Below are 55,635 nucleotides of genomic sequence, written 5' to 3' on the forward strand. Positions count from 1 at the left end.
CCCTTGGCGACCATCTGGTAAAGCGCCGGAAATATCTTCTTGTGGGCGAGGTCGCCGGTCGCCCCGAAGAGCACCAGCGTATCGGACCGTTCCTGGCTCATGCGTGCGTCTCCCGCTGTGGCGTCACTTGCCGGCCTTCGGCTTTTCGAGATGGCCGCCGAAGGCATAGCGCATGGCGGACAACAGCTTGTCGGCGAATTCGGATTCGCCTTGCGAGGAGAAGCGGTCGAACAGCGCCGAGGACAGCACCGGCGCCGGTACGCCGGTGTCGATCGCCGCCTTCAGCGTCCAGCGTCCTTCGCCGGAATCCGAAACCCGGCCGCCAAACTGTGCCAGGCCCGGATCGCTCTTCAGCGCGCCGGCGGTGAGATCGAGCAGCCAGGAGCCGATGACGCTGCCATGGCGCCAGACCTCGGCCACTTGGGGAAGGTCGATGTCGAATTGGTAGTATTGTGGGTTTTCCAGCGGGCTGGTCTCGGCGTCGGCCGTGCGTTGCCGCTTGCCGGCATTGGCCGATTTCAGGATGTTCATGCCTTCGGCGTAGGCGGCCATGACGCCATATTCGATGCCGTTGTGCACCATCTTGACGAAATGGCCGGCGCCGCTCGGACCGCAATGCAGGTAGCCGAACGGTGCAGTGCCGGCGGTAGCCTTGTCCGGAGCAGGCGCGCCTGCATCGGCGCCCGGTGCGAGCGTGGCAAAGACCGAGTCGAGGTGCTGCACCGCCACGTCGGGACCGCCGATCATCAGGCAGTAGCCCCGCTCCAGGCCCCAGACACCGCCGCTGGTGCCGACATCGACGAGGTGGATGCCCTTGGTGGCCAGTTTCGCGGCCTGGTCGACAGCGTCGTGATAGTAGGAATTGCCGCCGTCGATGACGATGTCGCCGGGCTCCATCAGGGCCGCGACCTGGTCGATGATCTTGCCGGTGATCGCTGCCGGCAGCATCAGCCAGACACAGCGCGGCTTGGCGAGCTTGCCGACGAATTCCGTCAGGGATGCCGCTCCGAGCGCACCGTCGCTCACCAGAGCCGCGACGCTTGCCGCGTTGATGTCGTAGACGACGCATTCGTGGCCGTCGCGCATCAGGCGCCGCACCATGTTGGCGCCCATCCGGCCCAGTCCCATCATTCCGATCTGCATGGTTTCGTCCCGATTGCTTGAGGAAAGAAAAAATCTATCGGCCCGGCTGCTTTCATCATGATGCGTCAATGCCGACGCTGAAGTCGACATTCTCCCAACGCATCGCATCGGGCCAGAAAAAAGTGAAGACGAGGGTGCTCCCCTGCTTCAGTTCGGCGACCGGCAGGTCGACCAGATGAACGCCGAAAGCGTTTTCCCTGGTCTTGTGGTCCTCGATCGTCAGCCATTTGTCGCTGCTCCAATGGACAACGCCCGGCGCCGCAAGCTCGACGCGCAAAACCTTGCCTGCGGGGATGGAGCGGATCTTGTTGTTGAAGCGCCATATCCTGAGCGGCGAGCCTGTCTTGCCCTGGATGTAGCGCTCGACGCCTTGCGGCGGCATGTCGAAAACCGCGCCGTCGCGCAGCGATCGCAACAGCTTGATGTGCTCGGCATGCGCCCAGACCAGCGGCATGGCGCTGCCGGACGGTTTGCCCAGCCACAGCTCGCGGTCCGGCACATCCGGGCTGTCCCAGACCTGTTCCGGCAGCAGCCCGCCGATGCCCGCCGAGCGCTCGAAGGTTTCGAGAAGCTCCGCGGCTTTCTCCTTGCGGCCAGCCGCCAGCTCGTAATGCGCCCGCTCGCCGGTGAGCAGGGGCCAGGCTCGTCCCCGGCCGGTGCCGTCAAAAGGCGTGCCATCCTCGTGCTCGCCATAGCCGTCACTGGTGTAGCGGTACCAGACCGGGCCTTGCGGCAGATCGCAACGCAAAAGGGCATCGACGGCCTTGACGGTATCGACGATGCGCGGATCGTCGGCTGCCCTGAGGCCAAAGCGAACCAGGGCCAGAGCGTCGGGGCTGATTATGGCTTCCGCCGGCTTGTCGGTGTCGCCTGGCGGCCGGTTCTTGATCGGCACGAAGCCGTCCTTCGGCGCAGCCGCGCCCGCATCGTCCGGCGGCGCGATGCGGACATAGTAGCCGCTGACGCCCGCCTCGATGCAGAGCTGAGTGCCGGTGACGTAGGTCCAGCGTTCGACCTGATCGTTCCAGCAATCAGCGGTTTCGCGCAGGTAGTTTGCCGGCTCACTCTTTCCGACGACATCCAGCATGTCGGCGGCGGCAAGCAGTGCGGCGATCTCGACGGCCAGCGTGAACGGGCTGTATCCGGCGTCTTCCTCCCAGCGATCCTCGCCAGTGACGGGGCCGTTGCGCACGACGTAGGAGGCGGCGCTTTCGATCATCGGCAGGAAATCGGCGAGCCTGGCGCGCGGCAGATGGCCTGCGCGGCGCAAGGCGTCGGCCAGAAGCAGCGGAAAGGCGCATTCATCCATCTGGATGCCGGGCCAATAGGCGGTGCCGTCGGACCAGACATTCTGCGGCCAGTGACCGTCCGGCTGCTGGATCGAGCGCAGATAGGTCAAGATCTGCAGCGCCTGCTTGCCGTCGCCGGCGGCAAGGAAACCGCCAGCGGTCTCGACCAGATCGCGCGGCCAGACCAGATGGTAGCCGCCGAGATCGTCGTCGCCCTTGTTGAAGCCCCATGGGATCGACAGGCTGGCAACGGCGGCACCCGGTCTCGCGACCGAGAGATGCGAGGCCAGAACCGCTGTGCTCACACGATAGGTGTTCAGCCCGGAGGCAGTGTGGCGGTCGAGCTTCTCGAGCCCGGCCTGAAATGTCCGCCAGTTCTCGACATAGGTTTGCGCGGCGGCGTCGAAACCCTGCTTGAGACTGGCCAGCGCCAGGTCGGCGGCTGCTTCCGGCGAGGCGCCGAAGCCGAGTGCCAGCAAGGCCGTGATGTTGCCAGCGGAAAAGCCGATCTCGCCGGTTAGGGCGACATTGCCGTCTTCCGCCCGTTGGCAGGAGGGATCGAGCGCACCGCCGTTCTGCAATTGCTGCCATCCGTCGGAGAAACCGACGTAGCCGGCCGAACAGCTATGCCAGGGCAGTGAGGAGACCAACGCCAGGGATACGCCGCGCCCGGTGGCGAAGAGCATCCGCTGGCCCTTGTGTTCACCGGCCCAGGCCGTGTTGCCCATGCCGGCGTTGACGAGGTGCGGCGCGAGCAGCGCGTAGACATGGTAGTCGGCCGCCGAGGCTTTCAGCGGCACGAAGGCAATCTCCTGCAACAGGACGGGCCGTTTCGGATCCGTAATGATGCGCTTTTCGATACGGTAGGCGCCGTCTGTCGCGGTGTTGGTCAGCCTGTAGCCCGGAACGCCATCCTCGAACGGCGCGATGCTGTGCGCGGCGTCGCGCTTCTCTTCCGAGAAATAGCCAGCGGGGCCGGTGACGATCAGCTCCATGTCGCGCGTGCAGGCGCTGTCGAGACGCGGATAGTAGATCTCGTTCAAGATGCCGTGGCTGATGGTGAACCAGAGTGGGCTCTTGGCTGAAAACGCGGTGCCGACGCCACTCTTGGCGCTTGATGTCCAGCGGGCGGGTATCCCGGGCGCGCCTTTGGCGACGGTCGGCGTTACTGCCATCAATTGGCCTCCTGTCGTGCTCCTAGACCATGTGCCGGCAGCTTTTTCAATCATCGCACCGCAAGTTGATCGAAGGCATGCCAAGCTTTGCAGTTGACAGCTTGCGGTTCGTCTGCATTTTGTCTGACAATAGATAAAAAACAGGGACTGCGCGTAACGACCATCAGGCAAAACTAGCAACTTTGGGAGGAAATCACATGAAGAAACTGCTCGTTCTGGGTGCGCTGACGGCTATGTTGGCCTCGGGCACAGCGCTTGCCGACACCAGCGGCAAGAAGATCGCATTCTCCAACAATTACGCCGGCAATTCGTGGCGGCAGGCGATGCTCGACAGCTATGGCATCGTCACCAAGAAGGCGGTCGACGACAAGATCGTCGGCGCAGCCGACATCTTCACCACCGCCGACAAGGAAGTACCGACACAGGCCGCGCAGGTGCAGAACCTGATCCTGCAGGGCTATGACGCCATCGTCATCAACGCTGCCTCGCCGGATGCGCTCAATGGCGCCATCAAGCAGGCCTGCGATGCCGGCATCGTCGTCGTCTCCTTCGACGGCACCGTCACCGAGCCCTGCGCCTACCGCGTCGTCGTCGACTTCAAGGACATGGGCAAGCAGGAAGTCGAGCAGATGGCCAAGTTCCAGCCCAAGGGCGGGAACCTTCTGGAAATCCGTGGCCTGGCCGGCACCTCGATCGACGATGCCATCCATGCCGGTATCCTCGAAGGCGTCGCCGCCCATCCCGAATTCAAGATCGTCGGCTCGGTGACCGGCGACTGGGACCAGACGACGGCGCAGAAGGCCGTCGCGACCATCCTGCCCTCGCTGCCCGATGTCGTCGGCATCGTCGACCAGGGCGGTGACGGCTATGGTGCCGCACAGGCCTTCGCCGCGGCCGGCAAGCCGCGCCCGACCATCATCATGGGCAACCGCCAGGACGAGCTGAAGTGGTGGAAGGAACAGAAGGACAAGGACGGCTACAAGACCTGGTCGGCTTCGATCGCGCCTGGCGTGTCGTCGCTCGCCTTCTGGGTGGCGCAGCAGGTGCTCGACGGCCGCAAGGACATCCCGCACGATCTGCTGGTGCCGTATCTCGCCTTCACCCAGGACGATTTCGAGGCAGCGCTGCCGAAGATCAAGGAAGGCGGCGTCGCCACCCACGAATACACGCAGGAAGACGCCCTCGCGGCGATCAAGGCCAACATCAAGTGAATGTCGCGCCAGCATTGCCCTTCGTACCATCGCGCGGATATCTCTAGGCATGCCTGAAGGGAATGCTGACATCATCAGACTGAACGGCGCCGAAAAACATTTCGGCGCCGTTCGCGCGCTGGGCGGGGTGGATTTCCATGTCGGGCCCGGCGAATGCGTCGGCCTGGTCGGCCACAATGGCGCCGGCAAATCGACGCTGATGCACATGGTGGCGGGCACGCTGACGCCCGACAGCGGCACGATCGGCGTGCATGGCGCCATTGTGGACAGCTACTCGGTGTCGCGGGCGCAAAAGCTCGGCATACGCTGCGTGTTCCAGGAACTGTCGCTGTGCCCCAATCTCAGCGTTGCCGAGAACACGCGCATCAATCACGCGTCGCTCTCAGGCTTCGGCTGGCGGCGCAAGGCGGCGGCACTGATCACCGCCAAGCTTGACGAAATCTTTCCGGATCATGGCATATCGGCTTGGGATATTGTCGGCGACCTGTCGATCGGCCGACGCCAGATGGTCGAGGTGGCGCGCGCCTTCACGGTTACCCAGGATCGGCTCGATCTCGTCATCCTCGACGAGCCGACCTCGTCGCTCGACGCGCATACGGCCGGGCAGTTGCTGGCCTTCGTCCGCCGCTTCGTCGCCGGCGGCAAAAGCTGCATCCTGATCTCGCATGTGCTGGGCGAGGTGCTGAAGAACGCCGACCGCATCGTGGTGATGCGCGACGGCAAGGTGGTCGTTGCCGACGCGGCAAATGCCTTCGACCGCGACCGGCTGGTGACGGCGATGGGCGGCGCGGAAGCACGCCAGAAGATCGCGGCGGCGATTGCCGCCGCCAAGCCGACGGCCAGCCCGTTGCGGGTTCGGGCGCGTCCTGCCGCGCAAAGGGATGGCACCGACCTCGTCGCCTGTGCCGGCGAGATCATTGGGCTTGCTGGTCTTGCAGGCCATGGCCAGACCGATCTGCTGCTGGCGATCTTCAGCGGGGCCTCGCGCGCCAAGGCAGGCATCGAGGTGACAGCACCTGTGGCGCTGGTCGCCGGTGACCGTCAGTCGGACGGCATCTTCCCGCAATGGTCGATCGCGCAAAATATCGGCATCCGCTCGCTGGCGAGGCTGCGCAACGGGCTGCTGATCTCGCCGCAACGAGAGGCCGAACTTGCCGAGGTCTGGCAGAAGAAGATCGGCATCCGCACGCCCGACATGAACAACAACATTTTTTCGCTGTCGGGCGGCAACCAGCAGAAGGCGCTGTTTGCCCGCGCGCTCGGCTCGGATGCGGAAATCGTGCTGATGGACGATCCGATGCGCGGCGTCGATATCGGCACCAAGCTCGAGGTCTATGACCTTGTTCGCGAAGAGGCGCGCAATGGCCGCACCTTCCTCTGGTATACGACGGAAACCGAAGAGCTCGACAATTGCGACCATGTCTATGTCTTCAAGAACGGCCGCATCGTCGCCAATCTGCGACGCGACGAATTGACCGAAGAGAAGATCATCCAGTCCTCCTTCGGCGACGCGGCCTGAGATGACGGCAGCCAGCCTCGAGACCGGCCGAAAGAACTCCGCCGAGCGTGGCGCACTGGCCCGCGCCCGCCTGCTGCGCGGGCTGCTGCCGGCGCTGTCGCTGGCGCTGGTGCTGCTCGCCATCGCCTGGCTCAATCCGCGTGCCATCAGTTATTTCGGCTTCAGCCTGATGCTGAACCTGGCGATCCCGATCGCGCTGGCGACGATCGCGCAGATGTTCGTCATTGCAGGCAATGAACTCGACCTGTCGATCGGCACCTTCGTCGGTTTCGTTGGCTGTGTCACCGCGACCTGGTTGAAGGACGCACCGCTGATCGGGGTCGTTATCTTGCTCGGGTCGATCGGCATCTATGCGCTGCTCGGCGCACTGATCCATTTGCGCAATCTGCCGTCGATCGTGGTGACGCTTGGCATGAGCTTCGTCTGGCAGGGGCTCGCCATCCTCGTCCTGCCCAAGCCCGGCGGCAAGGCACCGGACTGGCTGCTTGGGCTCATGTCCTTCAAGCCGCCTTTCGTGCCGTTCCCGATCATCGCGGCGCTGCTGATCGGCCTCGTCGTCCATTTCGGCCTGATGCGCACCTCCTATGGCGTGATCCTGCGCGGCTCCGGCGGCAATCCGGCGGCACTCAAGCGCGCCGGCTGGTCGCTGCTGAAGACGAAGATCGTGCTGTTTGCGCTGGCCGGCCTGTTCGGCGTGCTGTCGGGCATGGCGCTGATCGGTATCACCACCTCGGCCGACGCCAATATCGGCAATGGCTACACGCTGCTGGCGGTCGCCGGCGTCATCCTCGGCGGCGGTGAGTTCGTCGGCGGCCGAGTGTCGCCGATCGGCGCGGTGATCGGCGCGCTGACACTGGCGCTGGCGGCTTCGCCGCTACTCACCTTCATGCACATCCCGCCCGACTGGCAGGTGGCGGCCAATGGCGCCATCCTGATCATCGTGCTGGCGGCGCGGGTGCTGATCAGCCGCAGGGAGAGGTGAGCGATGGTTTTGGTGAAATCGCTGTCCGGCAAACCATGGATCTGGTCGTTCGTCGGCGCGCTGCTGGTGTGGCTGGCAACGATTGCCTTCACCGGCGGCTATGGCGCCGGCGGCATGGTGACGGCAGCACTTTCGCTGGCCGTGTTCACGGTCATCGTCGGCGTCGGGCAGATGTTCGTCATCACGCTCGGGCCGGGCAATGTCGATCTGTCGCTGCCGGCCAATATCGGCCTGGCCAGCGCCGTCGCCATGAAGGTGATGGCCGGCAGCGATTCCATGATCGTCGTCGGGCTGCTGGCCGCGCTCGCCTGCGGCGCGGTGATCGGTGCGGTCAACTATCTGCTGATCTGGGCACTGCGCATTCCGCCGATCATCGCCACCTTGTCGGCGAGCTTCATCATCCAGTCGATCGACATCAGCTATGGGCGCGGGCTGCAGATCAAGCCGCCGCCCGGCTTCGCCGATTTCGCCAATTGGCAGATCCTGGGCATTCCGGTGCTGGCAATCCTCACCGTGCTGTTCACCATCGGGGCGGCCATCGCCTTGCAACGCATGATCTATGGCCGCTCGGTGCTGGCGATCGGCCAGAACATCCGCGCCGCCTGGCTCGCCGGCGTCAATGTCGGCCGCATACGATTCCTCACCTACACGCTGTCGGGCGCGCTCGGCGGCATCGATGGCGCCCTGCTCGCCGGCTATTTCCGCGGCGCCAATGTCGATATCGGCAATGAGTATCTGCTGGCCTCGATCGCTGTCGTCGTCATCGGCGGCACATCGGTCGCCGGCGGCAAGGCCAATGTGCCGGGGGTTTGGGGCGCGGCGTTGTTTTTGGTGCTGCTTTTGACCATGCTCAACACGTTCGGCGTCAGCGCCGGGGTGCGGCTGCTGCTGACGGGGCTGATCATCGTTGGGGTCATTACGGCGGCGGGTGGCGAGAAGGCGGTGCGGTAGCTTTCGCGATGCAGAACGTTGGACGCCGGCGGGGGCGGTGAATGATCGCGATGCGTCGACGCTGAGGCCCTGGACAATCGTTGGGCCAGCCTAACATCGGGTTCCCATTCGCGGCGCGGCCTAGTAAACCCTTCCGCGATCGCAGTTGGCCTCGGGAGGGCTCCGCTTGTCCAGTTCTGTCAGCGTCGTGAACGAGAATGGCGTTGCCCTCGTCACCATCGACAATCCGCCGGTCAACGCGCTGAGTTTTCATGTTCGCGAGCCGCTGATGCAGGCGCTTGTCGCCTTGCGCGATGACGCGTCGGTGACAGCCATTGTTATCGCTTGCGCCGGGCGGACTTTTGTCGCCGGCGCCGACATCACCGAATTCGGCAAGCCGGTGCAGCAGCCCGATCTGCGCGCCATCGTGGCCATGCTGGAAACCATCGCCAAGCCGACGGTCGCCGCCATCCACGGTACCGCGCTCGGCGGCGGGCTGGAACTGGCGCTCGGCTGCCATTTCCGCGTTGCCGATGTCGGCGCCAAGCTCGGCTTACCGGAGGTGAAGCTCGGCATCCTTCCCGGCGGCGGCGGCACGGTGCGGCTGCCGCGCCTGGTCGGCGCGGTGAAGGCCCTGAAGATGATTGTCTCGGGCACGCCGATCGGCGCTGCCGAAGCGCATGGAGCGGGCCTCGTCGACGCTGTCTTCGAAGGCGATCTGACCACGCATGCCGTGAACTTTGTCCGAGAAATTGCCCGCAAGGGTGGTCCCTTCACATCGGTGCGTGATCGCGATGACTTGCTTGGGGAAACCGACCTGGCGGCCTTCGACGTCGAGGCGGCCGATCTTGCCAAGAAAGCGCGCGGGCTCGAAGCGCCGATCGCCTGCGCGCAAGCTGTGCGCAATGCCGTCACGCTGCCCTTCGACGAAGCACTGGCGGCGGAGCGTGCGCTGTTCGTGACGCTTGTCGCCAGCGACCAGTCGCGGGCGCAGCGTCATCTGTTCTTCGCCGAGCGTGAGGCGGCTAAGGCTCCCGGCAAGGATATCGTCAAGCGCCGGATCGCACGCGTTGGCGTCATCGGCGCCGGCACGATGGGGGGCGGCATCGCCATGGCTTTCGCCAATGGTGGCTATCCCGTCTCCTTGCTGGAAACCAGCGAGGCGGCGCTGCAGCGCGGGCTCGGCACGATCGAGAAGAACTATGCCGTTTCCGTCTCGCGCGGCTCCCTGACCGAAGACGCCAAGCATCAGCGGCTGGCCCAGTTCAAGGGCTCCACCGACTATGCCGACCTTGCCGACTGCGACCTGATCGTCGAGGCGGTGTTCGAGGACATGGCGGTCAAGAAGGAGGTGTTTGGTAAGCTCGAAGCGATAGCCAAGCCGGGCGCCATCCTTGCCACCAACACCTCCTATCTCGACATCAACGAGATCGCCGCCTCGATCTCGCGGCCGCAGGATGTGCTCGGCCTGCATTTCTTCTCACCGGCCAATGTCATGAAGCTGCTGGAGATCGTGCGCGCCGACAAGACCGCGCCGGATGCGTTGGCGACTGTGGTCGACATGGCGCGGCGGATCGGCAAGGTGGCTGTCGTTGTCGGCGTCTGCCACGGCTTCGTCGGCAACCGCATGCTGGCAGCGCGTGGTTCGGAATCGGAGGCGCTTCTGCTGGAGGGCGCGACTCCCAGCCAGATCGACAAGGCGTTCGCCGATTTCGGCTGGCCGATGGGACCGTTCCAGATGGGCGATCTCGCCGGCCTGGACATTGGCTGGCGCAATCGCAAGGCGCGCGGCCTGACGGCTGTCATCGCCGATACGCTGTGCGAACAGGGGCGTTTCGGCCAGAAGACTGGCCGGGGTTTCTACCTCTACGAGGCCGGCGCGCGGGCGGGCGTTGCCGATCCCGAGGTCGAGGCGCTGATCCGCGACAAGGCAGCCGAGAAGGGCATCGCGCCGCGCGCGATCGGTGCGGAAGAAATCATCGAGCGTACGCTCTACCCTCTGGTCAATGAGGGGGCGAAAATCCTCGAAGAAAAGATCGCGGCCCGCGCCTCCGATATCGATGTCGTCTGGGTCAATGGCTACGGTTTCCCGATCGGCAAGGGCGGGCCGATGTTCTGGGCTGGTCTCGAAGGCGTGGCCAAGATCATTGAGCGGCTCGATCACTGGCACCAACGGACCGGCAAGGATGTGTTCAAGCCGGCACCGCTGCTGAAGCGGATGGCCGAAACCGGCTCGTGGGAGACCGGCGCGGCCTGACCGCGATCCCAAAGGCCGAGGCCCGGCTAATTTTGTCCGGGAGTGCAGTCGGCGCAGCGGCCATTGACCTCTATGCTCGTCGCTTCGATGTGAAAGCGCTCGCGCGCTGCCCATTCGGCGAGCCGGCGATCGATGATGCCGTCGCTGAATTCGGTGACCTGGCCGCATTGTTCGCAGACCGCGAGGATCGTGGTTCTCAGGCCATGGGCATGCCGACCGGCGCAGGGCACGAAAGCATTGAGGCTTTCAACCTTGTGAACCGCGCCATTCTCGATGAGTTTCTTGACCGCCCGGTAAACCTGTACCGGCGATTTGATGCCATGCGGCCTGATGTCATCAAGGATGTCGTAGGCGCTGACCGGTCTGCCGGCGCGGGAAATGGCCGCCAGCACCAGCTTCTGGTTTCGGGTCAGGTCAGGGGGTGTCATTGGCGGCTGTACCTTGGGCGGCTGTACTTTGGATCGTCGAGCGCTGCACCACGCCGCTGAGCAGATAGGCTGATGTACCCAAGGCGGTGATCCAGAAACTCGTCGGCCAGTCCGTCAGGAAGGCGAGCGACAGGCTGATACAGGCAATTGCGACGGCCAGCGCCATCGAGACGACGATGCCGGCGAGCACGCCTTGTGTCAGCCGAAGCGCGGTCGCCGCTGGCGCCACCATCAGCGCGAAGACAAGCAGCACGCCGACGATCTGGATCGCCTCCGAGGTCGCGACGGCGACAAGCACCATGAACAGGGTCGAGACGAGGTTGAGCGGCACGCCCCGTGCCTCGGCGAGCTCCGGCTGCAGGCTGGCGAAGAGAAGCGGCCGGGCGATCAGCATCAGCGCGACCAGGATAACCACCGCCAGCACGGCAAGGACGATAACGGTGCGCAGGCTGATGCCGAGCACATTGCCGAACAGTACGGTTGTCGCCTGCGAAGCGAAGGCGGTGTAGAAATGCAGGAACAACAGGCCAAGGCCGAGAGACAGTGTCAGCACAATGCCGATGGCGACATCGCGATGCGCACGCTCGCCGAGCAGCCCGATGCAGATGCCGCCGAGAATGGTGAATACGGCCAGCCCCAAAAATGGCGGCAGGCCGATGAGACCGGCACCCGTGGCGCCGGGAAAACCGACATGGGCAAGCGCGTGGCCTGCGAAGGTCTGCCCCCTCAGCACGAGGAAATAGCCGACAGCGCCGGCGACGATGCCGACCACCGTGCAGGCATAGAAGGCGTTGCGCATGAATTCATAGTCAAACATCGTGGACATGCGCCCCAGCCTCCAGTTCGACGTCATCGGCCATGACGAAGATGCGGCCACCGACCCGCACCACATTGATAGATGTGCCGTAGAGTTTCGACAGAACCGGCCCGCTGATGACTTCGCCGACGCTGCCGATCGCAGCCTTGCCGTTGCCGAGATAGAGCACGCAATCGACGGCGCGCAGCAGCGGGTTGATCTCGTGCGAGCAGAACAGCACCGCGATGCCTAGCCGCTGCGCGACCTCGTGGACAAGATCGATGATGGCGCGCTGGTGCGCCGCGTCGAGGCTGATCAGCGGCTCGTCAAGCAGCAGGAGTTTGGGATCGCCGATCAGCGATTGCGCGATCAGGATGCGCTGGCGCTCGCCGCCGGAAAGCTCGGCCAGCGGGCGCCGGGCGAGGTCGGTTGCCCCGACTTCCTCGAGCGCCTTCCAGGCGGCCTCCTTCTCGGCGGCGGACGCAACCGGCCAGCCCCAGCGATGGCCGCCGGCCGCTGTCAGCACGAAGTCCAGGCCGCTGATCCCCATATGAGGCAAAGTGCGCCGCGCTTGCGGCATATAGCCGATATCAGCATTGCCGCGCGTCGGCGCTTTGCCGAGCACCGAGATGGTCCCGCCCGACGGCTTTATGAGACCGAGGATGGCGCGCAGCATTGTCGTCTTGCCGGCGCCGTTGGCACCGAGAAGACCGACAAAGGCGCCTTGCGGAACGGAAAAGGAGACGTCGGAAAGGACCCGGCGTCCCCCATAGGTCAGGGTGACCCGTTCGAAGGCGACTGCGCTCATTGCGTGCGGTCTGCAAGCGCCTTTTGGACCGCCTCAAGCTGTCCGCCGAACCAGGTCTGGATCGTCTGACCGGCTGGCTCCGTCTCGGTGACGCCGATGACGGTGACCTTGTTCTGTTTGGCGAGGTCGAGCAGCCGCGTCGTCGCCTCGTCGGTCACCTGCGAATTGTAGAACAGGATCTTGGCCGAACCGTCCTTCAGGCTGTTTTCGAACGCGGCAACCTGCGTCGGGCTCGGCTCGGCGTCGTTCATCACCGTCACCTGAAAATCATAGTTCAGCATCTTGAGGCCGAGCGCCTCGGCCATGTAGCCGAACACCGGCTCGGTGGCGGTCACCTCGGTGCCGGCATAGGTTCTCTTGACCTCGGCGATTTCCTTGTCGATGCCGTCGAGCGAGGCCTGGAATTGCTTAAGATTGGCCTCGTAGTGCACCGCGTTGGCGGGATCGCGCTTTGACAGGTCGGCGGCAAGCGCCTTGGCGACCGCCGGCAGTGTCGCCGGATTGTACCAGAGATGCGGGTTGTCGCCCGACTTCTTGCCGATCAGGTCGGCGGCGACGATGGTCGTACGGTCCGGCTTGGTCGATGCGGCAAGCAGCTTGTCCATCCACGGATCGTAGTCGGCGCCGTTGTAGATAATGACCTTGGCATCGGCGATGGTGCGCGCCGTCGACGGGCTGGTCTCGAAGAGATGCGGGTCGTCGTCGGGATTGGACAGGATGCTGGTGACCTCGACATGGCTGCCGCCGATCTGGCGGGCGAGATCGCCATAGAAATTCTCGGCCGCCACAACGTTCAATTTGTCTGCGGCCCGGGCGATGGTGCTGGTCAGCAGCGGCGCTGCGACCAGCAGCGCGGCCAGCAATGGAAGGGAACGCATCCTTGATCTCCTTTGGGATTTGGGCGGAACGGCCCGCCGCCAGGGTTTGACGTCATGTTATAGTGTAACCGTAACAGTATAACATTTATGTCGAAAATGCGGCACGATCGATGACCCGCGCCAACGCGGCGGTTCCTGGCGAACACAAGACCGTGACAAGGCTTGCCGACGCCTAGCGCCGAGGCGATCCTGTTTCTCGTCTCCGACCGCTCATCCCTGATGACCGGCCAGGCTGGTGATCGACGGCGGCGAAGGCATCGGCTGAAATTCCGGATGGGAAACCGCTACACACTTTTGCTGGAATTGTTCTCGGCCGCCTCGGCCCTCAGCCAATCCGCGAAGGTGGCCATCGCCTGCGAGTTCTGCCGCCGGCGCCGCGCCGACAGCCAGTAACGGCCGACATCGACCGTGCTGCCAAAGGGCTGCACCAGTTGGCCGGAGCCAAGCTCGCGGCTGAACATCGAGACCGGCAGCAGCGCCACACCGGCACCCTGGACGGCGGCGTTGGCCATGGTGACGGAGGAATCGAAAACGATGCCCTTGATCGACGGGCAATGGCGGCCGGCCGCCTCGAACCAGCGCAGCCATTCGTCTTCCCGATACGAGCACAGCAGCGTTTCGCGAGCGAGATCGGAGGGATCGCTCAGACGCACGGCAATGTCAGGCGTACAAGCGGGCGAGAACGAGCCCGGCAGCAACGGCGTGTTGTCCGTCCCTTGCCAGGACCCGTCGCCGAAGCGGATGGCGAAGTCGAGACCGTCGGCGGCGAGATTGACCCGGTTGTTGTTGGTCGAGATGCGCAGTTCGATGTCCGGATTGGCCTGGTGGAACAGCGGCAACCGGGGAATCAGCCAGCCCGAAGCGAAGGTGCCGACAACGCCAACGGTGACGATGTCGTGGAAGCGGCCACCCTCGAAGCGATCGAGCGTGACGCCGATCCTGTTGAAGGCATCGCTCAGCACCGGCAGCAAGGCCTCGCCTTCCTCGCTCAGGGCAAGCCCGTGCGGCAACCGGCGGAAAAGCCTGACGCCAAGCACCTCTTCAAGGCCCTTGACCTGATGGCTGACGGCGGCCTGGGTGACGCGCAGTTCGAGGCCGGCGCCGGTGAAGCTGAGATGCCGTGCGGCGGCCTCGAAGGCGCGCAAGCCGTTCAGCGGGAGGTGCGATCGCTTCATCGGTCCCAGCCCTAGTTTTTCTTATGACGCAGGGGACGTTTACTCGTTTGCGGATGCGCTGGATCGGGTCCAGTCCTGCGGCGCGGGGCAACAGAGAGTGTGGACATGACAAGCAGACGCAGTTTCATCAGTGGCCTCGCAATGGTCTTGACGGCGCCGGTCACGCTTGGCGCGATGGCGAAGGCGGCGACGAGCCCGACAAAATTTGATGGCCTGACGCCGAAAATAAGGCGGATCGAAGCAGAAAGCGGTGGTCGGCTGGGCGTAGCCTGTCGGATCTCCGGAACGACGATGCAATTCGGCTATCGCGAGAACGAACTGTTTCCGATGTGCAGCACGTTCAAATTGTTGGCGGCCGCGCTGGTCCTGCACCGTGTCGATGGCGGCATTGAGCAGCTGGATCGGCGCATCAAGGTTCCGGACAATGCCGTGGTCGCGAACTCACCGGTCACGAAGAAGCATATCGGCACCGAGATGACGATGGCCGACATCTGCGAGGCAGCGGTGACGGTCAGCGACAACGGTGCCGGCAATCTCATGCTGGAGTCCTTTGGCGGACCGGCGCAGCTGACTGCCTACCTGCGGTCTCTGGGCGACGATGTGGGCAGGCTGGACCGAACCGAACCGGATCTGAACGAGTCACTGCCCGATGACAAGCGCGACACGATTTCTCCGCTTGCGATGGTCAACGATCTCGAGCGTCTGACGATCGGCAACAGCCTCTCGGACAAAGGTCGGGCGCAGCTTGTGGAATGGCTGGTGGCCAACAAGACCGGCGACGAGCGCATCAGGGCCGGACTGCCGAAAGGCTGGAAATGCGGCGACAAGACCGGCACCGGAGATCGCGGCAGCACCAACGACGCGGCTGTCATCTGGCCGACATCTGGCAATCCGATCCTGATGTCGGTTTACCTGACCGGCACGAAGCAGAACCTGGCCAAGCGCAATGCGGTCATTGCTTCCGTCTCGCGGGCACTCGTCGAGGCGATCGAGGCGTAAATGATGGGTCGCGTGGAGCAGCGCGGCTGTGCCGCGCTGCTCCTCATACGTGCTTGCGGCCGCCGGTCTCGCGGAACCAGCTGTCGGGATAGGGATACCACCAGTCCTGGATTGCCGGCTTGTGGTCGATGATGACCATCTTCGAGCGGCGGAAAGCGTCGAGCCCCTGCCGTCCGAGCTCGCGGCCGAGGCCGGATGCCTTCCAGCCGCCGAAGGGCAGAGCGTCATTGTCGATGAGGGGATTGTTGACCCAGACCATGCCGGCCTCGAGCCGTTCGGCCGCTTCATGTGCTTCGGCGAGATCCGTGGTGAACACCGAAGCGCCGAGGCCGAACGGGCTGTCATTGGCAAGGCGGATCGCCTCGTCGAAATCCTTGACGCGGCAGATCGCGGCGACCGGGCCGAAGCACTCTTCGCGCACGATCGCCATGTCAGGCGTGACACCGGTGAGGATGGTCGGTTCGTAAAACCAGCCGACATTGTGCGCGGGCGGGATGCGCCCGCCGGTGACCGCCCTGGCGCCATTGGCAATCGCATCGTCGACCAGCCGCATCACTTTCGCCCGAGCCGCCTCGCTGACCAGCGGTCCGATCTCGGTCTTGTCCATGCCGTTGCCAATGCGCAGCGCGCGTGTCCTTTCGGCAAACAGTTCCACAAAGCGGTCATGCACGGAATCGACGACAAAGAAGCGCTCGGCCGAGGTGCAGACCTGGCCGGTGAGATGGAAGGCGGCAGTGACGCTGCCGGCTGCGGCGACTTCAAGCGGCGCGTGCTCGCTGATAATCAGCGGATCGCTGCCGCCGGCCTCGATGACGCATGGCTTCATGCGTTCGGCGCAAGCCACCGCCACCGCCTTGCCGGCGGCGACCGAGCCGGTGAAGGCGACGGCGTGCGTGCGATCGGAGGTGATCAGCGCCTGCGCCGTGGCCGCGCCGCCCGGCAGGCAGGAAACCAGCCCTTCCGGCAGGGAGCGGAATACGGTCATGTAGTCCAACGTCGACAACGTCGTCGCTTCGGCCGGCTTGATGATGCAGGCATTGCCGGCGGCGAGCGAGGCCGCGACGGTCCAGCACATGAGCAGGATCGGGAAGTTGTAGGGCATGATGTGAACGGAGACGCCGTAGGGCTCGTAGCGCGCGTACTGGAACGAGCCGGCCTGCGTCGTGCCGGCGATCTTGCCAGCATCGTCGCGCGCCATCTCGGCATAGTAGCGGAAGATCGGCGCGCAATTGGCGATCTCGCCGATGGCTTCCGGATAGGGCTTGCCCATCTCGCGCACCATCAGCTCGGCACAGCGGGTGAAGTCGGCCGCCTCGATGGCGTTGGCGACGGCATGCAGATGCTTGGCCCGGCTCTTGGCGTCGAGTTTTTTCCACGCGGCTTGCGCTATGGTCGCGGCGGTGAGCACGGCGTCGATCTCGCCGTCGCTGGCCGCAGCGATGGCGCCGACGGTTTCCAGCGTCGCCGGATCGATCACTGGCTTGGTCGTGCCAGCCATCGGCCGGTAGTCCGGGTTGATGAAGAAGGTCGGCCGGTCAGGGGCGAAATGCATGGTCGTCCTTTCAGGTCCGCTCAGCGGATCATGTAGACCTTCTTGATCGTCTCATGGACGGTGCAGACGCCCTTCCAGTCCTGTGGAAAGAAGGCTGCCGTGTCGGGCTCGATCTCGATCACCTCGCCGGATTCATGGACATAGGTGCAGCGGCCTTCGAGGAAGTGGCAGAACTCGTCGCGGGTGACGTGGCAGTGCCATTTGCCTGGGGTGCAAACCCACAGGCCGCATTCGGAACGGCCTTCCGGTCCCTTGTACAGCAGCTTGCCCGAGGTGTGGGACTGGCCCTCGATCATGGTCGGGATGACGCCCCAGTCGACGAGGTCGGTGACAGCGAGCGGCGATTGCATGATTGGCGTGGTCATATCGATTTCCTTGAAATGAGGCTCACCGGCACATGAAGGCCTTGGTCAGCGTTTGCGTGATGATGGAGATGCCGGTCCAGCCGGCGGGGAAGAACACCAGCGTGCCGGCCTCGACCGGGATCTGTTCGCCATTGTCATGGACATAGCTGCCTTGCCCCGACACGAAATGGCAGAACTCGTCAGCGGCAAAGGCAACCTTGCGCGTGCCCGGTGTGCACGACCACAGGCCGCATTCGCTCGATCCGTCCGGGTTCTGCGACAGGATCCGGCCCGAAGCACGCGGCGCGCCGGCAAGTGTGTTGCTGCCCGCGCCCCAATCCTCCAGTTCTACGCTCGCGGCCTGCGGCCAATGCGGTGTCGACATGTGGTTAGCTCCGTTGTTCAGGCCAGCATGTAGACGTTGCGCATGGTCTCATGCACCGTGCATTCGCCCGTCCAGCCCGCGGGGAACATGACCACGGTCCCGGCCGACACTTCTATCACCTCGCCGACATCCGACCGGTAGGTCGCGCGCCCGGCGACGAAATGGCACAATTCATCGCGCGGGATCGAGAGCCGCCAGCGGCCTGATGTGCACACCCAGATGCCGGATTCCGGCTGGTTGTTCGGACCCTTGTGCACGAGTTTGCCGGTGGAATGCGAGGCGCCGCCCAGTGCGTCAGGCTGGGCGCCCCAGTCGACGAGATCGGTGCGGGTTGAGGCCTGGTGGAGATGGGGTGCGGAGGAGGTCACAGCAGCGCCTCCAACAAACCCGCCGCCTTCTCAGGCCCGTTCTGCGCGTGCATCTGTGCCGAGGTCTTCGCCAGCTTGGCCTTCATCTTCGGGTCGGTCAGGCAGGTTTCGATTTTCGCGACCAGCTCGGCATCGTTCCAGTCGTAGCGCGGCATGCCGAAACCGTGGCCGGTTTCCTCGACGCGGGTGGCATTGTCATGGCCGTCCCAGACATAGGGCATGATGATCGCCGGCTTGCCGAAATAGAGGCACTCGGTGAACGAGTTGTTGCCGCCATGGTGGATGACGGCGTCGACCTGCGGGATCACCGAAGGCTGCGGGAACCAGCTCTCGACGATTACGTTGCCGGGCACGTCGGTGTACTGGTCCTTGTAGCCGCCGACATTGACCAGCGCGCGGTAGCGGGTCTTGCCCAGCGTGGCGATGATGCGCTTCAACAAGTCGACATCGCCGGCACCGAGGCTGCCGAAGGAGACATAGAGCAGCGGGCCGTCATTGTTCTCAGCGAAGGTCGGCACCGTGTACGGCTTCTCCTGCCGCACGCAGCCTTCGAGATACTGGAATTGTGCCGGATCGAGCGGATGGCGACGCTTGAACTTTGCTGCCTCGGGATAAAGTAGCAGGTTCAGGTAAGGCGAGGCCTCGAAGAACTGGCCGATCGGATAGGGCGCCTCGTTGTTGGCGGTGAGGAACGCGTTGAAATCGTCATGGATCGGCTTGATCACCGCGTTGAAGTGATCGCGGTAGCGCTGATGCCCGGCATGGTCGTTCTCGCCGCAGCCGGACAGATGCGGCGGGATGTCCTCGTCCTCGATCTCGTTTTCCGAGCAGGAGATGACGCGCACCCACGGCTTGCCGTACTGCTTGATCGCCGGGAACAGGATGACGTTGTCGACGCAGATCACGTCGGGCTTGATGGCAGCCAGAACACGCGGCAGGTCCTTCTGCGCCCATTTGGCGCTGTCGACGATCGCCGTCCAGCAATCCTTCACATAGTTGTCGACCTGGTCGTAGGGCGATTTGCGGAAGTTCGGGATGTGGCCGTTGATGAAGTCTTCCCAGAACTTGGCCATCTGCTCGGGCGGCATCGGCTCCGACAGGTTTACCGGATGCGCCTCGAAGCCGTAGCCCCTGTAGACTTCGACGAAGCCGGGGTCCGACAGGAACACAGCCTTGTGGCCGCGCGCCTCGACGGCTTGCGCGATGCCGACGGAATTGAGCGCCGGGCCATAGGCCGCTTCGGGAAAAAACGCGATCGTCTTCTGCGCCATCAAGCTTCTCCTCTATTCCTCAAAAATTCTGACATCGGCGGCATCCCAGCCGAGTTCGACCTGGTCGCCCGATGACACCGGCCGGCGGTCGGCGGCATCAGCCGTGACGCGCACCAGGAACGGTTTTGGCGACAGCGGCGTGCGGACATGCAGCTGCAGGTCTAGCCCGTGGTACGCCAGTGCCTCGACCGTGCCGGTGGTGCGGTTGGCGGTGTCGGCTGAAGGGAACAGCCGGATGCGTTCGGGCCGCACCGACGCGACAGCGGAAGCACCGGGCGAAAGCACTACGGGAACCTTGCCGGCAATGCGCGCACCATTCGCGGCCATCACGCCATCCGCGACGGCCTTGCCCGGGATAAAATTCATCACGCCGATGAAGTCGGCGACGAAGCGGTCGGCGGGATGTTCATAGATTGCATGCGGCGTGTCGCACTGCAGCAGCTTGCCGTCCTTCAGCACCGCCATCCGGTCGGCCATCACAAGCGATTCTTCCTGGTCGTGGGTGACGATGACGAAGGTGATGCCGACCTCGTGCTGCAGGCGCTTCAATTCGAGCTGCATGGCGCCACGCAATTTCTTGTCGAGGGCGCCGAGCGGCTCGTCGAGCAGTAGCAGGCGCGGGCGCTTGACCAGGGCGCGGGCGAGCGCAACGCGCTGCTTCTGGCCACCCGACAATTGCTCCGGCTTGCGGTCGGCGAAGGGGACAAGTTCGGTGGTCGCCAGGATGGCGTCGACGCGGGAGCGGATTTCTTTGGCCGGCAGACGCTCCATCTCCAAGCCGTAGGAGACGTTGGCGCGCACGCTCATATGCGGGAAAAGCGCATAGGACTGGAACATCAGATTGACCGGCCGCTTGTTGGGTGGGGTCCTGGCGATGTCCTTGCCATCAAGCAGGATGCGCCCGTCGTTCGGCGTCTCGAAGCCGGCCAGCATCCGCAACAGCGTGGTCTTGCCGCAGCCGGACGGGCCGAGCAGCGCAAAGAATTCATTTTCGCGAATATCGAGCGAGATGCCGTCGACGGCGGTGACCCGGCCGAAAGTCTTCGACACATGATCGATGGCCAGCAGCGTGCGTGGTTCGCTCATTGGCCGATGATCCCACGGTTAAGCCGCTGCGACAGGGTCAGCGCGGTGATCGAGACGGCCATGACGATGGTCGCCAGCGCGTTGATCTCCGGTGTGATGCCAAAGCGGATCATTGCGTAGATCTGCATCGGCAGCGTGGTCGAGGCGCGCCCGGCTCCAGCGGTGAAGAAGGCGATGATGAACTCGTCGACCGAGAGCGTGAAGGCAAGCAGCGCGCCGGCGATCACCGCCGGCAGGATCACCGGCAAGGTCACCCGCCGGAAAGTGGTCAGCGCGGAGGCGCCGAGATCGGCCGAGGCCTCGACGATCGACCAGTCGAAGCTCTTCAGTCTTGCGCGCACCACCGAGCAGACGAAGGCCAGGTTGAAGACGACATGGGCGAGGATGATGGTGTGCAGGCCCATGGTCAGGTTGAGCATGGAGAAGAACGACAGCAGGGCGATCGCCAGCACGATGTCGGGAATGATCATCGGCGCGAAGATCAGGGCTTCGAGCCCCTTGCCATACTGCCGGCGCATCTCCACGCCGATTGCCAGCAAAGTGCCAAGCAATGTGGCGATCGCGGTCGAGACCAGCGCCACGATCAGCGTGTTGAGCGCGGCGGAGAGGATCGCGGAATTGTGGGCCAGCGAGACATACCATTTCAGCGAAAAGCCCGACCATGCCGTGGGTAGTCCGCCTTCGTTGAAGGACAGTGCGACCAGAACTGCGATCGGGATGTAGAGGAAGGCAAAGACGAGACCGAGCACGAGCCAGAGCGTGCGCCGCGTGGCAGGGGAGCGCTCAGCCATCGGCGTTGCCTTTGGCCTCAGCCGCACGCCCAGCGGCCCGGTCAGCGGCAAGCGCCTGCGCCATAAGCACCAGAAGCATGATGGCGATCAGCGCCATCGCCAGGGCCGCGCCGAAGGGCCAGTCATTGGCGGTCAGGAACTGGTCGTAGACGAGATTGCCGATCATCTGGAAGCGGCCGCCGCCGAGCAGCGCTGGCGTGACGAAATTGCCGATCGACAGCACGAAGACGAACACCGCGCCGGCGGCGATGCCGGGCACGGTCAGCGGCAGGATGACACGGCGGAATGTGGTGGCGGCGGAAGCGCCGAGGTCGCGCGAGGCTTCGGCGAGTTCGGGGTTGAGGCGCGACAGCGGCGCGTAGCAGGCGAGGATGACGAAGGGCAGATAGTTGTAGACGAGGCCGGCGATGACCGCGCCCTCGGTGTAGAGCATCGACGGCGGCTCGCCGGTATAGCCGAACCAGCGTAGCAGCTGCGTGATCAGGCCCTCGCGGTTGAGCAGCACAATCCAGGCATAGGTGCGGATCAGATAGTTCGACCAGAACGGCAGCACGGCAAAAAACAGGAACACCGGCTGCCACCGGCGCGGTGCCGCCGCGATGGCATAGGCGGCGGCATAGCCGATCACCACCGCGATCAGCGTGGCGGTGCCGGCGATGCGCGCGGACTTCAGGAAAATGCCGGCGTAGAGCGGGTCGAAGACCAGCCCGAAATTCTCCAGCGTGAAGGTGTAGTCGATGCCGCCATAGATACCGCGCCGGAAGAAGGCGAGCGCCAGCACCAGCGCACACGGCACCACCATGAGCGCGGTCAGCCAGACCAGCGCCGGGGCCATTAAGAGGGAGGAGCGGGAGGTTCGCGTCACGCCGCTCGCCTCTCCGACCGACCGGTCATCTCATGGGCATCGAAATGGTGTCTCGGCAGATGCCCCCTCACCCGGATTGCCAACCGAATTGCGAAGGGCAATTCGGGGCAATCCGACCTCTCCCCTAGGGGAGAGGAGGTCGCCAGCGTTGATGCCAGTCTCTTCTCCCCCACGGGGAGAAGGTGGCCGCGAAGCGGCCGGATGAGGGGGCGCTGCGCCGACGATTGGCGAAAAGCCGCAAGCCGGCGAATCTCCCCCGCTAAAGGGGAGATGGCCGGCAGGCCAGAGAGGGGCACGAAGGAATGCAAGCTTGCTTCCAGTAATCGAAGTGGCAGGCCGCTTACTGCGCGGCCTTGATCTCGCTGACGATCTTCGAATAGTCGCGCTGGGCTTCGCCGACGTCGCGCAGCTGCTCGAACTTGACGAGGTCGGCCACCGGCATCGCCATGTTGGGGAATTTGGCCAGGAAGTCGGCCGGCAGGCTTTCCATCGCCGGCTTGTTCGGCACCTTGTAGTCGATGTTCTGTGCTGCCCAGGCGTGGTTCTTGGCGTCGAGCATGAAGTTGATGAACTTGAAGGCGTCGTCCTTGTGTTCGGATACCTTCATCACCACCATCGTGTCGACCCACAAATCCGAGCCTTCTTTCGGGATGACGTATTTGATCTCGGGTTTTTCGGCGATGCCGTAATTGCACCAGCCGTCCCAGGCCTGCACCATCAGCGCCTCGCCGGACACCAGCTTCGAATAGAAGGTGGTGTCGTCATAGGCGAGCAAGGTCTTCTTGGCTGAGATCAGCAGATCCTTGACCTCGGCCATCTTGGCCGGATCGGTCTCGTTGACGGAAAAACCCTTGTCGAGCTGGCCGGCGGCGAGCAGCCAGCGATCGGTCGCCAGCATGGTGGTCTTGCCCTTCAGCTCGTCGGAAGGCGCAAGCAGGTCGCTCCAGCTCGTCGGCGCTACTTTCACCAGATCCGAGCGATAGCAGAGGCCGGTCGTGCCCCAGGTGTAGGGCACGGAGAAGGCGTTGCCGACATCGTGCGGCAGCTTGGTCGCTTCGGGGTAGAGGTTGGCGAGGTTGGGGATCTTGGCGTGATCCACCGGCTCGGTCAGGCCGAGCTTGTTCAGCACCTCGGCGAAGGGCGAGGAGACGAAGACCACGTCATAGCCCTTGCCGCCGGCGGCAATCAGCTTGCCCATGATCTCCTCATTGGTGGCGTGCACCACCACTTCGCCGGAGACGCCGGTCGCGGTCTTGAACGCGGCCATGGCATCGGGCGCCATGTAGCCGTCCCAGTTGGAGATGACGAGGTCGGCAGCGGTTGCGGGCGCCGATAGCGCCAGGGCAAGGCCGAGAGCGATTGAAGATACCTTGAGCGCACGGCGCCGCGGGCTGGTAGCGGTCATGGCAGACTCCCATTCCGGTTGATCGTCGAATTCTGTCTTTGGACCCGGCGCGACCCATGCCGCTGCTCTGATCCCGTTCCCTCGGTCTTTTTGTTGCCGATTGCAATGACAGTACTATTGCAGAAAAAAGTACGTCAATCCATAATTTGTCAACTGACCGAGGAATCTGGCCGATTGCGCTTGTGCCGGCGATCGGCCAAACCAATAAGGCTCCATCCATCCGCTGAGACCAGTCATGCAAGCCGCAGCCCGACGACCTCGCACCAACCATCTCGATCTGGCGCAGCGCATCCTGGATGTGGCGCGACAGCGCGGTTTCGAGCCCGGCACGCGTCTCCCGGAGCAGCAGATCGCCTCGCTGTGCAATGTCTCGCGCACGCCAGTGCGGGCCGCACTCAGCCTGCTGGCGGAACGGGGCGTCGTGCGCTGGGAGGCCGATACCGGCTATCATCTGGCGGTCGACCTTACCGCGCAGTCGGCCCTATCAGCCGAATTGCCCGCCAAGGAGGAAGACGAGCTCGCCGAAGCGATCCTGCGCGACCGGTCGGCACGGCGATTGGACCAGACGGTGACCGCCGCGGGATTGATGCGGCGGTACAGTGCCGAGAGAAAGACGGTACTAAAAGCGCTTAATAAACTGACGGAAGAGAATCTTCTGGACCGCGCGCCGGGCCAGTCCTGGCTTTTCCGCCGCACGCCGGACGATCCGGAAGCGCAAGGCGAAAGCTACGAGTTCCGTCTGCTCCTGGAACCCGCCGCGGTCCTGACGCCTGGCTTTCGGCTGGACGGCGCACGCGCGGCGGCGTTGCGGCAAGGCATGGACGCGCTGTCGGCGCTGCCGGATGCTGCGTTCGACACGCGCGAATTCCAGCGGCTGGACATGGATTTTCACGGCATGATCGCCGAGGGTTCCGCCAACCGTTTCGTCACTGACGCGCTGGCCGATCATCTCAGGCTGCGCCGGCTGCCCGGCATCTATGCCGGCGTCAACGTCTTCCGGCTGCGGCAATCGCTGCTGGAACACCTGAACATACTCGACCATCTCGAAAGCCGGCAGTATGAGGTGGCTGCCGATCTGCTTCGCATTCATCTGCGGCTCTCCCGCAACCAGCGACCGCAAGCGGCCAGCCGCGGCGCCCCCGCGCTGTTCGGCATGATCAGCCGGCCGGAATGACGAGGATTAATTGACGCGTAAAGCCAGCCCGACCATCGCGCTGTTTCCCGAAGCAAGCTTCGGCGCCGCTTTGAATTGCGTCGGTATCGCGCAGGCGTTGCGTGCGAAGGGGGCGCGGCCCGTCTTCATCTGCCATGCCGGCTTCTCCGGTGTCTTTGCCGACTATGGTTTCCAGGAATACCAGCTGCCGACCGACGAGCCGCTGAGCGACAGCGAGCGCCAGAGTTATTGGCAGGCCTTCGTGCGCCGGCATCTGCCGCATTTCCGGCTGAGCCCGATCGACCAGCTGGAGACCTATGTCGCGCCGACCTGGCAGGCGATCGTCGACACGGCGGTCAATGCCGAGGCGCCTTTGCGCCAATTGCTGGCGCGGCTGAAGCCCGACGCGGCGGTGCTCGACAACGTCATCATGTTCCCGGCGATCGCCGCCGCCGGCTGCCCGTGGGTGCGTGTCGTCTCCTGCGCCGAGACGGAATTGCCCGATGCTGAAGTGCCGCCCTATCTCTCAGGAATGGGTGCGGATGACCCGCGACGCGCGGCATTCGAGGCGCGTTATCTCTCGGCCTCGGCGCCGGCGCATGACCGTTTCAACCGTTTTCGCGTCGATGCCGGACTGGCGCCACTGCCCAAGGGCCTGTTCCTGGAAAGCTCGCCCGACCTCAATCTGCTGCTGACGCCGGCGATCGTGCGGCGCGAACGGGCCGAGCCGCTTGATCCGCAGCGCTTCGTCTATCTTGAAGGCTGCGTGCGCTCGGAAGGGCCGTTCGAGGTGCCGGTGTTTCCGCGCAATGGCGGACCGCTGGTCTATGTCGCCTTCGGCAGCCTTGGCGCCATGGATGTCGGGTTGATCGAGCGCATGCTTGCCGTTTTCGACAGGCTGCCGGCGCGCTTCATCGTCAATGTCGGCGGCCTGCGCGATGCCTATCGGGCGGTTCCGGACAATGTCTATCTCGACGCCTGGTTTCCACAGCCCTCGGTGGTGGCGAAGTCCGATCTGTTCATCCACCACGGCGGCAACAACAGTTTTTGCGAGGCGCTGCGTTTCGGCGTGCCGTCGCTGATCATGCCCTATTGCTGGGACGGACACGACAATGCGCGCCGCGCCGAAGAGACCGGCACCGGCGACCATATCGGCCGTGACGGCTGGACCGAAGGAGTATTGGAGAGAGCCATTCTCGGCCTGCTGGCCGATGACGCCATGCGCGCCCGCCTCAAGGACAATGCAGCCCATATGGCGCTGAAACCCGGAACGGAAATGGCCGCGCAAGCCATACTCTCTCTGATACGGATTTGAACGAAATGCCTGACAAAAACACGAATACCACTGCGATCTCCAACGACCCCAAGGCCTGGCTGGCACAGCACGGAATCAACGAGGTCGAATGCCTGGTGCCCGACATGAACGGCGTGCTGCGCGGCAAGGCGCTGCCGACGGCCAAATTTCTCAAGGCGCTGGAAGACCGCGCGCTCTATCTGCCGAGCAGCGCCTTCCTGGTCAGCATCGATGGCCGTTATTCCGGCTCGATCGACGAGGGTTTTGCCTATTCGGACCCGGATATGCGCATGGTGCCTGATGTCTCGACGCTGTGCCTGGCCCCTGGTGCGGGCGCTGGCAAGGCCTATGTTTTCGCCGACGCCTTCCACATGGACGGCAGGCCATGGATGGCCTCGCCGCGCCATGTGCTGCGCGCCGTGCTCGATCTCTACGGCAAACGCGGCTGGCGGGCGGTGGTGGCGCCGGAGCTCGAATTCTATCTCACCGCGCCAAACCCCGATCCGGACAGGCAGCTGACCGCGCCGGTCGGCGCCAACGGCCGTGCCGAGGGCGTGCAGCATCCCTATGACATGGCGGCGCTGGAAGAATTCGAGCCGGTCATCCGCCGCGTCTATGACTATGCCGCGGCCGCCGGGCTGCCGCTCGACACGCTGATCCATGAATCGGGCACGGGGCAGTTGGAGATCAATCTCCTGCATGGCGACGCGCTGCCGCTGGCCGACCAGGTGCTGCTGTTCAAGCGGCTGACGCGCCAAGCAGCGCAGCAATGCGGCATGCACGCCACCTTCATGGCCAAGCCGATCGCCGCCCAGGCAGGCAGCTCGATGCATCTGCACATGTCTGTCGTCGATGGGGCGGGCAATGCGCTGTTTGCCAGCAATGACGATGCCGACACCGAGATGTTCGGTCATTTCATCGGCGGCCTGCAGAAATATGTGCCCGAGATCATGCCGCTGTTTGCACCGAACGTGAATTCGTTCCGCCGCATAAGGCCGAACCACAGCGCGCCGGCCAACATCGAGTGGTCGCATGACAACCGCTCCTGCGGGCTGCGCGTGCCTGCCGGAGGCCGCGCCGCGCGGCGGGTGGAGAACCGCCTGCCGGGCGCCGATTCCAATCCCTATCTGGCGATCGCCGGTTCGCTGCTTGCCGGCTATCTCGGCGTCGAGCAGAAACTGGCGCGCTCGGCCGAGGCTTCGGGCAACGCCTACAAGATCAAGAGCACGCTGCCGAAAACCATGGAGGAGGCGCTCGATCGGTTCACGGCCTGCGACCCGGTGCGCAAACTGCTCGGCGAGGATTTCTTCCAGACCTATCTGCGCGTCAAGAGCGTCGAGCTCGACCTGTTCCAGAGCGTGGTGACGAGCTGGGAACGCGACCACCTGCTGTTGAAGGTGTGATCATGGCATCTTCAACGGGTTTCAATTCCGGTCTCGATATCGGCAAATCCTACTATGTCGCCACCGCCAATCCGGCGCCGGACCATCCGGCGCTTCTCGGCGATGTCGAGGCCGACCTGGTGGTCGTCGGCGGCGGCTGCACCGGCCTGTCCGCCGCCCTTCACGCCGCCGAGCGTGGCCTGACGGTGGTGCTGCTCGAAGGCGGCAAGATCGGCTGGGGCGCATCGGGCCGCAATGGCGGCCAGATGATCCCCGGCCTGCGCAAGGGCGCCAAGGGCCTGGTCAAGCTTTACGGGCCGGAGCGGGCGAAGGTGCTGTTCGACCTTGCCTTCGAAGCGCGCGGCCTGGTGCTCGACATCATCGAGCGTCACGCCATCGACTGCGATCTCAGGCAAACCGGCCATCTGGTCGGCGCTGTCAACGGCTCCGATCTCAGGGATTTGGAAGAAGAGGCCAAATGCCTCGAAAGCGTGATGAAGTTCCGCGATGTCGAGATCCTGTCGGCGGCGGACGCCCGCGCCAAGGTCGACACGCCCTATCATGGCGCGATGTATGAGCCGCTTGGCGGCCACATGCATCCGCTGAACTACACGCTCGGCCTTGCCCGCGCGGCAGTGGCCGCCGGCGTCGTCATCCACGAGAATTCCGTGGCGGTGAAGCTGGAGCGCGAGCCTTCGATCCGGGTCTCGACAGCAAAGGGTTCGGTCCGGGCCAAGCATGTCGTGCTGGCGGGTGATGCGTTGCTGCATGGGCTTGAGCCGCGCGTCAACAGCCGCATCATGCCGGTCGGCAACTACATCGTTGCCACCGAGCCGCTAGAGGGCAAGCGCAACGTCATCCCGGCCAATGTCGCGGTGTCGGACACACGCTTCGTCGTCAACTATTACCGCATGTCGGCGGATGGGCGGCTGCTGTTCGGCGGCGGCGAGCGCTACACGCCATCGCCGCCGGCCGACATTGCCGGCTTCGTGCGGCCGCACATGGAAGCGACGTTTCCGCAGCTTAAGGGCTGCCGCATCGATCACGCCTGGGGCGGGCTGGTGTCGGTGACGACCTCGCGGCTGCCGCATGTCGGGCACTATGGCGAGGTCTATTTCGCGCATGGCTATTCCGGCAAGGGCGTCATCCTGTCGACGCTGTCGGGTAAGCTGCTGGCGGAAGCGATCACCGGCGATGCTTCACGGTTAGACCTGTTCTCGACGCTGACGCCGATGCCGTTCCCCGGCGGCACGGCGCTGCGTGGGCCGCTCTATGTGCTGGGCATGCTTTGGTATGCGATGCGAGATCGGATCAAGCATTGACGATGGCCTAAACAACGAAGAAATCCTCGATGCGCTGCCTGGCCTCAAGCAGCGCGGGCAGGATCTCCCGCTCCATCTCCGCGACCGAAAATCGCGCCGACTGGGTCGAGACGTTGATGGCCGCGACCGTGCTTCCTGAGCGGTCGCGGATCGGCACGGCGATGGAGCGCAGGCCGAGTTCGAGCTCTTCGTCGACGATGGCAAAGCCATCGGCCTTCGCCTTACCGATGGCGCCGGCCAGCAGCTTGACGTCGGTGATCGTCTTCGGCGTCCGACTCTCGATGGCCGCATGGTGCAGAAATCTGTCGAGTTCCTCTGGCGTCAGGCCAGTGAGCAGCATGCGCCCCATCGAGGTGCAATAGGCGGGCAGCCTGGTGCCGACATCGAGCGACACGCTGAGGATGCGGCGGCCGGGAATGCGGGCGACATAGACGACATCCTGGCCCGACAGGATGGCCGCCGAACAGGCCTCGTTCAACTGCGTTGCCACAGCACGCATGATCGGCGCGGCGAAGCTCCACAGCGAACCGCCACCGAGCCAGGTGCGGGCAACGGTCAGCAGGCGCGGCGACAGCGAGAACACGCGGCCGTCCTGAGTGGCATAGCCGGTGGCGACAAGCGTCAGCAGGAAGCGACGGGCGCCGGCGCGGGTCAGGCCGGCCTCCTCGGCCATTTCGGTCAGAGTCATGCCGGTGGGATGCCGGGCCAGGATCTCCATCACGGCAAGGCCGCGCTCGAGCGAGCCGACGTGGTCACGGGAAGCGGCTTCTTCGTCCATCGAACCTCGCAGAAATGGCATCGTCGTCAGGATTGACTTCGCGACCTCTCTCAGCGTAGAAAGTTCGCATACAAAACATAAGTTCGCAATACGAACTTTTGGACTGGGAGCCGATACAATGGTCAAGTTCCTGCCGCTAAAACAGGCCGTGGCCGAGAATTTGAACAATGGCGATACCGTCGCCTTCGAGGGCTTCACCCATCTGATCCCGACGGCCGCCGCACACGAGGCGATCCGCCAGGGATTTCGCGACCTGACCCTGATCCGCATGACGCCGGACCTGATCTACGATCAGATGATCGGCATGGGCATGGCGAAGAAAATCGTCTTCTCCTATGTCGGCAATCCTGGCGTCGGCCTGCTGCGGCGCGCCCGCGACGCCATCGAAAACGGCTTTCCCCGGTCGATTGAGGTCGAGGAGCACAGCCACGCCGGCATGGCCAACGCCTATGAAGCGGGTGCGTCGGGCCTGCCTTTCGCGGTGTTTCGCGGCTATCGCGGTGCCGGCCTTGCGGCGGTCAATCCGAAGATCAAGTCGGTCACCTGTCCGTTCACTGGCGAGGTGCTGGCCGCCGTTCCCTCGATCCGGCCTGACGTCAGCTTCATCCATGCGCAGAAGGCCGATAAGAAAGGCAATGTGCTGGTCGAAGGCATCATCGGCATCCAGAAGGAAGCAGTGCTGGCGGCCAAACGTGCCGTGGTGACGGTCGAGGAAGTGGTCGACAATTTCGACGATCTGCATCCCAACCTGACCGTGCTGCCGCGCTGGACCATCGCGGCGATATCCGTCGTGCCCGGCGGCTCGCACCCGTCCTATGCTCACGGCTATTATGCGCGCGACAATGCCGCCTACCTTGAATGGGACGACATCGCCGCCGACCGCGAAAAATTCCAGGCCTGGATGCAGGCGAATGTCATAGAAAAGAGCGCCGACGATTTCGCTGGCCGGGTCGAGCATCTGAGGAAAGTGGCATGAGCGACAATCAGCTGGATTTTACCCCCAACGAGATGATGACCATCGCCGCCAGCCGGGCGCTCAGGAATGATGATGTCTGCTTCGTCGGCATCGGCGCGCCGTCTGCCGCCTGCAATGTGGCGCGGCTGACGCATGCGCCTGACATCACATTGATCTATGAAAGCGGCACGATCGGCACAGCACCTGACGTGCTGCCTTTGTCGATCGGCGATGGCGAATTGTGCGAGACCGCGGTCACCACCGTCGCGGTGCCGGAAATGTTCCGCTACTGGCTGCAGGGCGGCCGCATCTCGATCGGCTTCCTCGGTGCGGCCCAACTCGACAAGTTCGGCAACATCAACACCACCGTCATCGGCGACTATCTCCATCCGAAGACCAGGCTGCCCGGTGGCGGCGGCGCGCCGGAGATCGCGACCTCGTCGAGGGAGATCTACATCACCATGGCGCAGACCAAGCGCGGCATGGTCGAGAAGATCGACTTCTTCACCTCCTTCGGCCATGGCGAGGGCGGCGATCATCGAAGGCGCCTGGGCATCGACACCGCCGGCCCGACCTTGCTGATCACCGATCTTGCCATCTGGAAGCCTGATCCGGTGAGTAAGGAATTCACCGTCGTGTCGCTGCATCCTGGTGTTACCCGCCAGCAGGTGCAGGAAACTTGTGGCTGGGTGGTTAAGTTCGCTGAGGCGCTTGACGAAACACCGGCGCCAAGCGAACTCGAACTCAAGACATTGCGCGACCTGCAGGCCCGCACCAAGGCGGCGCATGAAGGAACGGGAAAAGCAAAGGCTGCATGACATGGCCGAGGCCTACATCTGCGACTACATCCGCACGCCGATCGGCCGCTTCGGCGGCTCGCTCTCCTCGGTACGTGCCGACGACCTCGGCGCCATCCCGCTGAAGGCGCTGGCCGAGCGCAATTCAGGCATCGACTGGCAGGCGGTGGATGACGTTGTCTATGGCTGTGCCAACCAGGCCGGCGAGGACAACCGCAACGTGGCGCGCATGGCGCTGCTGCTGGCCGGACTGCCGGAGGAAATCCCGGGCTCGACCGTCAATCGCCTGTGCGGCTCCGGCATGGACGCGCTGACCATCGCCGCCAGGGCCATCAAATCAGGTGAGGCGGAACTGATGATCGCCGGCGGCGTCGAGTCGATGAGCCGCGCGCCGTTCGTCATGCCCAAGGCCGACACGGCGTTTTCGCGCAATGCCGAGATTTACGACACCACCATCGGCTGGCGCTTCGTCAACCCGCTGATGAAGAAGCAGTATGGCGTCGATTCGATGCCCGAGACCGGCGAGAACGTCGCCGAGGATTTTGCCGTGTCGCGCGCCGATCAGGACGCCTTTGCCGTGCGCAGCCAGGACAAGGCGATCGCCGCACAAGCCAATGGCAGGCTGGCCAAGGAGATCACCCCGGTGACGATCCCGCAGCGCAAGGGCGATGCGGTTGTTGTCAGCAAAGATGAACATCCCCGCGCCGGCACCACGGTCGAGGCGTTGGCCAAATTGCCGACGCCGTTCCGGCAGGGCGGTACGGTGACCGCCGGCAATGCGTCCGGCGTCAATGACGGGGCGGCGGCGCTGATCGTTGCCTCTGAGGCAGCCGCGAAGAAATATGGCCTGACACCGATCGCCCGCATCCTTGGCGGTGCCGCCGCCGGCGTTGCGCCGCGCATCATGGGCATCGGCCCGGCGCCGGCGACCGAGAGGCTGTGCGCGCGGCTTGGCCTGACGCCACAACAGTTCGATGTCATCGAGCTCAACGAAGCCTTTGCCTCGCAAGGCATCGCAGTGCTGCGCCAGCTCGGCATTGCCGAGGACGCCGAGCACGTCAACCCCAACGGCGGCGCCATCGCGCTCGGCCATCCCCTGGGCATGTCGGGCGCCCGCATCTCCGGCACGGCGGCGCTGGAGCTGCGTGAACGCGGCGGCCGCTATGCGCTGGCCACCATGTGCATCGGCGTTGGCCAGGGCATCGCCATCGCGCTAGAACGGGTGTGACCATCGGCCTTTGCCAAATTTGACCACGTGGACAAAAGTCCGGCGTCGTTCCATAGTTCCCCGTCTGACATTTCTAGGAACAGCCGGCTCGACACGGCTGTCGAACAGAGGGGAATGCAATGGAAAACCGGAAGAACAAATTCCAGATAAAACGCGAAGGGATTTCGCGGCGCAACGTGCTGGAGCTCGGCGCGCTTGGCCTGGCCGCGGCGATGCTGCCGGGCGCGGCCTTTGGCAAGGACAAGAAGCTGAAGGTGGCGGCGATCTTCGCCACGCCGATCGAGGAGCCATGGGACAACCAGATCCATGTCGCCCTGCAGAAGGCGCAGAAGGAACTCGGCATCGACTACAAATGGTCTGAGAAGGTGCAGACCGCCGATTTCAGCCGCGTCATGCGCGAATATGCACAAGGCGGCTACCAGCTGGTGCTGGGCGACGCCTTTGCCGCCGAGCGTGAATCGCGCCGCACGGCCAAGCAGTTCCCGAAGACCGCCTGGCTGTTCGGCTCGGGTGCTGGTCCCGCAGAACCCAATTTCGGCGTCTTCGACAACTGGATCCACGAGCCCGCCTATCTCTCCGGCATGATCGCCGGCAAGATGTCGAAATCGGGCACGGTCGGCGCCGTGGCGGCGATGGGCATTCCGGAAGTGAACCGGCTGGTCAACGCTTTCTTCGCCGGCGCCAAGGAGGTCAATCCGAACATCAAGAAGAAGGTCGCCTTCATCGGTTCCTTCTTCGATCCGCCCAAGGCCAAGGAAGCGGCGGTGGCGCAGATCGATGCCGGTGTCGACGTCATCTATGCCGAGCGCTTCGGCGTCATCGAGGCGGCGGTCGAAAAGAAGATCTATGCCATCTCCAACATGTCCGACCAGTCGAGCCTCGGCCCCGACACGGTCATCACCGGCCCGGTCTGGGACATGTATCCGACGGTCGAGCAAGCGATCAAGCTGGTCAAGGCCGGCGTCTTCACCGCGCAGGACTACGGCGATTTCTCGCGCATGGCCAAGGGCGGTTCTTTCCTGGCGCCCTACCACAAGTTCGACAAGACGCTGCCGGCGGATGTCAAGGATCTGGTCGAGAAGAAGAAGGCCGAGATCCTGGAAGGCAATTTCCGCGTCGACGTTGATGAGAACACGCCGGTTTCGGATTGATGCTTGATTTGAGGGTTGGTGCGAGGCACCCCCCTCTGTCCTGCCGGACATCTCCCCCGCAAGGGGGGAGATTGGCAGCTTCGTCTATGGCACTTTTCTTCCGACGTTGGTGATTGGCGAAAGCAGGATAGACAGCCGATCTCTCCCCTTGCGGGGGAGATGCCCGGCAGGGCAGAGGGGGGTGCCTCGCGCGTTCCCATAAATCAAAGCCGAATCGTAAGCCATTCTCATCAGGAGTATCCTCGGCCTTGCCCGCCCCACTCATCGAAATGCGCGGCATCACCAAGAGCTTTGGCGCTGTCAAGGCGAACGAGGCTGTCGACCTCAGCGTGGCGCCGGGTGAAATCCTCGGTCTGCTGGGTGAGAACGGTGCCGGCAAGACGACGCTGATGAACGTGCTGTTCGGCGCCTATGCGCCGGATGCCGGGGAAATCCTGATCCAGGGCAGGCCGGTGCGGATCACCAGTTCGGCCGATGCGCTGGCCGCCGGCATCGGCATGGTGCACCAGCATTTTCACCTGGCGCCACGGCTGACGGTGCTGGAAAACCTGCTCATCGGCATCCCGGGCAAATCGGGGCGGCTCGACCGTGCCGGCGGGCTGGTGCGGCTCGCCGAAATCAGCCGCCAACATGGGCTGACGCTTAATCCCGACCAGCCGGTCTCGGCGCTGTCGGTCGGCGAACAGCAGCGGCTCGAAATCGTCAAGGCGCTGTTTCGTGGCGCCAAGCTCTTGATCCTCGACGAACCTACCGCCGTGCTGGCGCCGAGCGAGGTCGACGGGTTGTTTTCGGCGTTGCGCTCGATGGCGGCACAAGGCCTCGGCATTATCTTCATCTCGCACAAGCTCAACGAGGTGCGGGCGCTGACCCATCGCTGCACGGTGCTGCGGCTTGGCCGTGTCGCCGGCCGCGTCGATGACCCCGCCAACACGACATCGGCGGAAATGGCGCAACTGATGTGCGGCCATGAGATCGTACCACCGGCGAGGGGGCCATCGACGCCGGGTGAGGCGGTGCTGACGCTCGACGGCATTTCCACCTCAAAACATTCGGGCACGGTGCTGCGCGACGTATCGCTTGCCGTTCGTGCCGGCGAAATCCTCGGCATTGCCGGCGTGTCGGGCAATGGCCAGCGGGCGCTGGCGGAGGTGATCTCCGGCGTGCGTGCGCCCGATGCCGGTCGGATGACGATCGCAGGCCAGAAGGTCACCCGGTTTTCGCCGCGCGAGGTGCAAGCGCTCGGTCTTGGCCGCATCCCGGAAGACCGCATGACGACAGGGCTGGTCACCAATCTGCCGCTCGCCGATTCCATGGTGCTGCCGCGCATCGGCACCGCCGCGTTCAGCAGCAAGGGCCTGCTCAAGCCGGACGCGATCCGCGCCTTCGCCGAAGAACAAATCAAGGCCTATGATATCAGGTGTCCCGGGCCGATGACGCGCGCAGGCGCGCTGTCCGGCGGCAATCTGCAGAAGGCGCTTCTGGCACGCGAGCTCGCATTCGACCCGAAGGTTTTGATCGTCTCGCAGCCGACGCGCGGCCTCGACATTGGAGCAGCCCGCTTCATCCATGAAAAATTCCTCGACATGCGCACCAAGGGCTGCGGCATCATTGTCATCGGCGAGGATCTGGAAGAGCTGCTGGTGCTCTGCGACCGCATCGCGGTGATGTATGAGGGCCGCATCGTCGGCACGCTCGACAGCGCCGATGCAACGATCGCGCGGCTCGGCCTGCTGATGACCGGGGCGGAGGGGCACGGCTGATGTTTCGCCTGGAAGTCCGGACGTCAACGCCCGCCTGGTTCAATCTGGCTTTGCCGCTGCTGGCGATCGCGGCGACGCTTGTGCTGTGCAGCGGCCTGATCGCGCTGGCCGGCGCCGGTGTGCTCGAATCCTATGGCGTCATGTTCACGGCTTCCCTCGGTGACAGCTACGCGATCACCGAGACACTGGTGCGCGCCGCGCCGATGATCTTCACAGGGTTGGCGGTCGCTGTCGCCTTCCGGGCAAAGTTCTGGAACATCGGCGCCGAGGGGCAGTTGCTGGCCGGTGCGGTCGCCAGTTGCTTTGTCGGTGCCATCCCGATGCCGGGGCCGCTTGCCATGCTGTTGATGGGGCTGGCAGGTGCTGCGGCTGGCGCCGCGGTCGCGCTGGTACCGGCGACGCTCAGGGTCAAATTCAAGGTCGACGATGTCGTCAGTTCGCTGCTGCTCAATTCGGTCATCTACTACGCGCTGATGGCGATTATCGAAGGGCCGTGGAAGGACAGTTTCAGCGGCTATCCGATCTCGCCGCCAATCGAGGATTCGGCCAACTTCCCGGTGCTGATCGAAGGCACGCGGCTGCATCTTGGTGTCATCGTGGCGCTGATCGCCGCACCTTTGATCTGGTTCCTCATCGCGCGCACGACGCTCGGCTTCAAGATCAGGGTCACCGGCGAGAATCCGGAAGCGGCCAGATATGGCGGCATCAACGTTGAACGCGTGCTGCTCTCGACCGCTCTATTGTCCGGTGGGCTGGCGGGTCTCGCCGGCGTCGGCGAAGTCGGCGGCGTGCATTTCCAGGTGATGAGCGACATTTCGCCGGGCTACGGTTATTCCGGCATCGTCGTCGCCATGCTGGCGCGGCTCAACCCGCTCGGCGTCGTGCCGGCGGCCATCTTCCTTGCCGCCGTGATGACCGGCGCCGAGGCGATGTCGCGCGCCACCGGTGTGCCGGCCTTCCTCAGCGACGTCATCCAGGGCACCGCGCTGCTTGCCATGCTGGTGGCGCTGCTGTTCACCGCCTATCGCGTCCGCCGCGTCGGGGCTGCCAGATGAGCGCGGTGTTCGAACAGATTTTTCAGGTCGGCTTCTTGGCCGCCATCATCCGCATCGCCACGCCCTTGGCTTTCGCGACGCTCGGCGAGATGTTCTCCGAACGGGCCGGCGTGCTCAATCTCGGCATCGAAGGCATCATGCTGCTTTGCGCCATGACCGGCTTTACCGCCACCAGCCTCAGCGGCAGCCTGTGGCTCGGCGTGCTGGTGGCGGTGCTGACCGGCATGCTGATGGGCGCGCTGCACGCGCTGTTCACGGTGGCACTGGGGTTGAGCCAGCATGTCTGCGGCATCGGCGTGACTTTGTTCTCGTCGGGCCTTGCCTATTTCCTCTACCGGCTGATCTTCGGCCAGCAATCGGTGCCGCCAAGCATCAAGGGGTTTCAGACGCTGCCGATCCCGGTTCTGTCGGACATTCCGGTGCTGGGGCCGGCGATGTTCAACCAGTTTGCTCTGGTCTACATGGCAATAATCGCCATACCGCTCGCCGCCTTCGTGCTCTACCGCACGCCCTGGGGATTGTCGGTGCGCATGGTCGGCGAGAACCCGCGCGCGGCGGACTCGGCCGGCGTCAGTGTCATTGCCACCCGCTTCCAGGCCGTCATTCTCGGCGGTGCCTTGATGGGGCTGGCCGGCGCCTTCCTGTCGATGGCGCAGTTCAACGCCTTCACCTTCGGTGTCGTCTCGGGGCGCGGCTGGGTGGCGATCGCGCTGGTGGTGTTCGGCCGCTGGGATCCGTGGCGCTCTGCGGGTGCCGCGCTGCTGTTTGCCTTTGTCGATGCGCTGCAGTTGCGCATGCAGGCGAGCGGGCTCGGGCATATCCCCTACGAAGCGTTCCTGATGCTGCCGTTCATCTTCACCATCGTCGCCATGGCTGTGATGTCGCGCAACGCGGTGGCGCCATCGGCGCTGCTCAAGCCGTTTCGCAGGGAGGAGCGGTAGCAAGGCTTGGGTTCCTCGCCCCCGCAAAGCGGGGGGAGAGGTGGCCGCGAAGCGGTCGGAGAGGGGGCTGCGACGCTGGTGAGTTTTTCTCCGATACCTGTAGAGGTCGAGCCATTCCCCCTCTTGCGGCGATGCGAACGGCCCTGCCGATCTATCGCCTAGGCGAGCGTTCCCAGCAATCTGCTACCAATCTAGCGCCAAACAGAAGAAAATTTTTCTGCCTTTGGCCTAAAAATAGCAATCGACAAAGTCTACAAGTTTTATAGATTAACGGCCGAGACGGAGGTCGATATGTCCTATATCCAGAACGCTCAGACTGACAGCAGCGGCCAGAGGCTGGCCAATGCCCAGACCTTTCGCCCGGCCTATGCCGGAGCATTCGCCTATCTCGTCTTTGCCCTTGCGTTTGTGTTCACCGGGGCAGTTGTGCTGGGCCTCATTCCTTGAGGCTTAAGACTGGCCCTGAGGCTCAGGCTGACTGGGGATAGTTACCCCATACTTTCAGGTAATCGGAGTTGAATGAACCGGATCCCGGTGCGCTTGCGCGCGACCGTGGTTCGAATTTCACCGCATCCATGATTCCAGTGATGGAGGAGATGACAATGCCGATCGAATTCACGCATGTCCCCGGCAAGACCGCCGATGCCGCCATTCCGTTTTTCTACGACTTTGCCGAGACGGCGACCAAGCTCGGGCTGATCGAGGACGGCGGCTTCCAGAAGATCGTCGTCGACGATTCGGCCGGCCTGCTGACCAATATGGATCTTGCCACCCAGGTGCTGGATCGGACTGCCTCGCTGGAGGTCGTGCTGACCCACTGGGCGGGCGTCGTCGATCCGACCGTGGCGGCCCGCCAGCTGGCATCGATGGATCGAAAGAGCGGCGGACGGCTGGCGCTCAGGATGATCAGTGAGCCATTGAATGATGACGATGCCGAGTCACGGCCGGTCGGGCACACGGTCATCTGGCAGCGCATCGATGAATATCTGGTGCTTCTGAAGCGGCTGTGGTCGAACGACCGGCCCTTCGATCATGAAGGCGCGTTCTACAGCATCAAGGGCGGCTATGTGCCGCGCAAAGGTCCGCATGGCGCCGACCTGACCATCCGCATGGGTGGACAGTCCGGAACGGCGCTGAAAGTGGCTGGCCGGCATGCCGATGTCTTCGAACTGGCGCCGGGATCGATCGATGAGGTGCGGCAGTTGATGGAGCGGGCGCGCGGTGCCGCCGCCGAACATGGCCGGGCGGGCAAGCTGCGCTTCGCGCTGCCGGTGCGGATTCACCGGGGCGCTGCCGCCTCGGGCCAAAAGGCGGTCGACCTGTCCGGCCCGCCGGCTCAGGTCGCGCTGTCGCTGCTTGCCTATGCTGGGCTCGGAATCGACGAATTCATGATTGTCGGCGTCGACGCACCACGCGAGATCGCCACGGTCGGCCGGGAAACCATCGCCCTGCTGCGCAACTCGCTGGCGCGCCGCGAACATGATGCCTTCCAGCCGGGGGCCTATGCGCCTCACGCCGGGCTGGAGACGCGGGCGACGGGCTGAAGCCCGATCAATCGTCTGCGTGACGCCTGTCGCCAAGCCGCGACAGGCCGTCGATGACGGCGGCGGAATCGGTCAACGCGCCGAAGACGCCGTCCTCGACCGTCACCATGTGAAGCGCCGCCTCGTGGGCTTGTCTGTCGCCGCTGGCGCAGGCATCCGAGATCGTCAGGCACTGGAAATTGCGATCGCAGGCCTCGCGCAGCGTGGTGTGGACGCAGACGTCGGTGGTGCATCCGGAAAACATCAGATGCGTGATGCCTTGCGCGCGCAGCACAAGCTCGAAATCCGTATAGGTGAAGGCGCTGTTGCAGGTCTTGTCGACGATTATGTCATCAGCCGCGACGTCGATCTCTGGAACGATCTGGAATCCGGCGCCCGAGCGCAGCAGGATGTCGGTGCCGTCGAGACCGGAGCGCTTGCGGCGCCATTTTTCGTAGGGCGTCATGTCGGCCATGTCGGCGCGATAACCCTGCCTGGTGTGGATGACCCTCACGCCGGCTTTGCGCGCGGCTGATATCAGCCGGTTCACGGTGGGCAGGATCGCCCGCAGCGGCGAGGGGTCGTATCCCTGTTTGGCGAAATAGCCTGTCGTCGACAGGAAATCCTGCTGCAGGTCGATGACGACAAGTGCGGTGTTTTCAGCCACCAGCCTGCCGTCATAGGGGAAGTCGAAGGGTGTTGCCTTGATCATCGATGGCTCCCTGTTTCGACCAACCATAATCGTTCAATGCGCCGACACCAGATGCTGGGCGTCATGCAGCCGCCGATAGACGCCGTCGGCATGGATCAGCTCCTGGTGCGAGCCCTGCTCGACGATGCCCGATTCCGAGACGACGACGATGCGGTCAGCACCTCGGATCGTCGCCAGCCGGTGCGCGATGACCAGCGTGGTCCGGCCTTCGGCGAGCTCGGCCAGCGCCCTCTGGATCTCGCGCTCGGTCTGCGTGTCGAGCGCCGAAGTCGCCTCGTCGAGGATCAGGATCGGCGGGTTCTTCAGGAACATGCGGGCGATCGCCAGCCGCTGTTTCTGGCCGCCCGACAGCTTGACGCCGCGCTCGCCGATGATCGTGTCATAGCCGGCCGGCAGGCCCGCTATCATGCCGTCGAGCTGCGCCCGCCGCGCGGCATCGGCGATCGCCTCATCGGAGGCGCCGAGCCGGCCATAGGCGATGTTTTCGCGAACCGAACCGCCGAACAGGAACACGTCCTGCTGGACGATACCGATCTGGCCACGCAGCGAGGCGAGCGTCATGTCCCTGATGTCGATGCCATCGATGCTGATCTGGCCGGTGCTGACCTCGTAGAAACGCGGCAACAGCGAGCAGATGGTGGTCTTGCCGGCGCCGGATGGGCCGACGAAGGCGATGGTCTCGCCGGCCTGGATCGTCAGGTCGACTTGTCTCAACACCGGCTTGCCGTCGCCATAGCCGAAGCTGACATTGCGGTATTCGATGTCGCCCTTGAGGCCATTGACGGCGACGGCGTTGGGTCGGTCGGCGATGTCCGGTTCAGTGTCGAGCAGTTCGGTGTAGCGGCGGAAGCCGGCAATGCCCTTGGGATAGGTCTCGATCACCGAATTGATCTTCTCGATCGGCCGCACGAAGACACCGACCAGCAGCAGGAAGCCGACAAAGCCGCCATTGCTCAACCCTCCGGTGATAACGAGATAGCTGCCGGCGATCATCACCACGAGCTGGATCAGCCGGATTCCCATATAGTTCAGCGAGTTCGAGGCCGACATGATGCGGTAGGCGTCGAGCTTGGTCTGGCGGTAGCGCTGGTTGTCATGCGCGAACAAAGCGCGCTCATGCTCCTCATTGGCGAAGGCCTGGACGACGCGCATGCCGCCGACATTCTCCTCGATGCGGACGTTGAAATCGCCGACGCGCCCATAAAGCGCCTGCCAGTTGCGCTCCATGCGGTCGCCATAGCGCATGGTCACCCAGGCGATCACAGGCACGATCACCACCGTGATCAGCGCCAGATGCATGTTGACCGTGAACATCAGCACGAAAGCGCCGGCGAAGGTCATGATGGCGATGAACAGGTCTTCCGGGCCGTGATGGGCGATCTCGCCGATCTCCTCGAGGTCCTTGGTGACGCGGCCGACGAGATGGCCGGTCTTGTGGTTGTCGTAGAAGCGGAACGACAGTTTCTGCAGATGGTCGAAACTCTTGCGCCGCATCTCGGTCTCGATGTTGATGCCGAGCATGTGACCCCAATAGGTGACGACAGCCATCAGCGCGGTGTTGACCAGATAGATCAGCAGCAGGCCGACCGAGGCGATGACGATCAGCGTCCAGTCCTGCTGCGGCAGGAGCTGGTCGACGAAGGTGCGCACCGCCATCGGAAAGCCGAGTTCGAGCAGGCCGGCCAGCACGGCGCAGGAGAAGTCGAGCGCGAACAGGCCCTTCCAGGGCGCGTAATAGGACAGGAAACGTCTGATCATCGAGGGGAACCGCAGGCTGTCTTGAGGGCTGTACCAGCCGTCATCGCTGGGCGCTGCTTACAGGCGGGAGCGCGTGGGCGGCAATATGCCAGCACGAACTTCATTGCCTGCCTTTCCACATCAGCGCCATGAAATAGGGACCGCCGACAAAGGCGGCGATGAGGCCTGCCGGCACCTGCCAGGGGAAGATCAGCGTGCGGCCGGCCCAGTCGGCGGCGACCAGGATCAATCCGCCTGCTATTGCCGAGGCCAGCAACTGCGGTACGGCGCGGCGAAAGCCGATCATGCGGGCAAGATGCGGCGCCATCAGGCCAACGAAGCTCAGCGGCCCGATGACCAATGTCGCGGTCGCGGTGGCAAGCGCGGTGAGCGCGAGCAGAATGGCGCGAACCCGCCCGAGTTGCAGGCCAAGGCCCCGAGCGGTGGTCTCGCCTAGGGGCATGATGTCGAGCCAGCGCGCCGTCAGCGGCGCCAGCGCCAGGACGATGACCGTGACCGTCGCGGCGGTGATGGCATCGGCTGATGTCGCGCGATAGGTCGATCCCGACAACCAGGCGAGCAGGAAATCCATGCGCGGATCGCCGCTGGCCAGAAGCAGTGCGGCGAAGGCCGAGGCGATCGTCGCCACGGCGACGCCGGCCAGCAGCAGCCGCTGCGGCGACAAGGCATTGCGCTGCCCGACCAGCACGACGATCGCCAGCGCCAACAGGGCGCCGGCGAGTGCGGCGCCGAGCATCGCTTTGCGATCAAAGCTGTGGCTCAAGAACAGCAGCGCCAGCACACCAAACGAGGCGCCGCCGGATATGCCGAGCACTTCGGGGGCGGCCATCGGGTTGCCGGTCATGCGCTGCATCAGCGTGCCGGCGACGGCAAGCAGGACGCCCGCCGACAGGGCGACGGCGACGCGGGGCGCGCGCAAGGCAAGCAACTCCGTCGGATCCGCTGATGACACCCAGTGCCAGCCTCCGGCGCCGCGGCCGAAGCCGATGGCGACTACGATGGCGAGGACCAGCACCAGAAGACCTATGATCAACGGCAGTCCGTTTCTCGACAGGCGCGTCGACGACACGATATCCGCCTGCACCTCGGGCGCGCTTCGCATCCGTGGCAACAAGAACAAAAGCAGCGGCGCGCCGAGCAGGGCGGTTGCCGTGCCGGCCGGTATTTCGGCGGCGAGTGGCAGATGCTGCACCAGCCGGTCGGTGAGCCAGAGCAAGGCAACGCCAACAAGCGGCGACAAGAGCATGCGGCGGCCAAGCGTGCGGGCGCCGGCCAGCCGCGCCAGTGCCGGGGCGGCCAGCGCGACAAAACCGATGACGCCGGTCTCGGCGACGACGAGCGCGCTGAGCGCGACGGCGACCGCCATGCCGGCAAGGCGGATGATCGCCGGCCGGGCGCCAAGCGAGGCGGCGCTATCGTCACTGAGATCGAGGAGACGGAGCGGACGCCAGAGCAGAAACGCCGCGCAGATACCGGCGAGCAGCCATGGCGCCAGGCTGATGACGGCGGCATCACCATTCTGCACCAGTGAGCCGCTCTGCCAGATGAACAGCTCTTCGGTGTATTCGCGGTTGAGCGCCATCAGCAGCGCGCCGGCCGAACCGAAGGTGAGGCTGACGATGAGCCCGGCGATGATGATCGACACTGGCGAGAAGCTGCGCCCGCGTGCCAGCGCGAAAACAGCCAGCGTAGCAAGCGCACCGCCGGCCAGCGCCACGCCTTCACGACCTCCCTCCAACAGCCACGGAGCGTAAAGGGTGGCGGCCGCAAGAGCGAGGCTTGCCCCGGCATTGGTGCCGATCGTGGTCGGCTCGGCCAGCGGATTGCGCAGCACATGTTGCATGATGACGCCGGCAAGACCAAGTGCGGCGCCGGCCAGCACGCTGACGGCAAGGCGCGGCAGGAAGGCGTAGCGGTAGAGCAACTGTGCCGGATCGGATGTGTCGGGAGCATTGAGCGCGGTCCACCAGAGTTCGCGCGGCAGCAGATGCGCGAGGTCGAAACCGGTGAACAGCAGCGCCAGGGCCGCCGGTGCGATCACCAGCAGGACAAGCGCCCCGAGCCCATCCCTCGGCTGCGTCAGCGGCAAGGTGGAGGATGTCATGACGTTGCGGCCATGAAGCCGGCGAAGCGCCCGGCAGCAGTGAGGCCGCCAAACGGCCAGACCGGCGGAATGGTCCGCACCTGGCCATTCCTGACGCAAGGCAAATTGGCCCAGAGCGAGCTGCGGGCGATCCGGATTTTTATGTGCGGCGGGATCGGGTCGAGCGAGATCAGTTGTGCCTCGCCGACTGCGACGAGTTCCTCGATGCCGACCGTCGAAAACCCCCATTCATTGGTGGCGCCGGCCCAGGCATTGACGAGGCCGAGCCGGTCGAGAACGTCCTGCAGCAGGCTGCCGGCGCCATAGATGCGGACATGGCGGTCGTCGAACAGGCTGACGACGCAGAGCGGGTTTTGCGGCTTTTGTGCCAGGGAGGTGCGTGCCTCTGCGATCGAGGCGTCGATGCGCTCGACAAGGCCGTTGGCCTGCGCCCCGCGGCCGAGCAATTCGCCAAGCTGTAGCGTCACCTCTCGTGCCTGTGCGTAGGGCGCTGCCTTGCTGCTGTAGAAGGGCACGTTGAAGGTCGGCGCCAGCCTGGTGAAGCTGCTCTCGTCGAGGCCATAGCCATAGGCGCCGAGGATCAGGTCGGGGCGCAATTCCCGGAGCACTTCGAGATTGGGCTCGCTGCGCGATCCCAGGTCGATCGTGGCCTGCGGCAGCGCCGGGCCCTGTACCCAGTCGCCATAGCCGCTGATGTCGCCGACGGCGATTGGCGCCGCGCCGAGCGAGACCACCATTTCGGCTGACGTCCATTCCAGGCAGACGATGCGGGCTGGTGCAGCGGCACGCGCCATGCCGCCCTGCAGGACAAGACCGGTCGTGGCCAGTCCAGCCAGACATTGGCGCCGCGTCAGCGCCGCCATTTTGGCCCGGCCCGCCACATTGCTTCTACCATGTGTATTTCACCGAGCCGTTGATCCTGCGGCCCTCGCCGTAGAAGCAGCCGAAGCCCGAGGAGAAACAGGAGCCGACATAGCGCTTGTCGAACAGATTGCTGACGTTGAGGCTCAGCCTGGCGTTCTGCCAGCTATAATGCACCGCCGCGTCGGCAAGCACGACGGCCGGAACCTTGAAGGAATTGGCGTCGTCGCCATAGGTCGAGCCGACATAGCGGACGCCGGCACCCAGGCCAAGACCTTCGAGCTTGCCGCTGCCGACGGTGTAATTCGCCCACAGCGAGGCCGAATGCTTCGGCACGCCGAAAGGCGTGTTGCCCTGGTTGCTGGTGCCGTCGTCGTTGATGCTGGTCGGGCTGGTGATCTTGGTATCGAGAAAGGTGTAGGCCGCCCTGATATCGAAGCCGGAATCAAGGCTCGCCACAGCTTCCAGCTCAATGCCGCGCGAGCGGATCTCGCCGGTCTGGAAGATGTCGTCGGGGCGACCGGTGCCGCCATAGCGGACGACATTCTGCCGCGTCAGGTCGAAGGCGGAAGCGGTGATGAAGGAATTCCAGCCGACCGGCTGGTATTTCAGGCCAACCTCGTATTGCCGGCCGGTCTCGGGCACGAACAGCGTGCCGTTGCTGTCGGCGCCGGCCACCGGCTGGAACGATTCGGAATAGCTGACATAGGGCGCAAGGCCGTTGTCGGCGAGATAGACAAGGCCCGCCCGGCTGGTGAAGGCGTTGTCTTTCTGCTCGGGAATGTAGCCGCCGGCTAGATTGTCGTAGACTTTGGCGTCAGCCCAGTCCTTACGGCCGCCCAGAGTCAGCCGCCAGTTGCCCAGTTTGATCTGGTCCTGCGCATAGAGGCCGACCTGCTGCTGGGTGGTGTCGGTATCGGTGTAGGGCGTCAGATCACCGATCTTGTAGCCGTAGACCGGATCGAAGATGTTGAACCCATCCTCGACCGTCGCTTCCGATGCATAGTCACGGTAGGTGTAGCGCTTGTAGTCGAGGCCGACGAGCAGCGTGTGGGCGAGCGGGCCGGTGTCGAAATCGGCCTGCGCCTGGTTGTCGATGGTCACGCCGCTGAGCTTGGTGCCACCGGCATCGGCATAGCGGGAATAGTCGCCGCTTGAAGGTTCCAGTCCGTTGGAGTCCGTCAGCCCGCCACCAAAGACGCCCTCCTCGGTGTGTGTGAGATAGACGTAGCGGGCATGCTGGCGCACCTGCCAGATCTCGTTGAAACGGTGATCGAACTCGTAGCCGATCGACGCTTGGTCGTTGTTGTAGGAGTCGAAGCCGGGCTCGCCGACGAACATGCTGTTCTGCAGGTACTTGCCGTCCTTGCCTGGTATGACCGTGCCGTAGGCCGGCAGATATTGCATCGCCCAACCCGAGCGGTCGCGCTGGTAGTTGGCGAGGATGGTCAGGCTGGTGTCGGCGTCGGGCTGCCAGGTGATCGCCGGCGCGATGAAGATACGGTCATCTCCAACGAAATCGGTCTGCGTGTCGCCCATATGGGCAGCGCCGGTCAGGCGAAACAGCAGCGACTTGTCGGCGTTGACCGCGCCGCTGAAATCGAACTTGCCTTCATAGTGGTTGAAGCTGCCGCCGCCGAATTCGACCTCACGCAGCGTCTCCTCGGTCGGGCGCTTGCTGACATAGTTGATGATGCCGCCGGGGCTTGCCTGGCCGTAGAGCACGGAGGCCGGACCGCGCAGCACCTCGTAGCGCTCGGCGCCGTAGGAATCGAGCGCGGTGAAGAGCGTGAAATTGCTCTCCTTGAGCTGCAGCCCATCCCTGTAGAAGACGCCATTGGCGTTCGAAATGCCGCGCAGTTGCAGGCCGAGGCCGCGATTGTCGGTGCCGTAGAGATCGCCGGTGGCGCCGGGCGTGTAGCGCAGGACACCGCCGAGATTGTCGATCGCCTGTGCCTCGATCTGATCCTTGGTGATGACCGAGATCGACTGCGGCGTCTCGATGAGTGGCGTGTCGGTCTTGGTGCCGGTGGAGCCCTTGCTGGCGACGTAGCCCTTGACCGGCCCAAAGGCGCTCTCGACACGGTCCTGGACGTTGATCGGATCAAGCGTGGTAACCTCGTCCTGGGCGAGCGCATGACCGCAGCCAAACAGGGCCGGCAGCGCTGTCGTTGCGATCTGCAGGCCTTTGCGCGCAAGTCCATTCCGCCAGCTTGGTTGCCGTCCAGTGATCATCCGCTGCACCCCCTGCTTTTGCGAATTTTGCCGCGATATCGACTGCCACGACGATTTGTTGATTGTTGCAGTCATCTTCAATGTTGACTAGTAATGTCATGTTTCATAGTCAACCGGGCATTGGACCGCGGAGGCCAGAAATTGGAAAAGCGGGCGGCCGACCTGGAGAAAACCATGACCGTGGCTGGAGCCGAGACTGCCTTTCATATCGACGCGGTGCGGTTTGCCGTCGGCGAGCGGACGCTGCTCGGTCCGGTCTCGCTCGAATTGCAGCGCTCGCGCGTCTACGGGCTGATCGGCCACAATGGGTCGGGCAAGTCGACGCTGATCAAGCTCCTGGCCCGCCAGCAGCCGGCAAGCTCCGGCGCCATCACTTTCGCCAGGCGGCCGTTGCCGCAATGGGGCGCCCGCGAACTCGCCCGTGCGCTCGCCTATCTGCCGCAGACGACGCCGGCCGCAACCGGCCTCACGGTGCGCGAACTGGCAACGCTCGGGCGCTACCCCTGGCATGGCGCGCTTGGCCGCTTCAGCGGGGAAGACAGACGGCATGTCGAGGAGGCGCTTGCGCTGACCGACATGGACGGTTTCGCCGACCGTCTGGTCGATGAATTGTCAGGCGGCGAGCGCCAGCGCGCCTGGCTTGCCATGCTGGTGGCGCAGAATGCCGGCGTCATGCTGCTCGACGAACCGATCTCGGCACTCGACATCGCCCATCAGGTCGAGGTGCTGGCGTTGGTCAAGGAGCTCAGCCGCAAACGCGACCTCTGCGTCGTCGTCGTGCTGCACGATCCCAACATGGCGGCGCGCTATTGCGATGATCTGATCGCGCTCAAGGACGGCAAGCTGCTGACCCGTGGCACACCCGGCGAAATCATGCGGGGCGACGTGCTCAAGGACATTTTCGGCGTGGAGATGGGCGTGTTCGCGCACCCGGTCACCGGCCAACCCGTCGGCTATGTGCAGTGACGAGATTTGATGCGGTGGCGGAATAGGAAGCGGCTGGCCGCTGTGAGAACAAGGAAGAAGCTGTTGTCTAGAACTCGTTTGTTGGCGGCGTTGGTCGCATCGGTAATCCTGGCAGGCGGCTACGCCATGGCCCAGGAGCAACCGGCCGGCGCTGCCCCTGCGGCGCCTGCTACTGCACCCGCACCGACGCCTGCCACGCCCGCCGCTGCAGCACCAGCCACGATGGCACCGGCGCAGCCAGCCGGGGCCGCACCATCGGCGCCGATGGAGTTGAACCTGCCGCACGATTTGTCGCCATGGGGCATGTTCATGGCCGCCGACATCATCGTGAAGGTGGTGATGATCGGACTGGCCTTCGCCTCGCTCGTCACCTGGACGATATGGCTCGCCAAATCGCTGGAGATTTTTGGCGGCAAGCTGCGCATCAGCCGTGCCGTGCGCGCGATTGGCGAGGCCGCGACGCTGAAGCAGGCCAGCCGTGCGCTTGACCGCAGCGGCGGTCCCGGTGCGCTACTGGTCAAGGCGGCGGAGGAAGAGACCGCGCTTTCGGCCGGTGCGCTCGACCATGTCGGCGGCGACGGACTGAAGGAAAGGGTCACCTCGCGGCTGTCGCGCATCGAGGCGGCGGCGTCGCGACGCATGTCACGCGGCACCGGCGTGCTGGCGACGATCGGTTCCACCGCACCTTTCGTCGGCCTGTTCGGCACGGTCTGGGGCATCATGAATGCCTTCATAGGCATTTCACAGGCGCAAACCACCAATCTGGCCGTGGTAGCACCCGGCATCGCCGAAGCGCTGCTGGCCACCGCCATGGGCCTCGTCGCGGCAATTCCGGCGGTGGTGATCTACAACGTCTTCGCCCGCTCGATAGCCGGCTACCGGCAGATCCTCGCCGATGCCTCGGCGGGCGTCGAGAGGCTGGTCAGCCGCGACCTGGATTTCCGCACGGTCGCGCCGGCGACGGCGCTGGCGGCGGAGTAGCGACGCCATGGGAAGCAGAATTCGACAGACCATGGACGACGATCTCGAGGAGAGCCACGAGATCAACGTCACGCCCTTCATCGACGTCATTCTGGTGCTGCTGATCATCTTCATGGTCGCCGCACCGCTGGCGACGGTGGACGTCAATGTCGACCTGCCGGGCTCGACGGCAACACCGGCGCCCAGGCCCGAAACGCCGCTTTTCCTGACCTTGAAAGATGATCTCACGCTGGCGATCGGCAACGACACCGTGCCGCGCCCGGCCTTTGCCGCCACGCTCAACGCCAAGACCAAGGGCGACAAGCAGACGCGCATCTTCCTGCGCGCCGACAAGGCGGTCGCCTATGGCGACCTGATGGAGGCGATGAACCTGCTGCGTGGCGCCGGCTATCTGAAGATCGCGCTGGTCGGCCTGGAGACGGCGCCCACGGCCGACGCCCCGGCACCCGCCCCAGCGGGAGCGGCCGCGCCATGACGCGGTCCGCCGCCTTGCCCACGGTACGGCTGTCGCGCTTCGGTTGGCGCGATCTTGGCCTGTGGACAGGTGCGGCGGTGCTGATGCTTGGCGCCCATGTCGCGGTCGCCTATGGGGTGCAGAGCTTCAGTCCGATCAAGACGGATGGCGGGCCGCCGCCGGCCGCGGTGGTCGAAATGGCGCCGATGGTTGTGACACCGGCGGTACCGGAACAGGCCGCGATGCTGGATGCGGCGATGCCCGACCAGACCGAACCCGTCGCGGAGACCGAAAAGGCCATTGAGGCCGAGTCCGAGAAGGTGACCGAACAAGCAGAACCGACCGTCGAGCCACCGGACACGGTGCCGCCCGACCAGGCCGAGCCGACAGAGACAACCGAGGCCGAACCGGTCGATCAGCCCCCGGATGAGGTCATTCCCGACGTCGTCGAGGCCGCGACGCCAGAGGTGGTCGTTCCGCTGCCGCAGCCAAAGCCGGTCGACGAGCCCAAGGAAAAGAAACCGGTCCGGGCCAAGGCGAAGAAGCCGGTCGAAAAGCCCAAGCCGAAGCCAAAGAAGGAAAAGGCCGAGCCGGCAAAGACGGTTGCCACCGCAAGCGCGGAGACAAAGCCGGCGGCCAAGGCGGCCGCGCCGAAATCGGCGAGCGGGGCTTCAGGCGTCAGCCCGGCCAAGTGGGAATCCCGGCTGACGGCATGGATCAATCGGCACAAGCGCTATCCCAGCGCCGCGAAATCCAGGCGCGCGCAGGGCAATGTGAACGTGACCTTCACAGTGGATGCATCCGGCCGGGTGATGTCGGCCCGCGTGGCCCGTTCTTCAGGCGATGCCGACCTCGACCGCGCTGCGCTCGCCGTGCTGCAGGGCGCAACGGTGCCGGCACCGCCGCCGGAACTCGGTTCGCGCGTCAGCCGCACGGCGCCGTTCGTGTTCAATTTGCGGGATTAGAGCCGTTCAGCTCATCGACTGGCACAACGCTTCAACCTGCTCCAGATAGAAGCGGCATTTCGTACGCAGCGTCCTGAGATTCGGATCGTCGGCGCCATTGATCTCGATGGTCTGCATCATGAAATCGAAATGGGCGTGAAAGGCGTCCGCCGCGCCCCACAGGCTGTCGGCCTGCCAGGTGTCGGCCATCGCCAGGGAAATCAGTTGCCGGGACTCAAGGCGCGCGGCATCCGGTGAGCCCGGCCGGCTGGCGATCAAGATTTGGAGCCGGCCGAAGACGCTGTCCCTGGCGTCGGCGCTCCTGATGGGTGCGATCATGTTCATTGGCGGGTCCCCCTCGAATCTCTATGCTCAATGTGAATTTTGCGGGCTGCGGGCGATCAAGGTGGGGATCGCGGCGGTGTCGGATGGCCGGCCCTTGATGATGTTGGCAAGCTCTGCGTCGGCCTGCTCGAACCAGTAGACCATGTCGGCGCGGCCAAGATCGGCGGCGGCCTTTTTCAAGAGCGGCAGCAGGCTTTGCAGCGCACAGACTGTCTCCCACCGGTTCGGCCGCGAGCCGGCCGGCGCACACAGGGCTGATGGTTGCATTCGCTACGCTCTCCTTGGCTGAGCGTGGCTTTCCTTTGCATTCGGCTTGGGATGCATCGGGTTGCCGCTGAGCTGCGCATGCCTTGCCGGCCGCGCGCCGCGCAGGACATCGAAGGCTTCGGCATAGGCCATGCCCAAGAGATAGGAGATCATGGGAAAACGGCTTGCTTCGGCCATCTGCACCAGCTCATTGCTCATCGATGCGATATATTGAAGGCTATCGATCTCTGACTGACGAAGGGTCTGATTTGGCACGGTCTGCTCCTGTCATCGGGTGGTACTCAGGGAACGCGTACTGGTAGCACTGGACATAGTAAGACGGCTAATTAATCGACTGACCCGCCGAATGCGGGCTTGGTTCCGGGGTCGCGAGTGTCAACGCATAGATGGGCGCGTCGGTAAGGCGGTCGAGGCCGAGAAGACGCTTGATCGCCGAATGGTTGAGAGCTGCCGTGGGGCAGGCCGACAGACCATGCCTGGTCGCCGCCAGCATCATGTTCTGGCCGATATGGCCCGCCTCGATCAGCACCACGCGATAGGCGTTGGCGTCCTCGTATTTCCACATGGTGCGATCGAGCCTGGCGCAAAGCAGGATCAGGCAAGGCATGGCATCCGCCCATTCCTGCCCGCCGACCAGTTCGGCGATCTTGGGCAGATGGTTGGCCGAGATCCTGCCAAGGTCGTGATCGGCGGCGGAGTAATGATAGACGCCGGGCTCCAGCCCCTCGACGCCAAGCGCAACCACATAGGCCTCGTAGGGGTTGCGGGCGCCGCCCGAAGGGGTCATGCCCAGCGGCAGGGCGCCGACGCAATTGCTGGTCTCGCCGGTAATGCCCATACCCGCGAACAGGCAATCGGAGAGTTGCTGCGCGGTGATGGTGGGCGCGGCCGCGGTGCGGTTGGTGCGGCGCCGCGCCATCATGGTCAGAAGCTCGTTGTCGTCGAGTGCGTTCGGCAGCGCAATGGCGCCGGTGGCATTCTTGAGCACGAGGTCGGGCTGCGCGACGTGACCGGCGCGGTCGATCTGGCGTGCCTCGGCCTGGTCAATGGTCATGAACTCTGCGTCCTGCACGCAGAAATGCATCAGCGCGGTCGGGATGCCCCACCTCCACTGTCCGGAAAATTTGGTTTCCTGTTCGGCCAGTGGCGAGCCGGCGGTGACCAGAGCGGAAAAATCAATCAATTGCGGGACGACAGCATTCAGGTCGGACTTCGACCATCCGTGGGCGCGCGCGATCTCCGCCGTGGAGGCCCACTCGTCCCAGGATGCAAGAAGACCGATCACCTCGGCGCTGCATTCGAAGACGCTTCTGGTCAGGAAATTGCAGGCCGTGACCTTGTTGGTCCCGGGATAGAAGACAAGTGTTTTTGAAGAGCGCATTTTCATGATGCTGAATGCCGTTTTGTGAAAGTGAGACGCCGACAGGCGAAGAGCCCGTCGGCGCCGAACGACTTCAGCGCTTGTTGTAGTGCATGCCCTGCGAGAAGAAGACGGTCTGCGTGCCCGCGGCGACCGTCAGCTTCGGGGCATTGTTCACTTTCTTGGCCATTTTTGTCCCTTTCCCGACCCCCCAATGGGATCTGTTGAAAGATCCCCACACCGGGATCCGCGAGAAGAAAGGTAAGGTCGAAAGAGTTAATGGTTTGTTAAAATTGTAGTAAAGCCAGTGTGATCTAAAATATCTTTCTTGTCGATAAAGTCTAAAAAAACGATTTTGCTCAGATATGGAGTAGGCAATCGCTAGCATACGCTTTTTCGGTATATTCTTATTCTTATTTAGCGTAACCGAGCGACGCCCAAAGGTGCCCCCGGCTTTGGGAGGACGACATGCATGGAAACAAAGACCTGAAGGGGGGTCGCACCAGTGGCGACGCGACGCGGTTCAGCCCAGGCCGTCCCGGACGAGGCTGGCGACGAGTTGATCGATGCCCGGGTCGTCAAGCCTGACGACATGGGCCATGCGGATCGCATGCCGTGGCCGGATACCGGACATATCCTGCCGCATGATGACCGATACGAATGCCGGCCCAGCCTCGGTCAGCAGCATGGCCTTACCCGTCAGCACCGGTTCGGAGATGGGAGCCCATTGCACGGAGATCAGGGACGGTTCGCCGGTCTGGCGACGGTTGACGCCGCTGAAATAAATCCAGTTCAGGCGCGAGATCGCCACGCCATAGTGGTTGCCGCGCGCCCGAGCCCATGTCGAGCCACGGCGTTCCGACCATCCGGTAACCCGGCGGAATGTGACCAGTTCGGCCTCTCGACGCACGAAGGTCACCGACCGCATCAACAGGTCGGGACGGGTCGGGATCGAAAAGTAGGTGAAATAGGTGCCGCCCGCGATCGATGGGGCGGGTGGGCGGATCATCTGGTTGAACAGGCTTTCGGAAATCGGCGGCAGGCCGAGAGCCATAGGCTCGGGAGTACCAGAGTCCTGGTACAGTTCGGCCTCGCCGATGCGGAAGTAGTCACAGATCAGCTTGGCAGTGGCCTTGTTCGGGACGGTCTGTCCCTGCAGGTACCGCTCGAACTGCGTGCGGTTGATACCCAACTCACGGCATACCGCGCTAACGGAGGCATGGTCCTTGCAGAGCCGTCTAAGATTTGCAGCGAGGTTCTCGCGAATGGACACGTATTTGCTTTCGCAGGCGACTTCTTCATTCCGACTCGGAATCCATATAGCGCCTTCGGTCGCCCCCGCCGAAACGCCTTGTCACAACACACAGAAAAAACTGATTTGAGAACGCCACTCTAATGGGACGGCTTGCAAAAAAAATAGCGCCGATCCAGCGGGCGGCCATCGCCATAAGTCCAATTGACAATTGCCTTGCGCCGGAGACCGCGAGATCGCCTATGGCTTTTTTTGGGGACATTGGCGCTGAGCGCCGGGTCGCTATGCGTGGAACGGCGCCTGCGCGCTGGCAGTGCGGCGGAAAAGCGGAAAACCGATTGTTCCGATGGTGGAGCTGAGGAGGATCGAACTCCTGACCTCGTCATTGCGAACGACGCGCTCTCCCAGCTGAGCTACAGCCCCGTCCAACGGATGGCGCATTTATCGGGCGCGGCGGATTTCTGTCAAGGCGGCGTTTTGCCGAAATCCTTGTTGTCTGGTGCGTCGGCTGCCGGCCCTTGCCGGTTTGGTGCGCAATGGCTACATGTCGGCAACAATTGGAGACCGGCATGCTCGCCCTCATTCAAACCATCGTCATGGCGCTCGACCTCTATTGGTGGGTCATCATCGCCTCGGCGATCTTTTCCTGGCTCTACGCCTTCAACGTCGTCAACTCGCGCAACCAGTTCGTCGGCAGCATCGGCAACATGCTCTATCGGCTGACCGAGCCGGCGCTGCGGCCGATCCGCCGCTTCATTCCGGACCTTGGCGGCGTCGACATTTCGCCAATCATCCTGCTCTTGATCTTGTTCTTCCTCAGGCAGTTCATTCTCACCACGATAGCGCCGCTGCTGCTGGGCGCTTGACGACTGCATGAGCGCGCCGTTCCGCATCCGCGAGAACGGCATCGATCTGTTTGTCCGGCTGACACCAAAATCTTCCGTCGACAGGTTTGAGGGCGTCGAGACATCGGCGGACGGGCGAAGCCATTTGAAGGCGCGGGTCCGCGCCGTGCCGGAAAACGGCGCCGCCAATCAGGCACTGGAGAAGCTGGTCGCCAAGGCGCTGGGCGTGCCGGCATCGGCTGTTTCGATTGTTGCCGGCGGCACGGCACGGCTCAAGACACTGCGCATAGCGGGTGATCCGGAGGCGCTGGCGAAGGCTGTTGAGACGCTCGACTTATAGAGCCCAGTTCGGCCAGGTCGCGCCCCCTCATCCGGCCGCTACGCGGCCACCTTCTCCCCGAGGGGAGAAGAGGCTGGCGCCGGCGCTGACCGGCTCCTCTCACCTCGGGGAGAGGTCGGATTGTCCCGAATTGCCCTTTGCAATTCGGTTGGCAATCCGGGTGAGGGGGGCTTTGCCCCGCGTGATCACCCCGGTTCGCCTTCAATCGCCCAGCGGCAGCCTTGGATCGTCGACCTTCAGCGTGTTCACGCTCTGCTTGATGCGGCGCAAATTCTCCAGCACCTTCGGACCGCGTGTCTCGGCAACCGATGTCACGATCATGTCGACGATCGCCAGCAGCGCATAGCGCGACGATGTCGGCTTGTAGATGTTGCCGTCCTCGAGCGGCTGCAGATGGATGACGGTGTCGGCGACCTTGGCAAGTGCGGAGTCGGGCGCGGTGATGGCGACCGTGGTGGCGCCATATTGCTGGGCGACCTGCACCGCCTCGATGACCGATCGCGCATAGCCGGACACCGAAAAAGCGACCAGCGTGGTTTCTGATGTGGCAACGGCGGCGTACATGCGCTGCAACTGGCCGTCGATCTGGGCCAGCACCGGCAGGCCGAGCCGGAACAGCCGGTTCTGCATTTCGGTCGCCATCATCGACGAGATGCCGCCGGAGCCGATGCACAGCACATTGCCCGACGTCGCGAGCCGCTCAGCGACAGCGACCAGCGTCGTCATGTCGAGGTTCTCGCTGGCGCGCTGGATGGCCGAGATCGCCGCTTCGGTGATGGCGGTGGCGATACGCTGCTCGCGCGCATCGCGGCTCAGCGGCTCGGGCGACAGATACTGGCCGCCGATGGCGATGGCTTGCGCCAGATAGAATTTGAAATCGCGCAGGCCCTCGCAACCGAGATTGCGGCAGAAGCGGGTCACCGTCGGCTCACTGACGCCGACGCGCGCGGCAATCTCCGAAATCGCCGCCTTGGAGGCGAAGTCGAGATCGGAGAGCACAAGGCTCGCCAGCCGGCGATCCGACTTGGTGCCGTCCTGCGACATCAGCTGCAGCCGCGTGATGATGTCGGCCGGCGTCTTCATGCCCGTGTTTTCGTCCTCATGTTTGTCGCTTCGTCTTCATGCGATTGCCTTCGCAGGGGTAGGCGTTATAGCGGCAGGCCCGTCGCCTTGTCGAACAGATGGATGTTGCCGGGATCGACCGACACCGGAAGC

The 55,635-nt window shown here is 64.1% G+C and carries 55 protein-coding genes and 1 tRNA gene (2 of these 56 cut by a window edge); 25 read left to right on the forward strand and 31 right to left on the reverse strand.

What is annotated here, in order from left to right; all coding sequences use genetic code 11:
- The 3 genes in view from zwf to AC1DX4_RS17715 are tightly spaced (at most 55 nt apart) and all read right to left on the reverse strand, a layout consistent with a single transcriptional unit that may run on beyond the window.
- Positions 1 to 101, reverse strand: the beginning of a protein-coding gene (gene zwf / locus AC1DX4_RS17705; RefSeq protein ID WP_477221527.1) for a glucose-6-phosphate dehydrogenase. It extends 1,276 nt beyond the left edge of the window; only the first 101 of its 1,377 coding nucleotides appear in the window; it begins with the start codon at positions 99 to 101; the stop codon falls past the left edge of the window.
- 22 nt (positions 102 to 123) lie between these two features.
- Positions 124 to 1,143 (reverse strand): phosphogluconate dehydrogenase (NAD(+)-dependent, decarboxylating), encoded by a 1,020-nt coding sequence (gene gnd / locus AC1DX4_RS17710; RefSeq protein WP_477221528.1) that lies wholly within the window; start codon positions 1,141 to 1,143, stop codon positions 124 to 126.
- Positions 1,144 to 1,198: 55 nt separating this feature from the next.
- Positions 1,199 to 3,607, reverse strand: a complete 2,409-nt coding sequence (locus tag AC1DX4_RS17715) for a glucan 1,4-alpha-glucosidase (RefSeq protein WP_477221529.1) — start codon at positions 3,605 to 3,607, stop codon at positions 1,199 to 1,201.
- Positions 3,608 to 3,804: 197 nt separating this feature from the next.
- Between AC1DX4_RS17715 and AC1DX4_RS17720 the strand changes: the two genes are divergently transcribed.
- From AC1DX4_RS17720 to AC1DX4_RS17740, 5 genes are all read left to right on the forward strand, one after another.
- The gene (locus AC1DX4_RS17720; protein WP_477221530.1) at positions 3,805 to 4,818 is read left to right on the forward strand and encodes a substrate-binding domain-containing protein; all 1,014 of its coding nucleotides are present in this window, start codon (positions 3,805 to 3,807) and stop codon (positions 4,816 to 4,818) included.
- Positions 4,819 to 4,867: 49 nt separating this feature from the next.
- Entirely contained in the window at positions 4,868 to 6,337 is a 1,470-nt protein-coding gene (locus AC1DX4_RS17725) for a sugar ABC transporter ATP-binding protein (protein WP_477221531.1), read from the forward strand.
- A 1-nt stretch (position 6,338) separates the two neighbouring features.
- Positions 6,339 to 7,319: an ABC transporter permease gene (locus AC1DX4_RS17730; protein ID WP_477221532.1), complete on the forward strand. Its 981-nt coding sequence runs from the start codon at positions 6,339 to 6,341 to the stop codon at positions 7,317 to 7,319.
- A 3-nt stretch (positions 7,320 to 7,322) separates the two neighbouring features.
- Positions 7,323 to 8,270, forward strand: coding sequence for an ABC transporter permease (locus AC1DX4_RS17735; RefSeq protein ID WP_477221533.1), 948 nt, complete (start codon positions 7,323 to 7,325; stop codon positions 8,268 to 8,270).
- Between the two features lie 166 nt (positions 8,271 to 8,436).
- Entirely contained in the window at positions 8,437 to 10,506 is a 2,070-nt protein-coding gene (locus tag AC1DX4_RS17740; RefSeq protein WP_477221534.1) for a 3-hydroxyacyl-CoA dehydrogenase NAD-binding domain-containing protein, read from the forward strand.
- A 26-nt stretch (positions 10,507 to 10,532) separates the two neighbouring features.
- Here AC1DX4_RS17740 and AC1DX4_RS17745 read toward each other — a convergent pair whose 3' ends face one another.
- From AC1DX4_RS17745 to AC1DX4_RS17765, 5 genes are all read right to left on the reverse strand, one after another.
- On the reverse strand, positions 10,533 to 10,934 hold the full coding sequence (locus AC1DX4_RS17745; RefSeq protein ID WP_477221535.1) for a Fur family transcriptional regulator: 402 nt from the start codon (positions 10,932 to 10,934) through the stop codon (positions 10,533 to 10,535).
- Positions 10,921 to 11,760, reverse strand: coding sequence for a metal ABC transporter permease (locus AC1DX4_RS17750; RefSeq protein WP_477221536.1), 840 nt, complete (start codon positions 11,758 to 11,760; stop codon positions 10,921 to 10,923). Before AC1DX4_RS17750 ends, AC1DX4_RS17745 begins: the two co-directional genes overlap by 14 nt.
- Complete coding sequence (locus AC1DX4_RS17755) at positions 11,744 to 12,538, reverse strand: metal ABC transporter ATP-binding protein (RefSeq protein ID WP_477221537.1); 795 nt, start codon at positions 12,536 to 12,538, stop codon at positions 11,744 to 11,746. Before AC1DX4_RS17755 ends, AC1DX4_RS17750 begins: the two co-directional genes overlap by 17 nt.
- A complete protein-coding gene (locus AC1DX4_RS17760) occupies positions 12,535 to 13,416 on the reverse strand; it encodes a metal ABC transporter solute-binding protein, Zn/Mn family (protein ID WP_477221538.1) in 882 nt (293 codons plus the stop codon). Before AC1DX4_RS17760 ends, AC1DX4_RS17755 begins: the two co-directional genes overlap by 4 nt.
- A gap of 284 nt (positions 13,417 to 13,700) precedes the next feature.
- Positions 13,701 to 14,591: a LysR family transcriptional regulator gene (locus AC1DX4_RS17765; RefSeq protein WP_477221539.1), complete on the reverse strand. Its 891-nt coding sequence runs from the start codon at positions 14,589 to 14,591 to the stop codon at positions 13,701 to 13,703.
- A gap of 141 nt (positions 14,592 to 14,732) precedes the next feature.
- On the opposite strand from AC1DX4_RS17765, the gene bla reads away from it, so the two are divergent.
- A complete protein-coding gene (gene bla / locus AC1DX4_RS17770; RefSeq protein WP_477221812.1) occupies positions 14,733 to 15,590 on the forward strand; it encodes a class A beta-lactamase in 858 nt (285 codons plus the stop codon).
- 43 nt (positions 15,591 to 15,633) lie between these two features.
- Here bla and AC1DX4_RS17775 read toward each other — a convergent pair whose 3' ends face one another.
- The 9 genes from AC1DX4_RS17775 to AC1DX4_RS17815 form a co-directional block, all read right to left on the reverse strand.
- Entirely contained in the window at positions 15,634 to 17,142 is a 1,509-nt protein-coding gene (locus tag AC1DX4_RS17775) for an aldehyde dehydrogenase family protein (protein ID WP_477221540.1), read from the reverse strand.
- Between the two features lie 20 nt (positions 17,143 to 17,162).
- Positions 17,163 to 17,507: a cupin domain-containing protein gene (locus AC1DX4_RS17780; RefSeq protein ID WP_183464266.1), complete on the reverse strand. Its 345-nt coding sequence runs from the start codon at positions 17,505 to 17,507 to the stop codon at positions 17,163 to 17,165.
- Positions 17,508 to 17,529: 22 nt separating this feature from the next.
- Positions 17,530 to 17,871: a cupin domain-containing protein gene (locus AC1DX4_RS17785; RefSeq protein WP_477221541.1), complete on the reverse strand. Its 342-nt coding sequence runs from the start codon at positions 17,869 to 17,871 to the stop codon at positions 17,530 to 17,532.
- A 17-nt stretch (positions 17,872 to 17,888) separates the two neighbouring features.
- Positions 17,889 to 18,239, reverse strand: coding sequence for a cupin domain-containing protein (locus AC1DX4_RS17790; protein WP_477221542.1), 351 nt, complete (start codon positions 18,237 to 18,239; stop codon positions 17,889 to 17,891).
- Positions 18,236 to 19,510, reverse strand: coding sequence for a glycosyltransferase (locus AC1DX4_RS17795; RefSeq protein ID WP_477221543.1), 1,275 nt, complete (start codon positions 19,508 to 19,510; stop codon positions 18,236 to 18,238). The genes AC1DX4_RS17790 and AC1DX4_RS17795 overlap by 4 nt, the downstream gene beginning before the upstream one ends.
- Positions 19,511 to 19,522: 12 nt before the next feature.
- Entirely contained in the window at positions 19,523 to 20,596 is a 1,074-nt protein-coding gene (locus AC1DX4_RS17800) for an ABC transporter ATP-binding protein (RefSeq protein ID WP_477221544.1), read from the reverse strand.
- Complete coding sequence (locus AC1DX4_RS17805; protein ID WP_477221545.1) at positions 20,593 to 21,387, reverse strand: ABC transporter permease; 795 nt, start codon at positions 21,385 to 21,387, stop codon at positions 20,593 to 20,595. The genes AC1DX4_RS17800 and AC1DX4_RS17805 overlap by 4 nt, the downstream gene beginning before the upstream one ends.
- Positions 21,380 to 22,222, reverse strand: a complete 843-nt coding sequence (locus AC1DX4_RS17810) for an ABC transporter permease (protein ID WP_477221813.1) — start codon at positions 22,220 to 22,222, stop codon at positions 21,380 to 21,382. Before AC1DX4_RS17810 ends, AC1DX4_RS17805 begins: the two co-directional genes overlap by 8 nt.
- A 370-nt stretch (positions 22,223 to 22,592) precedes the next feature.
- Positions 22,593 to 23,657 (reverse strand): polyamine ABC transporter substrate-binding protein, encoded by a 1,065-nt coding sequence (locus AC1DX4_RS17815; RefSeq protein ID WP_477221546.1) that lies wholly within the window; start codon positions 23,655 to 23,657, stop codon positions 22,593 to 22,595.
- Between the two features lie 235 nt (positions 23,658 to 23,892).
- Here AC1DX4_RS17815 and AC1DX4_RS17820 point away from each other — a divergent pair, with 235 nt between their 5' ends.
- The 4 genes from AC1DX4_RS17820 to AC1DX4_RS17835 are packed head-to-tail and all read left to right on the forward strand — an operon-like array spanning position 23,893 to position 28,808.
- Entirely contained in the window at positions 23,893 to 24,831 is a 939-nt protein-coding gene (locus tag AC1DX4_RS17820) for a GntR family transcriptional regulator (RefSeq protein WP_477221547.1), read from the forward strand.
- Positions 24,832 to 24,841: 10 nt separating this feature from the next.
- Positions 24,842 to 26,125 carry a nucleotide disphospho-sugar-binding domain-containing protein gene (locus tag AC1DX4_RS17825; protein ID WP_477221548.1) on the forward strand — a complete coding sequence of 428 codons (1,284 nt, stop codon included), beginning with the start codon at positions 24,842 to 24,844 and terminating at the stop codon, positions 26,123 to 26,125.
- Between the two features lie 5 nt (positions 26,126 to 26,130).
- Positions 26,131 to 27,507: a glutamine synthetase family protein gene (locus tag AC1DX4_RS17830; RefSeq protein WP_477221549.1), complete on the forward strand. Its 1,377-nt coding sequence runs from the start codon at positions 26,131 to 26,133 to the stop codon at positions 27,505 to 27,507.
- Positions 27,508 to 27,509: 2 nt separating this feature from the next.
- A complete protein-coding gene (locus AC1DX4_RS17835; RefSeq protein WP_477221550.1) occupies positions 27,510 to 28,808 on the forward strand; it encodes an NAD(P)/FAD-dependent oxidoreductase in 1,299 nt (432 codons plus the stop codon).
- Positions 28,809 to 28,815: 7 nt separating this feature from the next.
- Here AC1DX4_RS17835 and AC1DX4_RS17840 read toward each other — a convergent pair whose 3' ends face one another.
- Positions 28,816 to 29,586, reverse strand: a complete 771-nt coding sequence (locus AC1DX4_RS17840; RefSeq protein ID WP_477221551.1) for an IclR family transcriptional regulator — start codon at positions 29,584 to 29,586, stop codon at positions 28,816 to 28,818.
- Positions 29,587 to 29,704: 118 nt separating this feature from the next.
- On the opposite strand from AC1DX4_RS17840, the gene AC1DX4_RS17845 reads away from it, so the two are divergent.
- The 9 genes from AC1DX4_RS17845 to AC1DX4_RS17885 all read left to right on the forward strand — a co-directional run bounded on the left by AC1DX4_RS17845 (position 29,705) and on the right by AC1DX4_RS17885 (position 39,017).
- Positions 29,705 to 30,562: a CoA transferase subunit A gene (locus AC1DX4_RS17845; protein WP_477221552.1), complete on the forward strand. Its 858-nt coding sequence runs from the start codon at positions 29,705 to 29,707 to the stop codon at positions 30,560 to 30,562.
- Positions 30,559 to 31,359, forward strand: coding sequence for a CoA-transferase subunit beta (locus AC1DX4_RS17850; protein WP_477221553.1), 801 nt, complete (start codon positions 30,559 to 30,561; stop codon positions 31,357 to 31,359). The genes AC1DX4_RS17845 and AC1DX4_RS17850 overlap by 4 nt, the downstream gene beginning before the upstream one ends.
- 1 nt (position 31,360) lies before the next feature.
- Positions 31,361 to 32,566, forward strand: a complete 1,206-nt coding sequence (pcaF, locus tag AC1DX4_RS17855) for a 3-oxoadipyl-CoA thiolase (RefSeq protein WP_477221814.1) — start codon at positions 31,361 to 31,363, stop codon at positions 32,564 to 32,566.
- Positions 32,567 to 32,685: 119 nt separating this feature from the next.
- Complete coding sequence (locus tag AC1DX4_RS17860) at positions 32,686 to 33,717, forward strand: BMP family protein (RefSeq protein WP_477221554.1); 1,032 nt, start codon at positions 32,686 to 32,688, stop codon at positions 33,715 to 33,717.
- A gap of 248 nt (positions 33,718 to 33,965) precedes the next feature.
- A complete protein-coding gene (locus AC1DX4_RS17865; RefSeq protein WP_477221555.1) occupies positions 33,966 to 35,477 on the forward strand; it encodes an ABC transporter ATP-binding protein in 1,512 nt (503 codons plus the stop codon).
- Positions 35,477 to 36,532, forward strand: coding sequence for an ABC transporter permease (locus AC1DX4_RS17870; RefSeq protein WP_477221556.1), 1,056 nt, complete (start codon positions 35,477 to 35,479; stop codon positions 36,530 to 36,532). The genes AC1DX4_RS17865 and AC1DX4_RS17870 overlap by 1 nt, the downstream gene beginning before the upstream one ends.
- On the forward strand, positions 36,529 to 37,473 hold the full coding sequence (locus AC1DX4_RS17875; protein WP_477221557.1) for an ABC transporter permease: 945 nt from the start codon (positions 36,529 to 36,531) through the stop codon (positions 37,471 to 37,473). Before AC1DX4_RS17870 ends, AC1DX4_RS17875 begins: the two co-directional genes overlap by 4 nt.
- 291 nt (positions 37,474 to 37,764) lie before the next feature.
- On the forward strand, positions 37,765 to 37,920 hold the full coding sequence (locus AC1DX4_RS17880; RefSeq protein ID WP_010912229.1) for a hypothetical protein: 156 nt from the start codon (positions 37,765 to 37,767) through the stop codon (positions 37,918 to 37,920).
- Positions 37,921 to 38,075: 155 nt separating this feature from the next.
- Entirely contained in the window at positions 38,076 to 39,017 is a 942-nt protein-coding gene (locus AC1DX4_RS17885) for an LLM class flavin-dependent oxidoreductase (protein WP_477221558.1), read from the forward strand.
- Positions 39,018 to 39,024: 7 nt separating this feature from the next.
- Here AC1DX4_RS17885 and AC1DX4_RS17890 read toward each other — a convergent pair whose 3' ends face one another.
- The 5 genes from AC1DX4_RS17890 to AC1DX4_RS17910 form a co-directional block, all read right to left on the reverse strand.
- A complete protein-coding gene (locus tag AC1DX4_RS17890; protein WP_477221559.1) occupies positions 39,025 to 39,708 on the reverse strand; it encodes a cysteine hydrolase family protein in 684 nt (227 codons plus the stop codon).
- A gap of 33 nt (positions 39,709 to 39,741) precedes the next feature.
- On the reverse strand, positions 39,742 to 41,466 hold the full coding sequence (locus AC1DX4_RS17895; protein WP_477221560.1) for an ABC transporter ATP-binding protein: 1,725 nt from the start codon (positions 41,464 to 41,466) through the stop codon (positions 39,742 to 39,744).
- A 100-nt stretch (positions 41,467 to 41,566) separates the two neighbouring features.
- Entirely contained in the window at positions 41,567 to 43,570 is a 2,004-nt protein-coding gene (gene fhuB / locus AC1DX4_RS17900) for a Fe(3+)-hydroxamate ABC transporter permease FhuB (protein ID WP_477221561.1), read from the reverse strand.
- Positions 43,567 to 44,433: an ABC transporter substrate-binding protein gene (locus tag AC1DX4_RS17905; protein ID WP_477221562.1), complete on the reverse strand. Its 867-nt coding sequence runs from the start codon at positions 44,431 to 44,433 to the stop codon at positions 43,567 to 43,569. The genes fhuB and AC1DX4_RS17905 overlap by 4 nt, the downstream gene beginning before the upstream one ends.
- Before the next feature lie 25 nt (positions 44,434 to 44,458).
- Positions 44,459 to 46,666: a TonB-dependent siderophore receptor gene (locus tag AC1DX4_RS17910; RefSeq protein ID WP_477221563.1), complete on the reverse strand. Its 2,208-nt coding sequence runs from the start codon at positions 46,664 to 46,666 to the stop codon at positions 44,459 to 44,461.
- Positions 46,667 to 46,840: 174 nt separating this feature from the next.
- On the opposite strand from AC1DX4_RS17910, the gene AC1DX4_RS17915 reads away from it, so the two are divergent.
- The 4 genes from AC1DX4_RS17915 (at position 46,841) to AC1DX4_RS17930 (ending at position 50,032) form a co-directional block, all read left to right on the forward strand.
- Positions 46,841 to 47,632 (forward strand): ATP-binding cassette domain-containing protein, encoded by a 792-nt coding sequence (locus AC1DX4_RS17915; RefSeq protein WP_477221564.1) that lies wholly within the window; start codon positions 46,841 to 46,843, stop codon positions 47,630 to 47,632.
- A gap of 63 nt (positions 47,633 to 47,695) precedes the next feature.
- A complete protein-coding gene (exbB, locus tag AC1DX4_RS17920) occupies positions 47,696 to 48,613 on the forward strand; it encodes a tonB-system energizer ExbB (RefSeq protein WP_477221565.1) in 918 nt (305 codons plus the stop codon).
- A gap of 7 nt (positions 48,614 to 48,620) precedes the next feature.
- A complete protein-coding gene (gene exbD / locus AC1DX4_RS17925; protein WP_477221566.1) occupies positions 48,621 to 49,088 on the forward strand; it encodes a TonB system transport protein ExbD in 468 nt (155 codons plus the stop codon).
- Positions 49,085 to 50,032 (forward strand): energy transducer TonB family protein, encoded by a 948-nt coding sequence (locus AC1DX4_RS17930; RefSeq protein WP_477221567.1) that lies wholly within the window; start codon positions 49,085 to 49,087, stop codon positions 50,030 to 50,032. Before exbD ends, AC1DX4_RS17930 begins: the two co-directional genes overlap by 4 nt.
- Positions 50,033 to 50,038: 6 nt before the next feature.
- Here AC1DX4_RS17930 and AC1DX4_RS17935 read toward each other — a convergent pair whose 3' ends face one another.
- From AC1DX4_RS17935 to AC1DX4_RS17960, 6 genes are all read right to left on the reverse strand, one after another.
- Positions 50,039 to 50,356, reverse strand: coding sequence for a hypothetical protein (locus AC1DX4_RS17935; RefSeq protein ID WP_477221568.1), 318 nt, complete (start codon positions 50,354 to 50,356; stop codon positions 50,039 to 50,041).
- A gap of 27 nt (positions 50,357 to 50,383) precedes the next feature.
- A complete protein-coding gene (locus AC1DX4_RS17940) occupies positions 50,384 to 50,623 on the reverse strand; it encodes a hypothetical protein (RefSeq protein ID WP_477221569.1) in 240 nt (79 codons plus the stop codon).
- A gap of 3 nt (positions 50,624 to 50,626) precedes the next feature.
- A complete protein-coding gene (locus AC1DX4_RS17945; RefSeq protein WP_475455982.1) occupies positions 50,627 to 50,878 on the reverse strand; it encodes a hypothetical protein in 252 nt (83 codons plus the stop codon).
- Between the two features lie 67 nt (positions 50,879 to 50,945).
- Entirely contained in the window at positions 50,946 to 52,004 is a 1,059-nt protein-coding gene (locus AC1DX4_RS17950; RefSeq protein WP_477221570.1) for a SagB/ThcOx family dehydrogenase, read from the reverse strand.
- A 502-nt stretch (positions 52,005 to 52,506) separates the two neighbouring features.
- Entirely contained in the window at positions 52,507 to 53,256 is a 750-nt protein-coding gene (locus tag AC1DX4_RS17955; protein ID WP_477221571.1) for a helix-turn-helix domain-containing protein, read from the reverse strand.
- A 326-nt stretch (positions 53,257 to 53,582) separates the two neighbouring features.
- Positions 53,583 to 53,658 (reverse strand) — tRNA-Ala (locus AC1DX4_RS17960).
- A 146-nt stretch (positions 53,659 to 53,804) separates the two neighbouring features.
- On the opposite strand from AC1DX4_RS17960, the gene AC1DX4_RS17965 reads away from it, so the two are divergent.
- Entirely contained in the window at positions 53,805 to 54,101 is a 297-nt protein-coding gene (locus AC1DX4_RS17965) for a YggT family protein (protein WP_477221572.1), read from the forward strand.
- Between the two features lie 7 nt (positions 54,102 to 54,108).
- Complete coding sequence (locus AC1DX4_RS17970; RefSeq protein ID WP_477221573.1) at positions 54,109 to 54,420, forward strand: DUF167 domain-containing protein; 312 nt, start codon at positions 54,109 to 54,111, stop codon at positions 54,418 to 54,420.
- A 201-nt stretch (positions 54,421 to 54,621) separates the two neighbouring features.
- Here the strand turns inward: AC1DX4_RS17970 and AC1DX4_RS17975 are convergent, their stop codons facing one another.
- On the reverse strand, positions 54,622 to 55,503 hold the full coding sequence (locus tag AC1DX4_RS17975; protein ID WP_477221574.1) for a MurR/RpiR family transcriptional regulator: 882 nt from the start codon (positions 55,501 to 55,503) through the stop codon (positions 54,622 to 54,624).
- 65 nt (positions 55,504 to 55,568) lie between these two features.
- Positions 55,569 to 55,635: the final stretch of an ABC transporter ATP-binding protein gene (locus tag AC1DX4_RS17980; RefSeq protein WP_477221575.1), read on the reverse strand. 1,001 nt of this gene lie beyond the right edge of the window; 67 of the gene's 1,068 nt are visible here — the last part of the coding sequence; the start codon falls outside the window, past its right edge — the gene reads right to left on this strand; the stop codon is at positions 55,569 to 55,571.

The sequence above is a fragment of the Mesorhizobium sp. P3_A8 genome (assembly GCF_056402995.1).

Coding starts and splice junctions, on each gene's coding strand:
- AC1DX4_RS17895 (WP_477221560.1), bottom strand. CDS start 41,466: ATGATCAGACGTTTCCTGTCCTATTACGCGCCCTGGAAGGGCCTGTTC.
- AC1DX4_RS17975 (WP_477221574.1), bottom strand. CDS start 55,503: ATGAAGACGCCGGCCGACATCATCACGCGGCTGCAGCTGATGTCGCAG.
- AC1DX4_RS17775 (WP_477221540.1), bottom strand. CDS start 17,142: ATGCATTTCGCCCCTGACCGGCCGACCTTCTTCATCAACCCGGACTAC.
- AC1DX4_RS17820 (WP_477221547.1), top strand. CDS start 23,893: ATGCAAGCCGCAGCCCGACGACCTCGCACCAACCATCTCGATCTGGCG.
- AC1DX4_RS17880 (WP_010912229.1), top strand. CDS start 37,765: ATGTCCTATATCCAGAACGCTCAGACTGACAGCAGCGGCCAGAGGCTG.
- AC1DX4_RS17725 (WP_477221531.1), top strand. CDS start 4,868: ATGCCTGAAGGGAATGCTGACATCATCAGACTGAACGGCGCCGAAAAA.
- gnd (WP_477221528.1), bottom strand. CDS start 1,143: ATGCAGATCGGAATGATGGGACTGGGCCGGATGGGCGCCAACATGGTG.
- AC1DX4_RS17885 (WP_477221558.1), top strand. CDS start 38,076: ATGCCGATCGAATTCACGCATGTCCCCGGCAAGACCGCCGATGCCGCC.
- AC1DX4_RS17870 (WP_477221556.1), top strand. CDS start 35,477: ATGTTTCGCCTGGAAGTCCGGACGTCAACGCCCGCCTGGTTCAATCTG.
- AC1DX4_RS17815 (WP_477221546.1), bottom strand. CDS start 23,657: ATGACCGCTACCAGCCCGCGGCGCCGTGCGCTCAAGGTATCTTCAATC.
- AC1DX4_RS17860 (WP_477221554.1), top strand. CDS start 32,686: ATGGAAAACCGGAAGAACAAATTCCAGATAAAACGCGAAGGGATTTCG.
- bla (WP_477221812.1), top strand. CDS start 14,733: ATGGTCTTGACGGCGCCGGTCACGCTTGGCGCGATGGCGAAGGCGGCG.
- AC1DX4_RS17745 (WP_477221535.1), bottom strand. CDS start 10,934: ATGACACCCCCTGACCTGACCCGAAACCAGAAGCTGGTGCTGGCGGCC.
- AC1DX4_RS17875 (WP_477221557.1), top strand. CDS start 36,529: ATGAGCGCGGTGTTCGAACAGATTTTTCAGGTCGGCTTCTTGGCCGCC.
- AC1DX4_RS17730 (WP_477221532.1), top strand. CDS start 6,339: ATGACGGCAGCCAGCCTCGAGACCGGCCGAAAGAACTCCGCCGAGCGT.
- AC1DX4_RS17755 (WP_477221537.1), bottom strand. CDS start 12,538: ATGAGCGCAGTCGCCTTCGAACGGGTCACCCTGACCTATGGGGGACGC.
- AC1DX4_RS17785 (WP_477221541.1), bottom strand. CDS start 17,871: ATGTCGACACCGCATTGGCCGCAGGCCGCGAGCGTAGAACTGGAGGAT.
- AC1DX4_RS17915 (WP_477221564.1), top strand. CDS start 46,841: ATGACCGTGGCTGGAGCCGAGACTGCCTTTCATATCGACGCGGTGCGG.
- AC1DX4_RS17940 (WP_477221569.1), bottom strand. CDS start 50,623: ATGCAACCATCAGCCCTGTGTGCGCCGGCCGGCTCGCGGCCGAACCGG.
- AC1DX4_RS17735 (WP_477221533.1), top strand. CDS start 7,323: ATGGTTTTGGTGAAATCGCTGTCCGGCAAACCATGGATCTGGTCGTTC.
- AC1DX4_RS17835 (WP_477221550.1), top strand. CDS start 27,510: ATGGCATCTTCAACGGGTTTCAATTCCGGTCTCGATATCGGCAAATCC.
- AC1DX4_RS17950 (WP_477221570.1), bottom strand. CDS start 52,004: ATGCGCTCTTCAAAAACACTTGTCTTCTATCCCGGGACCAACAAGGTC.
- AC1DX4_RS17935 (WP_477221568.1), bottom strand. CDS start 50,356: ATGAACATGATCGCACCCATCAGGAGCGCCGACGCCAGGGACAGCGTC.
- AC1DX4_RS17795 (WP_477221543.1), bottom strand. CDS start 19,510: ATGGCGCAGAAGACGATCGCGTTTTTTCCCGAAGCGGCCTATGGCCCG.
- AC1DX4_RS17800 (WP_477221544.1), bottom strand. CDS start 20,596: ATGAGCGAACCACGCACGCTGCTGGCCATCGATCATGTGTCGAAGACT.
- AC1DX4_RS17845 (WP_477221552.1), top strand. CDS start 29,705: ATGGTCAAGTTCCTGCCGCTAAAACAGGCCGTGGCCGAGAATTTGAAC.
- AC1DX4_RS17930 (WP_477221567.1), top strand. CDS start 49,085: ATGACGCGGTCCGCCGCCTTGCCCACGGTACGGCTGTCGCGCTTCGGT.
- AC1DX4_RS17910 (WP_477221563.1), bottom strand. CDS start 46,666: ATGATCACTGGACGGCAACCAAGCTGGCGGAATGGACTTGCGCGCAAA.
- AC1DX4_RS17720 (WP_477221530.1), top strand. CDS start 3,805: ATGAAGAAACTGCTCGTTCTGGGTGCGCTGACGGCTATGTTGGCCTCG.
- AC1DX4_RS17965 (WP_477221572.1), top strand. CDS start 53,805: ATGCTCGCCCTCATTCAAACCATCGTCATGGCGCTCGACCTCTATTGG.
- exbD (WP_477221566.1), top strand. CDS start 48,621: ATGGGAAGCAGAATTCGACAGACCATGGACGACGATCTCGAGGAGAGC.
- AC1DX4_RS17765 (WP_477221539.1), bottom strand. CDS start 14,591: ATGAAGCGATCGCACCTCCCGCTGAACGGCTTGCGCGCCTTCGAGGCC.
- pcaF (WP_477221814.1), top strand. CDS start 31,361: ATGGCCGAGGCCTACATCTGCGACTACATCCGCACGCCGATCGGCCGC.
- AC1DX4_RS17715 (WP_477221529.1), bottom strand. CDS start 3,607: ATGGCAGTAACGCCGACCGTCGCCAAAGGCGCGCCCGGGATACCCGCC.
- AC1DX4_RS17760 (WP_477221538.1), bottom strand. CDS start 13,416: ATGCGTTCCCTTCCATTGCTGGCCGCGCTGCTGGTCGCAGCGCCGCTG.
- AC1DX4_RS17805 (WP_477221545.1), bottom strand. CDS start 21,387: ATGGCTGAGCGCTCCCCTGCCACGCGGCGCACGCTCTGGCTCGTGCTC.
- AC1DX4_RS17750 (WP_477221536.1), bottom strand. CDS start 11,760: ATGTCCACGATGTTTGACTATGAATTCATGCGCAACGCCTTCTATGCC.
- AC1DX4_RS17970 (WP_477221573.1), top strand. CDS start 54,109: ATGAGCGCGCCGTTCCGCATCCGCGAGAACGGCATCGATCTGTTTGTC.
- AC1DX4_RS17780 (WP_183464266.1), bottom strand. CDS start 17,507: ATGACCACGCCAATCATGCAATCGCCGCTCGCTGTCACCGACCTCGTC.
- AC1DX4_RS17890 (WP_477221559.1), bottom strand. CDS start 39,708: ATGATCAAGGCAACACCCTTCGACTTCCCCTATGACGGCAGGCTGGTG.
- AC1DX4_RS17840 (WP_477221551.1), bottom strand. CDS start 29,586: ATGGACGAAGAAGCCGCTTCCCGTGACCACGTCGGCTCGCTCGAGCGC.
- AC1DX4_RS17830 (WP_477221549.1), top strand. CDS start 26,131: ATGCCTGACAAAAACACGAATACCACTGCGATCTCCAACGACCCCAAG.
- AC1DX4_RS17905 (WP_477221562.1), bottom strand. CDS start 44,433: ATGGCGGCGCTGACGCGGCGCCAATGTCTGGCTGGACTGGCCACGACC.
- AC1DX4_RS17850 (WP_477221553.1), top strand. CDS start 30,559: ATGAGCGACAATCAGCTGGATTTTACCCCCAACGAGATGATGACCATC.
- fhuB (WP_477221561.1), bottom strand. CDS start 43,570: ATGACATCCTCCACCTTGCCGCTGACGCAGCCGAGGGATGGGCTCGGG.
- AC1DX4_RS17810 (WP_477221813.1), bottom strand. CDS start 22,222: ATGGCCCCGGCGCTGGTCTGGCTGACCGCGCTCATGGTGGTGCCGTGT.